At 72.3% G+C, this 57,671-nt stretch carries 45 protein-coding genes and 2 pseudogenes (1 of these 47 running past the window's edge); 29 read left to right on the forward strand and 18 right to left on the reverse strand.

What is annotated here, in order from left to right; translation table 11 throughout:
- Nucleotides 1-159 (forward strand): annotated as a pseudogene (locus tag IH09_RS37495) (transposase); the annotation flags it as partial.
- Between the two features lie 264 nt (nucleotides 160-423).
- On the opposite strand, the gene IH09_RS19655 reads toward IH09_RS37495, so the two are convergent.
- The 3 genes from IH09_RS19655 to lanKC all read right to left on the reverse strand — a co-directional run bounded on the left by IH09_RS19655 (nucleotide 424) and on the right by lanKC (nucleotide 5,132).
- Nucleotides 424-2,184: an ABC transporter transmembrane domain-containing protein gene (locus tag IH09_RS19655; RefSeq protein WP_052858048.1), complete on the reverse strand. Its 1,761-nt coding sequence runs from the start codon at nucleotides 2,182-2,184 to the stop codon at nucleotides 424-426.
- A gap of 164 nt (nucleotides 2,185-2,348) precedes the next feature.
- Entirely contained in the window at nucleotides 2,349-2,486 is a 138-nt protein-coding gene (locus IH09_RS37500) for a SapB/AmfS family lanthipeptide (protein WP_094792460.1), read from the reverse strand.
- A gap of 81 nt (nucleotides 2,487-2,567) precedes the next feature.
- Nucleotides 2,568-5,132 carry a class III lanthionine synthetase LanKC gene (lanKC, locus tag IH09_RS19660; RefSeq protein WP_052858050.1) on the reverse strand — a complete coding sequence of 855 codons (2,565 nt, stop codon included), beginning with the start codon at nucleotides 5,130-5,132 and terminating at the stop codon, nucleotides 2,568-2,570.
- A 754-nt stretch (nucleotides 5,133-5,886) separates the two neighbouring features.
- Between lanKC and IH09_RS37510 the strand changes: the two genes are divergently transcribed.
- The 9 genes from IH09_RS37510 (at nucleotide 5,887) to IH09_RS19710 (ending at nucleotide 13,654) form a co-directional block, all read left to right on the forward strand.
- Nucleotides 5,887-6,684, forward strand: coding sequence for a site-specific integrase (locus IH09_RS37510; RefSeq protein ID WP_318279491.1), 798 nt, complete (start codon nucleotides 5,887-5,889; stop codon nucleotides 6,682-6,684).
- A gap of 94 nt (nucleotides 6,685-6,778) precedes the next feature.
- Nucleotides 6,779-8,068, forward strand: coding sequence for a bifunctional 3-oxoadipate enol-lactonase/4-carboxymuconolactone decarboxylase PcaDC (gene pcaDC, locus IH09_RS19675; RefSeq protein WP_052858055.1), 1,290 nt, complete (start codon nucleotides 6,779-6,781; stop codon nucleotides 8,066-8,068).
- An 89-nt stretch (nucleotides 8,069-8,157) separates the two neighbouring features.
- Nucleotides 8,158-8,796, forward strand: a complete 639-nt coding sequence (locus tag IH09_RS19680; RefSeq protein WP_094792463.1) for an MBL fold metallo-hydrolase — start codon at nucleotides 8,158-8,160, stop codon at nucleotides 8,794-8,796.
- 29 nt (nucleotides 8,797-8,825) lie between these two features.
- Nucleotides 8,826-9,605, forward strand: coding sequence for an exodeoxyribonuclease III (locus IH09_RS19685; RefSeq protein WP_052858058.1), 780 nt, complete (start codon nucleotides 8,826-8,828; stop codon nucleotides 9,603-9,605).
- Between the two features lie 180 nt (nucleotides 9,606-9,785).
- The gene (locus IH09_RS19690) at nucleotides 9,786-10,226 is read left to right on the forward strand and encodes a DUF6278 family protein (protein ID WP_052858061.1); all 441 of its coding nucleotides are present in this window, start codon (nucleotides 9,786-9,788) and stop codon (nucleotides 10,224-10,226) included.
- Nucleotides 10,227-10,454: 228 nt separating this feature from the next.
- Nucleotides 10,455-11,198 (forward strand): amino acid ABC transporter ATP-binding protein, encoded by a 744-nt coding sequence (locus IH09_RS19695; protein WP_052858064.1) that lies wholly within the window; start codon nucleotides 10,455-10,457, stop codon nucleotides 11,196-11,198.
- A gap of 13 nt (nucleotides 11,199-11,211) precedes the next feature.
- Nucleotides 11,212-12,144, forward strand: a complete 933-nt coding sequence (locus tag IH09_RS19700; protein ID WP_052858068.1) for a glutamate ABC transporter substrate-binding protein — start codon at nucleotides 11,212-11,214, stop codon at nucleotides 12,142-12,144.
- Between the two features lie 17 nt (nucleotides 12,145-12,161).
- The gene (locus tag IH09_RS19705; RefSeq protein WP_052858071.1) at nucleotides 12,162-12,806 is read left to right on the forward strand and encodes an amino acid ABC transporter permease; all 645 of its coding nucleotides are present in this window, start codon (nucleotides 12,162-12,164) and stop codon (nucleotides 12,804-12,806) included.
- Nucleotides 12,803-13,654 (forward strand): amino acid ABC transporter permease, encoded by an 852-nt coding sequence (locus tag IH09_RS19710; RefSeq protein ID WP_052858074.1) that lies wholly within the window; start codon nucleotides 12,803-12,805, stop codon nucleotides 13,652-13,654. The genes IH09_RS19705 and IH09_RS19710 overlap by 4 nt, the downstream gene beginning before the upstream one ends.
- A 66-nt stretch (nucleotides 13,655-13,720) precedes the next feature.
- Here the strand turns inward: IH09_RS19710 and IH09_RS19715 are convergent, their stop codons facing one another.
- The 4 genes from IH09_RS19715 to IH09_RS19730 form a co-directional block, all read right to left on the reverse strand.
- Nucleotides 13,721-14,170: a hypothetical protein gene (locus IH09_RS19715; protein ID WP_052858077.1), complete on the reverse strand. Its 450-nt coding sequence runs from the start codon at nucleotides 14,168-14,170 to the stop codon at nucleotides 13,721-13,723.
- 8 nt (nucleotides 14,171-14,178) lie between these two features.
- Nucleotides 14,179-15,804 carry an alpha/beta fold hydrolase gene (locus IH09_RS19720; RefSeq protein ID WP_052858081.1) on the reverse strand — a complete coding sequence of 542 codons (1,626 nt, stop codon included), beginning with the start codon at nucleotides 15,802-15,804 and terminating at the stop codon, nucleotides 14,179-14,181.
- Between the two features lie 338 nt (nucleotides 15,805-16,142).
- Nucleotides 16,143-17,387: a globin domain-containing protein gene (locus IH09_RS19725; RefSeq protein WP_052858083.1), complete on the reverse strand. Its 1,245-nt coding sequence runs from the start codon at nucleotides 17,385-17,387 to the stop codon at nucleotides 16,143-16,145.
- A 102-nt stretch (nucleotides 17,388-17,489) separates the two neighbouring features.
- On the reverse strand, nucleotides 17,490-17,936 hold the full coding sequence (locus IH09_RS19730) for an RrF2 family transcriptional regulator (RefSeq protein WP_052858085.1): 447 nt from the start codon (nucleotides 17,934-17,936) through the stop codon (nucleotides 17,490-17,492).
- A gap of 181 nt (nucleotides 17,937-18,117) precedes the next feature.
- Between IH09_RS19730 and IH09_RS19735 the strand changes: the two genes are divergently transcribed.
- Entirely contained in the window at nucleotides 18,118-19,392 is a 1,275-nt protein-coding gene (locus tag IH09_RS19735) for a carbohydrate-binding protein (protein WP_052858087.1), read from the forward strand.
- A gap of 61 nt (nucleotides 19,393-19,453) precedes the next feature.
- Here IH09_RS19735 and IH09_RS19740 read toward each other — a convergent pair whose 3' ends face one another.
- A complete protein-coding gene (locus IH09_RS19740; RefSeq protein WP_052858091.1) occupies nucleotides 19,454-20,326 on the reverse strand; it encodes a polysaccharide deacetylase family protein in 873 nt (290 codons plus the stop codon).
- Between the two features lie 309 nt (nucleotides 20,327-20,635).
- Here IH09_RS19740 and IH09_RS19745 point away from each other — a divergent pair, with 309 nt between their 5' ends.
- A complete protein-coding gene (locus tag IH09_RS19745) occupies nucleotides 20,636-22,600 on the forward strand; it encodes an APC family permease (RefSeq protein ID WP_052858094.1) in 1,965 nt (654 codons plus the stop codon).
- A gap of 48 nt (nucleotides 22,601-22,648) precedes the next feature.
- Here the strand turns inward: IH09_RS19745 and IH09_RS19750 are convergent, their stop codons facing one another.
- Together IH09_RS19750 and IH09_RS19755 are read right to left on the reverse strand one after the other, a co-directional pair.
- Nucleotides 22,649-23,749, reverse strand: coding sequence for a calcium:proton antiporter (locus IH09_RS19750; RefSeq protein WP_052858097.1), 1,101 nt, complete (start codon nucleotides 23,747-23,749; stop codon nucleotides 22,649-22,651).
- Nucleotides 23,750-23,851: 102 nt separating this feature from the next.
- Nucleotides 23,852-24,595: a hypothetical protein gene (locus IH09_RS19755; RefSeq protein WP_052858099.1), complete on the reverse strand. Its 744-nt coding sequence runs from the start codon at nucleotides 24,593-24,595 to the stop codon at nucleotides 23,852-23,854.
- Between the two features lie 389 nt (nucleotides 24,596-24,984).
- On the opposite strand from IH09_RS19755, the gene ggt reads away from it, so the two are divergent.
- Nucleotides 24,985-26,823 (forward strand): gamma-glutamyltransferase, encoded by a 1,839-nt coding sequence (gene ggt, locus IH09_RS19760; protein ID WP_052858101.1) that lies wholly within the window; start codon nucleotides 24,985-24,987, stop codon nucleotides 26,821-26,823.
- Between the two features lie 186 nt (nucleotides 26,824-27,009).
- Nucleotides 27,010-28,479: an amidase gene (locus IH09_RS19765; protein ID WP_052858103.1), complete on the forward strand. Its 1,470-nt coding sequence runs from the start codon at nucleotides 27,010-27,012 to the stop codon at nucleotides 28,477-28,479.
- 55 nt (nucleotides 28,480-28,534) lie between these two features.
- Here the strand turns inward: IH09_RS19765 and IH09_RS19770 are convergent, their stop codons facing one another.
- From IH09_RS19770 to IH09_RS19780, 3 genes are all read right to left on the reverse strand, one after another.
- Nucleotides 28,535-29,089, reverse strand: coding sequence for an isochorismatase family protein (locus IH09_RS19770; RefSeq protein ID WP_052858106.1), 555 nt, complete (start codon nucleotides 29,087-29,089; stop codon nucleotides 28,535-28,537).
- A gap of 91 nt (nucleotides 29,090-29,180) precedes the next feature.
- The gene (locus IH09_RS19775; protein ID WP_240150469.1) at nucleotides 29,181-30,734 is read right to left on the reverse strand and encodes an MFS transporter; all 1,554 of its coding nucleotides are present in this window, start codon (nucleotides 30,732-30,734) and stop codon (nucleotides 29,181-29,183) included.
- Nucleotides 30,731-31,162 carry a MarR family winged helix-turn-helix transcriptional regulator gene (locus IH09_RS19780; RefSeq protein WP_052858110.1) on the reverse strand — a complete coding sequence of 144 codons (432 nt, stop codon included), beginning with the start codon at nucleotides 31,160-31,162 and terminating at the stop codon, nucleotides 30,731-30,733. Before IH09_RS19780 ends, IH09_RS19775 begins: the two co-directional genes overlap by 4 nt.
- Nucleotides 31,163-31,422: 260 nt before the next feature.
- On the opposite strand from IH09_RS19780, the gene IH09_RS19785 reads away from it, so the two are divergent.
- Together IH09_RS19785 and IH09_RS19790 are read left to right on the forward strand one after the other, a co-directional pair.
- Nucleotides 31,423-32,265, forward strand: coding sequence for a nitrilase-related carbon-nitrogen hydrolase (locus tag IH09_RS19785; RefSeq protein ID WP_052858113.1), 843 nt, complete (start codon nucleotides 31,423-31,425; stop codon nucleotides 32,263-32,265).
- Nucleotides 32,262-33,575, forward strand: coding sequence for an aminotransferase class III-fold pyridoxal phosphate-dependent enzyme (locus tag IH09_RS19790; protein WP_052858115.1), 1,314 nt, complete (start codon nucleotides 32,262-32,264; stop codon nucleotides 33,573-33,575). The genes IH09_RS19785 and IH09_RS19790 overlap by 4 nt, the downstream gene beginning before the upstream one ends.
- Nucleotides 33,576-33,730: 155 nt before the next feature.
- Here IH09_RS19790 and IH09_RS39985 read toward each other — a convergent pair.
- Nucleotides 33,731-33,888, reverse strand: a pseudogene (locus IH09_RS39985) (MarR family winged helix-turn-helix transcriptional regulator); the annotation flags it as partial.
- Nucleotides 33,889-33,996: 108 nt separating this feature from the next.
- Here IH09_RS39985 and IH09_RS19795 point away from each other — a divergent pair.
- On the forward strand, nucleotides 33,997-34,557 hold the full coding sequence (locus tag IH09_RS19795; protein WP_052858118.1) for a cysteine hydrolase family protein: 561 nt from the start codon (nucleotides 33,997-33,999) through the stop codon (nucleotides 34,555-34,557).
- A gap of 169 nt (nucleotides 34,558-34,726) precedes the next feature.
- On the opposite strand, the gene IH09_RS19800 is transcribed toward IH09_RS19795, so the two are convergent.
- Both IH09_RS19800 and IH09_RS19805 read right to left on the reverse strand, forming a co-directional pair.
- Nucleotides 34,727-35,554 (reverse strand): heparin lyase I family protein, encoded by an 828-nt coding sequence (locus tag IH09_RS19800; RefSeq protein WP_052858121.1) that lies wholly within the window; start codon nucleotides 35,552-35,554, stop codon nucleotides 34,727-34,729.
- Between the two features lie 232 nt (nucleotides 35,555-35,786).
- Nucleotides 35,787-36,668: an ABC transporter substrate-binding protein gene (locus IH09_RS19805; protein ID WP_052858124.1), complete on the reverse strand. Its 882-nt coding sequence runs from the start codon at nucleotides 36,666-36,668 to the stop codon at nucleotides 35,787-35,789.
- Nucleotides 36,669-37,306: 638 nt separating this feature from the next.
- Here IH09_RS19805 and hydA point away from each other — a divergent pair.
- Together hydA and IH09_RS19815 are read left to right on the forward strand one after the other, a co-directional pair.
- Nucleotides 37,307-38,713, forward strand: coding sequence for a dihydropyrimidinase (hydA, locus tag IH09_RS19810; protein WP_381526288.1), 1,407 nt, complete (start codon nucleotides 37,307-37,309; stop codon nucleotides 38,711-38,713).
- A gap of 78 nt (nucleotides 38,714-38,791) precedes the next feature.
- The gene (locus IH09_RS19815) at nucleotides 38,792-39,793 is read left to right on the forward strand and encodes a TIGR03842 family LLM class F420-dependent oxidoreductase (RefSeq protein WP_052858129.1); all 1,002 of its coding nucleotides are present in this window, start codon (nucleotides 38,792-38,794) and stop codon (nucleotides 39,791-39,793) included.
- 59 nt (nucleotides 39,794-39,852) lie between these two features.
- Here the strand turns inward: IH09_RS19815 and IH09_RS19820 are convergent, their stop codons facing one another.
- Nucleotides 39,853-40,917, reverse strand: a complete 1,065-nt coding sequence (locus IH09_RS19820; RefSeq protein WP_052858133.1) for a lipoyl protein ligase domain-containing protein — start codon at nucleotides 40,915-40,917, stop codon at nucleotides 39,853-39,855.
- 251 nt (nucleotides 40,918-41,168) lie between these two features.
- Here IH09_RS19820 and IH09_RS19825 point away from each other — a divergent pair, with 251 nt between their 5' ends.
- From IH09_RS19825 to IH09_RS19845, 5 genes are all read left to right on the forward strand, one after another.
- Nucleotides 41,169-42,725, forward strand: coding sequence for a TIGR02677 family protein (locus tag IH09_RS19825; RefSeq protein WP_052858136.1), 1,557 nt, complete (start codon nucleotides 41,169-41,171; stop codon nucleotides 42,723-42,725).
- Nucleotides 42,722-44,074, forward strand: coding sequence for a TIGR02678 family protein (locus tag IH09_RS19830; protein WP_052858143.1), 1,353 nt, complete (start codon nucleotides 42,722-42,724; stop codon nucleotides 44,072-44,074). The genes IH09_RS19825 and IH09_RS19830 overlap by 4 nt, the downstream gene beginning before the upstream one ends.
- Entirely contained in the window at nucleotides 44,071-48,204 is a 4,134-nt protein-coding gene (locus tag IH09_RS19835; RefSeq protein WP_052858145.1) for a TIGR02680 family protein, read from the forward strand. The genes IH09_RS19830 and IH09_RS19835 overlap by 4 nt, the downstream gene beginning before the upstream one ends.
- Nucleotides 48,201-49,475, forward strand: a complete 1,275-nt coding sequence (locus IH09_RS19840) for a TIGR02679 family protein (RefSeq protein ID WP_110952434.1) — start codon at nucleotides 48,201-48,203, stop codon at nucleotides 49,473-49,475. Before IH09_RS19835 ends, IH09_RS19840 begins: the two co-directional genes overlap by 4 nt.
- 318 nt (nucleotides 49,476-49,793) lie before the next feature.
- Entirely contained in the window at nucleotides 49,794-50,897 is a 1,104-nt protein-coding gene (locus tag IH09_RS19845; RefSeq protein ID WP_052858150.1) for an amidinotransferase, read from the forward strand.
- Between the two features lie 187 nt (nucleotides 50,898-51,084).
- On the opposite strand, the gene IH09_RS19850 is transcribed toward IH09_RS19845, so the two are convergent.
- Complete coding sequence (locus IH09_RS19850; protein ID WP_094792487.1) at nucleotides 51,085-52,023, reverse strand: alpha/beta fold hydrolase; 939 nt, start codon at nucleotides 52,021-52,023, stop codon at nucleotides 51,085-51,087.
- A gap of 83 nt (nucleotides 52,024-52,106) precedes the next feature.
- On the opposite strand from IH09_RS19850, the gene IH09_RS19855 reads away from it, so the two are divergent.
- The 5 genes from IH09_RS19855 to IH09_RS19875 all read left to right on the forward strand — a co-directional run.
- On the forward strand, nucleotides 52,107-52,658 hold the full coding sequence (locus IH09_RS19855; RefSeq protein ID WP_052858153.1) for a helix-turn-helix domain-containing protein: 552 nt from the start codon (nucleotides 52,107-52,109) through the stop codon (nucleotides 52,656-52,658).
- A gap of 242 nt (nucleotides 52,659-52,900) precedes the next feature.
- Nucleotides 52,901-54,715, forward strand: coding sequence for a gamma-glutamyltransferase (locus IH09_RS19860; protein ID WP_052858157.1), 1,815 nt, complete (start codon nucleotides 52,901-52,903; stop codon nucleotides 54,713-54,715).
- Between the two features lie 148 nt (nucleotides 54,716-54,863).
- On the forward strand, nucleotides 54,864-55,847 hold the full coding sequence (locus tag IH09_RS19865; protein WP_110952435.1) for an inositol monophosphatase family protein: 984 nt from the start codon (nucleotides 54,864-54,866) through the stop codon (nucleotides 55,845-55,847).
- 40 nt (nucleotides 55,848-55,887) lie between these two features.
- Complete coding sequence (locus IH09_RS19870) at nucleotides 55,888-57,309, forward strand: FAD-dependent oxidoreductase (protein ID WP_052858388.1); 1,422 nt, start codon at nucleotides 55,888-55,890, stop codon at nucleotides 57,307-57,309.
- Nucleotides 57,310-57,437: 128 nt separating this feature from the next.
- Nucleotides 57,438-57,671 carry the 5' portion of an O-acetyl-ADP-ribose deacetylase gene (locus IH09_RS19875; protein ID WP_052858160.1) on the forward strand. Its footprint extends 330 nt past the window's final position, so the window shows 234 of its 564 coding nt (coding positions 1-234); the start codon lies at nucleotides 57,438-57,440; its stop codon lies off the right edge, out of view.

Here is a 57,671-nt window from a genome sequence, read left to right on the forward strand (position 1 = left end):
GCCCCGCTGCCGAAGCGCTGGACCGTGGAGCGGACCTACGGGTGGCTCATGTTCCACCGCCGCCTGGCCCGCGACTACGAAACCCTCCCCGCCCGCTCCGAAGCCATGATCCACCTCGCCGTGACCGACCTCATGGCCCGCCGCCTCTCCGGCGAAACACCATCTCCTGGCGCGACCCTAAAACTCGGGATCAAACACATATTCCGGGATAAAAACGGGCCGTTGCCCCCGCCTACGGTGTCAGTGGGCCCCGGGTTCAGTGACGTCGCTGTCGGGTGGTTGAGGGCGTGGGTGGACCGGTGGGTGAGCGCGCCGGGCTCGACAGCGGCGATCGGTGACACGAATGGGCTGGAGGGGTTCGGAGCTTCCGTCACGACCCGGGTGCCGGGGCGTGGCAGACCGCAATCCGGTCCGGGCGAGTGGTCAGGGTGGGGGGATCGTCTGGCTTGTGACCAGGTCCCGGTACGGGGTGCAGCGTTGCAGGAGTGTGGGGTGGTTGCCGGCGTCGAGCACGGTGCCCCGGTTCATCATGATCACGTGATGGGCGTGCTGGACGGTGGAGAGCCGGTGGGCGACCACGATCACCGCGCGGGTCGCCGCCAGGTCTTCCATGATGGCGCGGAACCGGTGTTCGTTGATTCCGTCCAGCTGACTGGTGGGTTCGTCCAGCAGCACGATGTCGGCGTCGGAGAGGAGGGCGCGTGCCAGTGCCATGCGCTGGCGCTGTCCTCCGGACAGGTCCGACTCCCGGCCGAGCGGTGTGTCGAGGCCCTGCGGGAGGCGGGTGATGTCGTCGGTGAGTCCGACGGCGTCCAGGGCGGCCGTCAGTTCGTCGGCACCGGCGTGGCGTTCGCGGCCCAGCTGGAGGTTCTCCCGGGCGGTGGCCTCCAGAAGCGTGAATGCCTGGTCGACGTAGGCGATCCGGGCGCGCAGCTCGTCCAGTGGCCAGTGTCGGGTGTCGTGGCCGAGGACGGTGATCGAGCCGGAGGTGGGCCGGATGAACCGGTCGATGAGGGAGAGTGCGGTGCTCTTGCCGGCTCCTGAGGGGCCGACCACGGCGGTCAGGCCGGTGCGGGCGGCGGTGAAGGAGATTCCTCGCAGTGCGGGGTCGTCCGATCCGGTGTGGGTGTAGGAGACCTTGCGGAAGACCACGGACGGGGCTTGCGGGCGTGGAGTGGGGGCAGTGCGCGGGGTGTCCCGGGGGTCGCTCTCGGGAGCGAGCGAGAGGAGTGCGCTGCATCGGTCGCGGGCTGCGAGGCTGGCTTGCAGCCGGCTGAAGCCGGTGGCCAGAGCGCCGATCGAGGGAACGGTCTGCAACAGGTAGAGCAGGAACGCGGCGAAGGCCGCCACGTCGAGGCTGCCTGCGGCCAGCCGGGCGCCGCCGGTGAGGATCACAGCGATCATCGCGAATTGATTGCCGAGCGACACCGCCGGCGGGATCAGGGCGTTGAGGCGGGCTCCCTCCAGCGAGACGGCCCGCAGCCGCTCGGCGGCCGCCGCCAGTGTGCGGGCGGCCATCGGTTCGGCCCGGTATGCCTTGATCGTGGTGAGGGCCTCCAGATTGGCCGTGAAACGCTGGGAGATATGTCCCACCGCGTCCTGCTGGCCGTTCACATTGGCCTTCATCCGGCGCACGACCAGCAGCACCAGAACCGTCAGCACGGCGAACGCCACGACGGTGACCAGGGTGAGGACCCAGTCGATCCACACCATCACGAGCAGCGTCGCCGCGACGGTCAATGCGGCCAGGGGAAGTTGGGTGACGACCTCGACCGCCTGCCTCAGCAGCAGTGCGTCCGAGGTGATGCGGGCGGTGAGTTCCCCCGTGCCCTGGGCACGCGCCACGGACAGGGGCAGTCGCAGGGTGTGGTCCATGATGCGGGTGCGCAGCCGGTAGGTCATCCGCTCGCCGATCCGGGCCAGCAGGAAGCCCGACAGGGCCTGGGTGAGGGCGCTGCCGATGGTGGCGGCGCACATCAGCAGCACGTCGGGGCCGAGCAGCCGGTGCGCGGAGAAGTCAGTGATGATCTTCTGGACCAGAAGCGGGACGGCGAGCGCCGCCGCGGTGGAGACCAGAGCGAGCAGAAGGGCACAGAGCAGGCGGCCGGGCTCGGTGGTCAGTTCGCGGCGCAACCGTACGCGGCCCGGCGCGCGGTGGGCGGTACGAGGGGGCTGGTCGGCCACGGCGTCCTCTCTGGTGGTTCGGCCGTATCACGCCACCGGGGGCGGTCGTCCGGTCCGGGCCCGTGGCGGCGGTGTGCTGCCACGGGCCCGGACGCCGGCCGGGCCTGGGTGGCGCCCGACCGGCTCCGCGGTGCTGTCTCCGTCCTACCGGGCGGAGGTACGGCTCAGAGGCAGAGCAGGGTGCTGACGGTGCTGACGGTGCAGTTGAGGACGCTCAGGGAGCTGCCGGTCGCGAGAACGTCGTCGATCGGGGCTGCCTCGGACTCGGGCGGCTCCATGGTCTGGAGGTCGAGGATCGCCATGGCTGTTCTCCTTTGTTGGATCGCCCGGCCGGCGGCCGGGAGTCGGTGGGGCGCGCCCGGGGCGCGCGGGCCGGTGGCCCGTCAGCCGGGAGTGCCGGTCCAGGGGAGGAAAGGGGTGCCGGCCAGGGCTGTGCCCAGGGCCAGCAGCACCCCGGCGGAGCCGGTCGCCAGGTCCGCCGAGAGCCGCAGCAGTTGGTCGCCGGGGAAGGCGAGCAGGCCCTGGTAGGAGACCTGGTGGAGGGCCAGCAGCGCCCGCTGCCGATCCAGCAGGGCCGTTCCGGCAGGGGCCGGCGCGCGGTGCCGGGTAAGGGCCAGGTAGCCGAGCAGCCCCGCCCGGCCGTTGAACAGGCCCGGCTGAATGACGAACTCGGGCTCGGCGGCGCGGCGGATCGCTTGCTCGTGGCAGGCCGAGGGCGCGTCGGGGCGGTGGGCCAGCAGGGTGTTGAGCGCGAGGCCGATGCCGGCGCTGCCGGTCTCGACGTAGGGCAGGACTCGGCGTCCGTCGGCGACCTGGAAGGTACCGTCGGCGAGGCTCGTGCACCGGTCGAGGTCCAGTTCCACCAAGGTCTGCGCCTGGTCGAGCAGCGCGTGTTCGCCGATGTGCTCGTACAAGCGGACCAGGGCGAGCGCCGTACCGGAGGCTCCGGCCAGCAGGCCGGCCGTGCGCCGGGGGTCGCTGCGGCCGGCCTTCTCCAGGGCGTCGGCGCAGGAGCGGGCGAGGACCAGTGCCTGCTCCAGCAGCCGGTGCTCGCCGGTGGCTGCGGCGAAGTGCAGGAGCGTCAGGGCGATACCGGGCGCACCGGCGGCCAGGCCCGGCTGCGGTTCCTCGTCCGGAGCCGTGGCCAGGCGCCGCAGGAGCGCCAGGGCTGCGTCGCGTTCGCCGAGCAGGTCCAGCACATATGCCACGCCATGTCCGCCGAAGTACAGTCCCGGCTCGACGGGGCGGGTGCGAGAAGCCCGGACCAGCCATCGGACGTGGTCGGGGGCGATCGTGGCGCCCGTGGTGTGCAGGGCGTAGAGCACACCGGCCGCGCCGTAGGCCAGGCCCAGGCCGCCGTGGGTGAACTGGGCGACATCGCCGGGAAAAAGACGGTCGGTTCGGTCGGGGGTGGCCATCGCCGTGATACCGGCGGCCAGCGAGTCCCTGATCCGCGGCCAGTCGGCCGTCGGCGCTGTCAGCAGCGCGTTGAGCTGCTCACGGTCGTGGCCCAGCTCGGGTCGGCGGGAGCGGCCGTCGGACGGGGCGGGGCCGAGCAGGCGACGGATCTCGTCGGTGTAGCCGTCAGGGACCGGGAAGCGGAGCTCGATGGCGTCGGCGAGTTCATCGGCCTTGCCCGGGTCGAGGGCGGGCAGCTGCGCCAGCGGCAGGAACAGCCAGAGCCGGATCGCGGCCAGCCCGTACCGGTCGATCCGCGTCCCGGTGCACCCCGGGGGAGCGGCGAAGCCGGCAGCGCCCAGTGCCGGGCGGACGAAGTCCTCCACAGTGCTGGCGAGCTCGAAGTCGATGAAGCAGATGTCGCCGTTCGCCCGAATGATCAGATTGCGGGGGTGGAGGTCGCCGAAGACCACCCCGCGAGCATGGATCGCCGCCAGGACCTCTTCGATGCGGTCCACGATCCCGAGCGCCTCGCGGGTGTACTCGGCGACAGCGGCTTCGTCGGCGTCCGGGTGGATCAGCGGGTAGCGGGTGGCCAGCCACTCGCTCAGTAATCGGCCCTCGACGAATTCCTGGACCAGGAACTCGTGCTCCCAGGCAGTCAGCAGCCCGTGCTGCGCGGGTACGCCGGGCACACCTGCCAGCCGGACGAGGATGTCGTGCTCGTTGCGCAGCCGGGTCACCGCGTCGACCCCGCGCTGGTCCAGGCCCGCGAACGGCCGGGCCTCCTTCAGCACCAGCCGGGGTCCAGCGTCCCCGTCGCGCGCCAGGTACACGCCCCCCGCGTTGGAGAAATGCAGGACGCGCTCCACGGTGTACGGCAGCCCGGTGTCGCGCGACGCCGCCCGCTCGGCCACCGCAGCTGCGATGAAGTCCGGCACCGGAGCCCAGTCGGGGACGGCGAATCCGGTGCCGCGGACATCGGGCACCAGACGGCCCTCGGGGCCGATGAGTGCGAGTACCCGCGCTCCGGCGTCGTTGCGACAGTAGCGCTCCGCGAATCCCCCGTACCTCAGGTAGAGCGGGCCTTCGCCCCATCGCAAGTCGCTGAGGATGTACGGCCCCTTGCGGCCGGCCAGGACACGGCCGAGGCCGTCGAGGCATCGCTCCAATTCCGCCTGATCCACCGGGTAGAGGGTGCAGAACTTTCCGCTGGATTCGCGCGGCGCGTACTTGGAGTTCTGCACCTGGAGGATGGGCAGTCCGCGCAGGAACTTGAACGTGACCCGCTCTCGCAGGCAGTACGCGTGGACCGCCTCCAGCACCTCTTCGGCGTCCCCCGCTTCCGAGGACACGTGGATCTTCCAGCCCTGCGCGGGCAACTGAACGTCAACGGGCCGCACAACCGCCCAGATCTCCTGGTCAACGCGTTCCCAGCCCGCAGGCAGCGGCCACTCGACGGCCGCGAACTCTTCGTGCGCGCCCCAGCGTCGGGGCGAGTCGTAAAAGAGCGGATCGGCATAGGCATAAGCCTCGTACCGGTTATCCATCAAAGCCCTCCTCGGCGCCGGGTGTGCAGGCATGTGTGCGTAATGCAGCAAAGGAGCCGGCCGCTGTCACGGCCCACGGAACCTGACGTTGCCTACGCATCAGCGCCTGTCGGCAGGAGAGACCGGAAGAGCCGGCCCGCGATGCGACTATCCGAAATATGGAGGTGGCGGGAGAGCAAAAGCAACAGCACAGACAAGACAATGATGTTTTCTAACGGGGGGTGAAGTGATTCGGGCGCTCAGGGGGCGCTGTCAAGAAGAGGGACGGGCCTCGGGACTGGGGTGGGCATCGAGTTTCTTGATCGTCCGGGAGGTGCCTGCTGTGAAAAGCGCGATGTGAAGGCCGCCAAGGGGTTCATGGCAAAGCTGATGAAGGAACAGCAGCACGTGCCCAGAGTGCTGGTCGCCGACAAGGCCAACGTGCGACGGCGGTTCCGAGCCCGCTGCCCTCTGACCGCGTGCGGGCGGAGTCCGGCCCTGTAGAAATGGCCGAAGATATGCGCGAGTACCTCGGGGAGCGGCCCGGGTCCGTGGTCGGTGACCTCGATGGTCACCGCTGTCCGCGGTGAGTGCGACCGTTACCGGTGTCCGACCGTGCCGTAGTGCGTTGCCGACGAGGTTGACGCTGGTCACGCCGGAGCAGCGGCGGTCCACCATCGCCCTGATGCCGTCGGCTCCGGCTCGGCGAACCGCGCATCAGACAACCGCGGCAGCCTGGGCGGCCCCTTCCGCACGCGCCGCAGGTGACGGCCGGGTGACGCCCGGCGACGGGGCGGGGATCCTGACGTGCACGCCGCCGCGCACCGCCTCCCGTACCTGCGCCCTGGACCGCTCATCAAGATCCTCCGGGAGCACCTGGCTGGCGAGCTCGGCGCAGCGGCTCGCCCAGCTCGTGGCCGCGGGCCGGGCCGGCTGGCTGCCCCGGGTGATCCGCAGTTGTCGGCACCGGTCGGCGAACAAGGACTCCACCGCCCGCAGCAGGGCCTCGTCGGCGGCACGCTCGGCGGCCGCCTCGGCCATCGCCCGGTTCGGATACCGGTGCTGGGAAGACGTTGAATTGGGAAACGCCACGATTGTGATTGCCAACACGCGCACGATGATGGGCAACCGGTACGTGGTGGAGAAGGACACCAAGTCTCTTGCGGGCGAGCGGGATTTGCCGCTGCCGGCTCCGGTGCTGGCCGCCCTCAAGGCTTTCAGGGCTCTCCAAACCGAGGAGAAGCTCGCTCTGGGCGAGGCGTATGTGGCGTCAGGCCACGTGCTGGTGCATGAGGCGGGAGATGCTTTCACGGTCAAGCAGCTTCGTCGGCGCGCGTACCGGCTCATGGAGCTTCTCGGCCTCCGTCGCGTCAGGCTCTACGACGCACGCTCGTCGTGCTTCACCTTCCTGGCCGACAACGGCGTGCCGGACCGCATTCTCGCGCGATGGGCCGGGCACACGAAGGTGAAGACGACCAAGAGGTGGTACGTCAAGCCGGACGTAACGGATCTCCGCGGAGCCACCACCACATGGGATGGCCTGCACTGGGTTGCGGTGGAGGGGCAAGCGTGAGCCGCGCGCTCCATCAGTCGAGCGACTTGCCGAGCCGCATGGCCAACAGACCCCGGCTATGTGACTTCCCGTGACAGATGAGAGGGTCTGGCGGGTGAGTGAGACACCGGCGAACACCCTCCAATACCGCCTTGACGGGCCGGAAGACGCCCCGGTCCTGATCCTGGGTGCCGCACTGGGTACCACCTGGCACATGTGGGACCGGCAGATCCCCGAGCTGACCCGCCACTGGCGCGTCCTCAGATTCGACCTGCCGGGTCACGGCGGATCGCCCGCCCACCCGGCCGCCTCCGTCGCCGAGCTGGCCGACCGGCTGATCGCCACCCTCGACGCCCTGGGAGTGGACCGCTTCGGGTACGGCGGCTGTTCCATCGGCGGGGCCATCGGCGTCCAGCTGGCCCTCACCCGCTCGCACCGCCTCACCTCCCTGGCGCTGGTGTCCTCCTCGCCGCGCCACGGCACCGCCGACGCCTGGCGCCAGCGCGGTGTGGTGATCCGGACGAACGGACTCGACCCGATCGCCCGCACCGCCCCAGAGCGCTGGTTCACCCCCGGTTTCGCGGAGGCCCAGCCCGCCATCGTCGAATGGGCCGTCCAGATGGTGCGGACCACCGACCCCGGCTGCTACATCGCCGCCTGTGAGGCGATGGCCTCCTTCGACGTGCGGTCCGCGCTCGGCCGGGTCGGCGTGCCGACCCTCGTCGTCGTCGGTTCCGCGGACCGGACCACCCCGACCGCCGACGCCCGCACGCTGGTCGCCGGCATCCCGGACGCCAGCCTGGCGCTGGTGCCCGGCACCTCGCACCTCGCGCCCGTCGAACAGCCCGCGGCCGTCACCGACCTCCTCATCCGGCACTTCACCACCGCCTGGCAGGACCGGCCCGGCGGCGGCCCGGCCGCGCCCGGCGCCACCGCGAACACACCGGTGCTCGCGCCCCCGCGGCCCCCGCAGCCGGTCCCCGCCGCCATCGAGTCCGGTCTCGCCCAGCCGGCGCGGTTCCGCGGCAGCACCTACGAGCAGGGCGTCAAGATCCGCCGCGAGGTGCTCGGGGACGCCCATGTCGACCGGGCCGAGGCCGCCACCGACGGCTTCACCGACGACTTCCAGGACTTCGTCATCCGCTACGGCTGGGGCGAGACCTGGAGCCGCCCCGGTCTGGACCGGCGTACCCGCAGCATCGTCACGCTCACCGCGCTGGTCGCCGGCGGCCACCACGACGCGCTGGCGTCGCACACCCGCGCCGCGCTGCGCAACGGCCTCACCCCGGCGGAGATCAAGGAGATCCTGCTGCACACCGCGGTCTACTGCGGGGTGCCGGCCGCGCACGCCGCCTTCGCGGTCGCCCAGCGGGTCATCCGGGAAGAGACCACCCCGGAAGGCTGACCCGGCCGGACCACGCGCCCGTGGCCCGGTGGTGCGCGGCGCGCCGCCCCGGGCGGCCGCGGCGTCCCGGGCGCGGCAAGATGGCGGCCATGGAACTCACGAAGAAGACCCATGCCTGCGTCCGGCTGGAGAAGGACGGGCAGACGCTCGTCATCGATCCGGGAGTCTTCAGCGAGACGGACGCGGCCGTCGGCGCCGACGCGATCCTGGTCACCCACGAGCACCCCGACCACTTCCACGAGGACCGGCTGCGCGCGGGCATGGCGGCCAATCCGGGCGCCGAGATCTGGACCCTCGCCAGCGTCGCCGAGCAGCTCGCGGCCGCCTTCCCCGGCCGGGTGCACACCGTCGGCGAGGGCGACACCTTCACCGCCGCGGGCTTCGACGTGGAGGTGCACGGCCAGCTGCACGCCGTCATCCACCCCGACCTCCCGCGCATCACCAATGTCGGCTTCCTGCTCGACGGTTCGGTCTTCCACCCCGGTGACGCGCTCACCGTGCCGCAGGGCCGCCGCGTCGACACCCTGCTGCTGCCGGTGCACGCCCCCTGGAACAAGGTCGCCGAGATCATCGACTACGTCCGCGAGGTCGCACCGCGGCGCGCCATCGACATCCACGACAGCCTGCTCCAGGACCACGCCAGGCCGATCTACGACGGGCTGATCGGCGGGCTCGGCGGCGCCGACCACGGCCGCCTCGCGCCCGGCGCCCACACCGACGTCGGCTGACTGTCGGTGCCTCGCGGTAGGTTACGGACATGCGCATCGCGACCTGGAACGTCAACTCGATCACCGCCCGTCTCCCGAGGCTGCTGGCCTGGCTGGAGAGCACCGGCACGGACGTGCTGTGCATCCAGGAGACCAAGTGCGCGGCGGACCAGTTCCCCGTCGGTCAGCTGCGCGAGCTGGGCTACGAAGCCGCGGTCAACGCCACCGGCCGGTGGAACGGCGTCGCCGTGCTCTCCAAGGTCGGCCTGGCGGACGTCGTCACGGGCCTGCCCGGCGGCCCGGAGTACGACGGCGTCCAGGAGCCGCGCGCCGTCTCCGCGACCTGCGGCCCGGCCCGCGTCTGGTCGGTGTATGTCCCCAATGGCCGCGAGGTGGGCCATGAGCACTTCTCCTACAAGCTGCGCTGGTTCGAGGCGCTGACGGCGGCGGTCGCCGAGGACGCCGCGGCCGGCCGCCCGTTCGCGGTCCTCGGCGACTTCAACGTGGCCCCGACGGACGAGGACGTCTGGGACCCGGCGGTGTTCGAGGGCCTGACCCATGTCACCCCCGCCGAGCGCGACGCCCTGGCCACCCTGCGCGGGACGGGCCTGACGGACGTCCTGCCGCGCCCCCTGAAGTACGACCGTCCGTACACGTACTGGGACTACCGCCAGCTCGGCTTCCCCAAGAACCGCGGGATGCGCATCGACCTCGTCTACGGCAACGCCCCGTTCGCCGAGGCCGTCTCGGACGCCTATGTCGACCGAGAGGAGCGCAAGGGCAAGGGCGCCTCGGACCATGCGCCGGTCGTGGTGGATCTGGACGTCTGACGCCCGCCCCGGCCCCGGCACCCTCCCGGGGCCGGTGATCCGGTGTCCCGGCGCGCCGTCGCCGTACGCGTGCGCCGGCCCGTCGTGCCGCCGGGCGGATCGGCCAAGAGCGCGGGAGCACAAGGCGGTTGCCGCGCGCCCTGTGGCCGCCGCCCCGGGCCGGATGCGACCCTGCACACCATGAACATGTCTTTCCTGGACAAGTGGCGCCGGCATCCGGACGCGGACCGCCGGCTATCCCTCGCGGAATCGGTCCGCGCCGACCCCGGCAGCGTCGTCGAGCTGCTCTCCGAATGCGAACTGCTGCGGGCGCAGGCCGCCGACTCGGGCGTGGAACTCGACGACTCCGTACGGTCGTTGGAGGAGCTGGACCAATTGCAGCCGGTGTGGCGGGACGACCCCGAAGTGCTGCCCTGGCTCGGCAACGACGCGGGTCTCTATCTGGGCACCGTCCTCGTGCGTACGGTGCGCGGCGCCGTGTGGCAGGTGCGGCAGGACGGCCGGCCGGTGGTCCGGCTGGCGTCCGGCCGGGAGATCGATGTCGTCGCGGCGGGCCAGGACTGGGCCGATGTCGGGGCGCCCGAGCTGTCCCAGGAGTACGCCGAGGTCGCCGAGAGCTGACGCCCGCGGAGCGTACGCCCGAGGCATCCGGCGCGGCCCCCCGGCGCCCGGTTGCCGCCGTCCCGGCGCCGCGCGCCGAACGCCCCTGAAGCGGCCTTCCGCGACCCGGCGTATGCCTGGTCCATCCGCCCGCTTCTGCTCCTCTGTGCGTGTCAACGATCAGGCGTCCCTTTTGTCCCGGTAAGTTGCGGCTCTCCGCGGTACGGATGAGAGGGAGCAGGTCTGCATATGGCCGGTGAGGCGCTGATCGAACTGCGCGGGGTCAACAAGTACTACGGAAAGCTGCACGTCCTCCAGGACATCGACCTCACCGTCGGCCGCGGGGAGGTGGTCGTGATCATCGGGCCCTCCGGGTCCGGCAAGTCCACCCTGTGCCGGACCATCAACCGCCTCGAAACGATCGAGTCGGGCACCATCACGCTGGACGGCACACCACTGCCCGACGAGGGCCGCGCGCTCGCCGAGCTGCGCGCCGAGGTCGGCATGGTCTTCCAGTCCTTCAACCTCTTCGCGCACAAGACCGTGCTGGCCAATGTGATGCTGGCGCCCGTCAAGGTCCGCAAGGTCAAGAAGGAAGATGCCGCCCGGCGGGCCCGGGAGCTCCTCGACCGGGTCGGGCTCGCCTCGCAGGCCGAGAAGTACCCCGCGCAGCTCTCCGGCGGCCAGCAGCAGCGGGTGGCCATCGCCCGCGCGCTCGCCATGGACCCGCTGGCGCTGCTCTTCGACGAGCCGACCTCCGCGCTCGACCCGGAGATGATCAACGAGGTGCTGGAGGTCATGCAGCAACTCGCCCGGGACGGTATGACCATGGTGGTCGTCACTCACGAGATGGGCTTCGCCCGCTCCGCCGCCAACCGCGTGGTGTTCATGGCCGACGGCCGCATCATCGAGGACCGCGCCCCCGAGGACTTCTTCACCGCACCGCGCAGCGACCGGGCGAAGGACTTCCTCTCCAAGATCCTCAAGCACTGAACGGCCCGCCGCGATGCCGCACTCCCGTACTCCGCGCCTGCGCCGCGCCCTGCTGGCCGCCGCGCTCACCCTCCTCGCACTGGCCACCGCCGCCGGCTGCGGCCGCAACGGCAGCCCACCGGTCAAGAGCCCCAAGGCCGGCGAACTGCCCCACTACCCGGTCGCCGAGAACTTCCGGCTGCCGGACTCGCCCACCTGGCGACGGGCCGAAGCGCGCGGCCATCTCGTCGTCGGCGCCAAGGAGGACCAGCCCTACCTCGGCGAGCGGGACCCGGCCACCGGCACGTACAGCGGTTTCGACATCGAGATCGCCAAGATGATGTCGGCCGCCCTCGGCTTCGACCCCGCGACGACCCGGTTCAAGACGATCGCCTCCGCCAACCGCGAGACGGCCCTGCAGAACGGCCAGATCGACTTCTACGTCGGCACCTACACCATCAACGCCCTGCGCAAGAAGCAGGTCGGCTTCGCCGGGCCGTACTACCTGGCCGGCCAGGGGCTGCTGGTGCGCACCGACGAGAAGGACATCCACGGACCGCAGGACCTGGCCGGCAAACGCGTCTGCTCGGCCGCCGGTTCCACGCCCGCCCAGCGCATCGCGGCCGACTACCCCCAGGCGATTCTGGTCACCTACGACACCTACTCGGTGTGTGTGGACAACCTGCTCACCTACCAGGTGGACGCGGTCACCACCGACGACGCGATCCTGCTGGGCTACGCCGCCAAGGCGCCCGACGAGCTGAAGGTCGTCGGCAAACCGTTCTCCGAGGAGCCGTACGGCATCGGCGTCCCCCGCGACGACACCGCACTGCGGGCCGCGCTCAACGACGCCCTCGTCGCCGCCGAGCGCGACGGCTACTGGAAGCGGGCGTACGAGGCGACGCTCGGCCTGTCCGGAGTACCCGCACCGCAGCCGCCCCCGGTCGACCGCTACCCGGCGGGCTGAGCAGCAAGGACCCCACGATGAACGTTCTCCTCGACAATCTCTCCCTCTACGGGGAGGGCCTGCTGGGCACCGTCGAACTCACCGTCTACGCCTCGCTGCTCGCCCTCTTCCTCGGCTTCCTGACGGCCGCCTGCCGCGTCGCGCCGGTCCGCTCGCTGCGGGCCTTCGGCACGGTGTGGGTGACGGTGCTGCGCAACACCCCGCTGACGCTGCTGTTCTTCGCGGTGCTGCTGGGGCTGCCGCGCTTCGGGCTGGTGCTGCCCTTCCAGATGTTTGCTGTCCTCGCCCTCGGCTGCTACACCTCCGCCTTCATCTGCGAGGCGGTGCGCTCCGGCATCAACACCGTGCCGGTCGGGCAGGGCGAGGCGGCCCGCAGCCTGGGCATGACCTTCCCGCAGACGCTCGGCGACGTGGTCCTGCCGCAGGCGTTCCGGACGGTCATCCCGCCCATCGGCTCCACCCTGATCGCGCTCGCCAAGAACTCCGCGATCGCCGGCTCCTTCAGTGTCGTCGAACTGCTCGGCACGTACCGGACACTCAGCGAGCTGGGCTACAGCATCATCTGGACCTTCATCTGGATCGCCGTCGGCTATCTGATCGTGACCCTGTCCATCAGCGCGCTGTTCCACGTGCTGGAGAAGCGCTGGGGAGTCGCCCGATGACCACCGCCCTCTACGACGTACCGGGGCCGAAGAGCAAGCGGCGGCATCTGCTCTACGGTGCCGGGTCGACCGTGGTGCTCCTCGGACTGCTCGGCTGGCTCGTCTACCTCCTCTTCCACACCGGCCAGTTCACCGCCCAGAAGTGGACTCCCTTCCTCTACAAGGGAATTCAGGAGCTGCTGCTGCGGGGCCTGGGCAACACGCTCCGGGCGTTCGGTTACGCGGCGGTGTTCTCCCTGGCGCTCGGCGCGGTGCTCGCGACCGGCCGGCTCTCCGTGCACCGGCCGGTCCGCTGGGTGAGCACGGCGCTGGTCGAGTTCTTCCGCGCGATGCCCGTACTGGTCATGATCTTCTTCATCTATGTGGCACTGAAAGCGGAACCGCTGACCGCGCTGGTCGCCGGGCTGACCCTCTACAACGGTTCGGTGCTCGCCGAGGTCTTCCGTACCGGTATCCACGCGGTCGAGCGCGGCCAGGGGGAGGCGGCCTACGCGCTGGGCATGCACAAGACCCAGGTCATGACGCACGTCCTGGTGCCGCAGGCGGTCCGCGCGATGCTGCCGACGATCATCAGCCAGCTGGTGGTCGCCCTCAAGGACACCTCGCTCGGCTACCTGATCACCTACGAGGAGTTCCTGCACGCCGGCAAGCTCATCGCCGCCAACCTCGACTACGGACTGCCGTTCATCCCCGTCGTCATGATCATCTCGCCGATCTACATCGGGATGTGCATGCTGCTGTCCTGGTGCGCCCACTGGGTCGCCCGGCGCCAGCGGCGCAACCCCAAGGTCGAGGCGGTGGAGGTGGGTGCCGCGGAGCCGGGCACCCTGCTCCCGGGCGGCCCGTAGGGGCGGTGATCAGCCCGCCCAGGCCGGCCGGTTGACGTGGCCGGAGGTCGCGCCGCGGCGGGCGGCTCAGCGGAAGGTGCGGGCCATCCAGGGGCTGAGGCCGCGGAAGATCAGTTCCTTGTAGGTCTCGTCGCCGGGCAGCGGCACGACCAGCCACTGGCCCGGCGGGAAGGTCCGCCCCTTCACATGGGCGAGCCCGCCGTACACCGAGCGCAGGAACGCGGGCACCGAGTCCCGGGGGACGTCCGGGAACGTCACCGAGTCGACGGTGATCCGTGCATCGTCCTCCGGGAAGATCTGCACGCTGACCGCGGGCGACCCGCCCAGCTCGACGAACGCCTCGTGGGGCAGCGAGCCGTCCGCGTCCAGCACCGTGAACGCCCCGGACGAGGTACGGCGGGACGTCTGGTCCGCGCCGATGTCGTCCGTGACGGTCAGCTCCAGGTGGTACTCGCCGGCGATCTCGCGGATCGCGGTGACGGCGGCCTCGGTGGTCGGCAGATGCGGGTGTCCCATGAGAAGGATCATGCCTTATGGGACGGTTGCCCTCCCTCGCGGACCGGCACCGAGACATACGACGGGTCATCGGCGGGCGAGGAGAACGTCAGCCGCGCGCCGCTCGGATTGTGCTCGATGTACAGCGGATCGACGGTGTCCACGACCACCGCGAGCCGGTGCCCGGCCGGTACGTCGTACGCCGTGGAGAACAGCTCCAGGTCCACGCCGAACGGCCGGCCGGGGGTCTTGCCGTGGAAGGTGAACGGCGCGTGCGAGACCAGTTTGCCGAGACCGAGCGGGCCCACGTCGTAGAGGTAGGCGATGGCGGTCCCGCTCTCGGCGGTGCCGGTCACCGTCGTGTGCAGCCGGGTGGTCCCGCGGACCCGCTGCTCGCTCGCGTAGCGCCCGGACTCCCAGACGGCGGCCACGGAGCGCGGCAGCAGCGGGATCGAGGCCATCGGCGGCAGCCGGAAGAACTGGTCCAGCATGCTGGAGAGGAAGACCAGCCCGCCGTTGGCGCCGGAGTCGATGTTGGTGCGGATCCGCTGGGTGCCGGTCAGCTCGATCTTCCGGTGCCCGGACGGTACGTCCCGCCAGCTCTGGTACCCCTCGTACGCGCCGGTGGAGCGGGACTTGAGCAGCACCGGAGCCGCCCGGTCGATCCCGTTGTCCGTGCCCTTGAGGTAGTGGTCGAACCACTGCCTGGTGTGGCTCCAGGTGTCGTTGGGCAGCCCCAGCAGTCCGAGCCCCTCGGCGGTCGCATGGTCACCGGGGCGGAACTCCAGCCGCTTGGGGCCGGTCAGCTTCTCGTAGAAGTCGGCGTACTGGTTGGGCGGAAACAGGGAGTCGCCCCAGGCGTTGCCGAGCATGATCGCGGCGCCATTGGCGTTGATCTTGTCGATGTAGGTGGCGGGGGAGCGCTTCTTCCCCCAGGCGATCATGTCCTGCTCCTTGGCGAGGTTCGAGCCGAGGAAGTCCTTGAGGATGCCCCGGAGTTCCGGACCGGGGCGGCCGGTGAGCTCGCCCAGGCCGCCCAGCAGTTGGGCGGCCTGCCGGTGCTGGGTGCGGCCGCTGTAGATGGAGCCGATGAGATCGCCCCAGCCGCTGAGCGCCGCGACCGCCTTGATCCGCTTGTCGAACGCGGACGTCAGCAGGCTGATCCCGGCCCCGTAGGAGACCCCGCCCATGCCGATCTTCTGCGGATCGGCCGGCGTATGGGCCAGTGCCCAGTCGATGACCTTCGACGCATCGGCGATGTCCTGCGGACCGGCCGTCTCGATCTGCCCGCCGGACTGCCAGAAGCCGCGTGAGTTGTAGCCGACGACCACATAGCCCGCGTCCGCCAGCTTCTGGGCCTGCGCCAGGTATTCGACCTGCGGCATCGCCCAGCTGGTGGGCAGCACGATGACCGGGTACCGCCGGGTCCCGTCGGCACCGGCGGGCGTGCTGACGTTCGCCTTGAGGACGACACCGCCGTCGCCGGTGATGTCGACGAACTTCACGGATCCGGGGGTGCGGGTGGCCGTGGCGGCGGAGACGGGGGCGGCGGGCGATACCGCGGCGGCGGGCGGACCGGTGAGTACCGTGGCGGCGAGCACCGCCGCGGAGACGGTGCCGACGGCGGCGCGCAGCGTCGTGCGGGAGGGCGTCATCTTCTGCTCCAGATCTCGATGCGGACCTGGTCGGGCGCTGTCCGAGGACAGGAGGGGCACCCGGCGGTCCGATGTGACTGGAGAGTAAAGTTCGCGCTTTACCCGTGGTAACCCGTCGGTAGGTTACGGATGGGTAACATCGGGGGGCGTGGGCCGACCGCAGGGGGCCGCCCCGCGCCGTCGCCGAGCAGGCGAGGCCACCCCTGAACATGCGGAACGGTCCGCACACCCCACCAGAGGTGTGCGGACCGTCGTCCCCCGTGCCCCCGCCGCGCGGTGTCAGCGGCGGCCGGATCTCCGGGCGGGGCTACGTCCTTCCGGGGCCGTCGGCCCCGGGCTCACAGTCCCAGGTCCGGGCCGAAGATCTCGTAGTGGATGTCGGCCGCGCGTACTCCGGACTCCAGGAGCTGGGTGCGGGCCGCCCGCATGAACGGCACCGGACCGCAGAGGTAGGCGGTGGTGCCGGCCGGGATCTCCAGCCGCGACAGGTCCATCCGGCCGGTGTGCACGGTGACGGCGCCGTTCCGGTCGCCGGTGCCGCGGCCGGCGCCGTCCTCGCCGTCGGCGGGGGCGTTTTCGGCGGCGGCCTCGTACCAGACGTCCGTGGTTGCGCCGGTCAGTTTGCGTGTGAGCTGCCGGAGTTCGGTGCCGAAGGCGTGGGTGTGCGGTGCGCGGTCGGCGTGTGCCGCGATGACGCGGCGCGGGGAGCCGACGGCGGCCAGATGTGTGAGCATCCCGATCATCGGCGTGCAGCCGATCCCGGCGGAGGCGAGCAGCAGCGGTCCGGTGCCGTCGTCGAGCACCACATCGCCGAACGGCGCGCTCACCCGCAGCGTCTCCCCGCCGTGGAAGTGGTCGTGCAGATGCCCGGAGACCTCGCCCGCCGGATCGCCGGCCGGGTCCCCGGCCACCCGCTTGACGGAGAACTGCAATCCGCCGTCCGGCTGCCCGGACATGCTGTACTGGCGTATCTGCCGCGCCCCGTCGGGGAGTTCGACCTGTACGGAGACGAATTGGCCGGGCCGGGACGCCGGAACGGGCGCGCCGTCGAGCGGCTGGAGGAAGAACGTCGCGACGTCATCGGTCTCCTGGACGCGGCCGGCCACCCGGTACGTGCGCCACACCGCGCCGTCCGGGGCGCCGGCCTCCGCGTAGAGGCCCTTCTCGATGGCGATGAGGGCGTGCGCCATCAGCCAGTACACCTCGTCCCAGGCCCGTACGACCTCGTCGGTCACCGCGTCGCCGAGCACCTCCGCGATGGCCGCGAAGAGGTGTTCGCGCACGATGGGGTACTGGTCCTCGCGCACCCCGAGCGAGGCGTGCTTGTGCGCGATCCGGGCGAGCATGGTGTCCGGACGGCTCTCCGGGTGCTCCACCAGATAGCCCGCGAAGGTGGCTATGGAGCCCGCGAGCGCCTGCCGCTGAGTGCCGTTGGCCTGGTTGGCGCGGTTGAAGAGATCGCGCAGCAGCTCCGGGTGGGCCGCGAACAGCTTCTCGTAGAAGAGCGGCGTGATCTCCCCGATGGCCGCCCCGACGGCGGGGAGGGTGGCACGTACGGTCTCGGCGGACTTCGGCGACAGCATCGGAAACTCCAGACTCTCGGCACTCTCGGAAGGAGATAAAACTCGCATCTGAGATGCGTATTTTTGAATGTGGTGGTGGCGGGTGGGTGAGGGGTGCGGGGGTTAGTCGGGCGGGCGGGTGGTCAGGGTCAGCAGCAGCGGTCCGGTCGGCTCGCCGACCAGGTCCTCGATCGACAGCGGATCGAGCGAGGCGAAGAACGCCTCCTGTGCCGTGCGCAGTGCGCCGCGCAGCCGGCAGCCGCCGCGCAGCGGGCACGGCGGATCGTCCTCGCACCCCACGACATCGCCGACCCCCTCCAGCTCGCGGACGAGCCGGCCGAGCGAACCGGTACGCCCCGCGGCGGTCAGCGTCAGCCCGCCGCCGCGCCCGCGCCGCGCCTCGACCGCGCCGAGGTGCTGGAGCTTGCTCACCACCTTGGCGGCGTGCGTGTACGGCACGTCCACGGCGCTCGCCACCTCGCGGGTGGTCGGGGCGTCGCCCGTGTCGTCGAGGACCGCCAGCCGCATGGCGATGCGCAGGGCGATGTCGGTGCTCTTGGTGAGTCGCACAGCCCTCACCGTACAGAAGTGGTATTTGGAATGCCAATTTGGGTGGGGTGCTCGCCCGGGGCCTCCGGCATGGGTAGTTGAATTCGAGATTGGTCCGGTTTGAAGTGTTGACGCGTCAATGACGGGGGTTCACTCTGTGAGGCGATTGGTCTGGACCACTTCGTCTCCCGCGGGAGGACCCGTGTCACTTCGAAACGCCAGAACACTCACCACCGCCGTATCGGCGGCCTGCCTCGCGGCCGCGGCGCTGATCGGGACGGCCGCCGCCACCGGCCACGCGGCCACCACCGGCCGCGCGGTCACGGCCGGCCGTACGGTCCCCGCGGCGTCGGCCGCCGTCGGCAGCAACTGGTACGCCGCCGCCCCCTACCTCATGCCGCTGGACAACGATCCGCCGAACGCCGGCGCGGTCATGGACGCCACCGGTCTCAAGGCGTTCCAGCTGGCCTTCATCCTGGCGCCGAACGGGGGCGGCTGTGCGCCGACATGGGGCGGCACCAACCCGGTCGACTCCGACACCGCCGTGGCGGGCGTGATCTCCGCCATCCGCGCCAAGGGGGGTGATGTCTCGGCCTCCGTCGGGGGCTACGGCGGCACCAAGCTCGGCCAGAGCTGCGGCACCCCCGAGGCCACCGCCGCCGCGTACCAGAAGGCCATCGACACGTACGGGCTCAAAGCGCTCGACCTGGACCTGGAGGAGCCGGAGTACGAGAACACGGCCGCCGTGCACAACGAGATCGGCGCCGCCAAGATCCTCCAGCAGCGGAACCCCGGCATCTATCTGTCCATCACCACGGCGGGCACCGCCGATGGCACCGGCTGGTTCGGCAAGCAGATGCTCAACGAAGCCAAGTCCCAGGCGTTCATCCCGGACAACTTCTCCATCATGCCGTTCGACGGCGGATTCGACGGAGCCGCGTCGCAGACCCAGGCGCTGACGAACTTCAACGCCGTCCTCCGGTCCACCTTCGGCTGGGACGAGGCCACCGCCTACGCCCACGAAGGCATCTCGCAGATGAACGGCCGCAGCGACACCGGGGAGTACTTCACCCAGGCGGACTTCCAGGCCGTGCTCGACTTCGCGACCGGCCACCACATGGCGCGCTTCACCAACTGGTCCGTCAACCGCGACCGGCAGTGCTCCCCGCCGGACAACAACGGCAAGACGTCCGGCGCCTGCAGCGGCGTGCCGCAGGGCGCGTACGACTTCACCGCGTACTCGGTGAAGTTCGCCGGCGCCACCCCGCCCGCCCCGACGACACCGCCGACCACCTCACCCACCACACCTCCGCCCGGCGGGAGTTGCACCACGGCCGCGTACCGCAGCGGCACCGTCTACCTCGGCGGCGCCACCGTCTCCTACGACGGGCACCTCTGGAAGGCGAAGTGGTGGACACAGGGCGAGAGGCCCTCCACCGGCGGCTCGGGCGTATGGCAGGACCAGGGCACCTGCTGATCCCCGCAAACGGGCGGCGTCGTGCCCTCACGGGGACGCGGAAGCGGCCGCCCGCACCGGCTCAGTACTCGACCCGGATCGGGGTGTATCCCTCGTCCAGCAGGCGGGGCAGGTACCACTTCAGGGCGGCCACGGTCTGGGAGCGGTCGCCGCCGCCGTCGTGCGACAGCACGATCGCGCCCGGTTTCATCTCGCTCATGATGTTCCTCGCGATGCGGTCGGCACCGGGGGAGGTCCAGTCCAGTGAGTCGATCGACCAGTTGACGGGGGACATGCCCAGCTCGTTGCAGATTCTCAGGGAGGCCCGGTCCCAGTCGCCGTACGGGGCGCGGGCCAGGGTCGGGGGGCTGCCCAGGGTCTTCTCGATCAGGTCGCTGGTGCGGCCGAGTTCGCTGCGCACCCGGCCCGGGGCGAGCGTGGTGAACTGGGGGTGCGTCCAGGAGTGGTTGGCGACGATATGACCGTCGCCGACGATGGCGTGCAGCTGCTCCGGGAAGGCGACGGCGCATTCGCCGAGGACGAAGAAGGTGGCCCGGACGTCGTGGCTGCGCAGGACGCGGAGGACCTGGGGCGTGAAGCTGGGTTCGGGGCCGTCGTCGAAGGTGAGCGCGATCTCGCGGGTGCGGGTGGGGACGGTGAAGGCGACCTCGGCATGGGGCGGCGGGGCGTCGGGGTACCACGGAGAGGGCTCGCCGGCGAGGGGGCGCAGCCGGTAGGTGTCGGGGGCCTGTACGGGCAGCGTGCCACGGGCCGGTGGCGCGGGCGCGGCGGGGTGCGGCTTCGCCGCGTGCGCCGCGCCGTTGCGTCCCACGGGCGCTTTCGGGGTGTCGGTATCGGGCAGGGCCAGGATGCGGGCGGCGGACAGGGCGCCGATCGCGACGGCGCCGCGGAGCAGGAGTCGTCGCGTATTTGTGCGTTTATCGTTTTTATCCACCTCACCGTGCTCTCATGCGGCTACCGGTTCCGGCCGCAACGACACGGCGGGCGAGGGGTGTCGCGCGGGAATCGCACCCGATCGGCCGTCCGGTGGCGTGTGCCGAGGTGGCGGGGCGGGGTGGCCCCCCGGTGGGGGTGGCGCGGGGGAGTGGCGGGCCGCCGTGACACCGTCGGCAGCGGCCCGGCCCGGCTTTCGCGGGGGTCCTGCCCCGGCCCCGAGGGCGGCTCCGGCCCGTCCCGGCGCCTGCGGGGTCCGCCCCGCGAGCCTCCCTCCCGCTCCACTGGACGGCCCATAGTTTGTCCGGCTATGAGCCAATTCTTCAGGCCGAAGCGGATGATGGTCGGCCGTCCGCTGGACAGTGCGCGGCTCGGCGAGACGCTGCTGCCGAAGCGGCTGGCCCTGCCGATCTTCTGCAGCGACCCGCTGTCCTCGGTCGCCTACGCCACCGAGGAAATCCTGCTGGTGGTGGCGCTCGGCGGGGTCGCCCTGCTGCATCTGGCCTGGTATGCGGCGGCCGGCATCGTGCTGCTGCTCATCGTCGTGGTCGCCTCCTACCGGCAGACCTGTTACGCGTATCCCGGGGGCGGCGGGGCGTACATCGTCAGCGCCCGCAACCTCGGCCCGACCGCGGCGCTCACCTCGGCCAGCGCCCTGCTCGTCGACTATGTGCTGACCGTCGCGGTGTCCGTCGTCTCCGGGGTCGCGGCCATCACCTCCGCGATCCCGTCCCTCAGCGGCCACAACGTCGCGCTCTCCGTCGGCTTCGTGGCGCTGCTGGCCCTGATGAACCTGCGCGGCGTCCGCGAATCGGGCCGGGTCTTCGCCGTCCCCACCTACGGGTTCATCTTCTTCGTCTACCTGATGTTCGCGTTCGCCGCCGTACGGACGGCCACCGGCGCGAGCGTCCGCGCCGAGTCCGCGGCGCTGCCACTGCACACGGTCTCGGTCTACTCCGGGCTGGCGCTCGTGCTGCTGACGATGAGGGCCTTCGCGTCCGGCTGCACCGCGCTGACCGGCGTCGAGGCGATCAGCAACGGTGTGCCCGCCTTCGCCCGGCCCAAGAGCCGCAACGCCGCCATGACGCTGTCGATCATGGGATTCTTCTCGGTCACCATGTTCGCCGGGATCACGGTCCTGGCCATGGCCTACCGGGTGCACGTCGCGGCGGAGCCCGGCGAACTGGGGCTCGCGCCGGACACGCCGATGCCCACCGCGCTCTCCCAGATCGCCCGCGCCGCCTTCGGCGACGTCCGCTTCCTCTTCTACCTGCTGCAAGCCTTCACGGCCGGGGTGCTCATCCTCGCCGCCAACACCGCCTTCAACGGCTTCCCGATGCTGGCCTCGATCCTCGCCGCGGACGGCTACGCGCCCCGGCAGCTGCACAACCGCGGTGACCGGCTGGTCTTCTCCAACGGCGTCATCCTGCTCGCACTGGCCGCGATCGGGCTGATCGTCCTCTTCGACGCGGAGCTCACCCGGCTGATCCAGCTCTACATCATCGGCGTCTTCGTCTCCTTCACGCTCTCCCAGGCCGGCATGGTGCGGCACTGGCGGACCGTGCTCGCCGAACGGGGGACGGACACCGCGCTCCGCGTACGGCACCGGCGCTCCCAGGCGATCAACGCGGTCGGCGCGGTACTCACCGGTGTGGTGCTGATCATCGTCCTGATCACCAAGTTCACGCACGGCGCCTGGCTCGTGGTGATCGCCATGCCCACGCTCTTCCTGGCCATGCGGGGGGTACGGCAGCACTACCGGCGGGTCGCCGAGGAACTGGCGGTCGCGCCGGATGCCCGTCCCTGGGAGCCGGCCGGAATCCATGTGCTGGTGCTGGTCTCCGCCCTGAACGCGCCCGCGCTCAAGGCCCTCGGCTACGCCCGCGCGATGCGCCCCGCCTCGCTGAACGCGCTGACCGTCGCGGTCGATCCGTCGGACGTCGTGGGACTGCGCGAACAGTGGGACGCCCATGACATCGACGTACCGCTCCAGGTGCGCAGCTCGCCCTACCGGGACTTCACCCAACCGGTGATCAACCACATCCTGGACGTCGCGGAGCGGCATCCGGGCGGGGCCGTCACGGTCGTGATCCCCGAGTACATCGTCGGCCACTGGTGGGAACATCTGCTGCACAACCAGAGCGCCCTGCGCCTGAAGGCCCGGCTGCTCTTCACACCCGGCGTGACCGTGATCAACGTCCCGTTCCGGCTCGCGTCGAGCAGGCGCCCGCGAGAACGGGACGGACGGGACGGGTGGAGCGTCCGGGAGAGATAGGGCGGGCGGGGCACGGGTGCGGGGAGAGATCCCGGGTCGCGCGCCTTCTCAGGGGCTGACGGCCAGCACGATGTACGCGGCCAGCAGGGCGAGGTGGACGCCGCCCTGCAACGGGGTGGCACGGCCGGGGATCACCGTCAGCGTGCCGACGACGACGGTGAGGGCGAGCAGCACCATATGGCTGGCGCCCAGGCCCAGGACCAGGGGGCCCTTCAGCCAGACGGTGGCCAGCGAGACCGCGGGAATGGTCAGGCCGATGCTGGCCACCGCCGAGCCCAGGCCGAGGTTGAGGCTGGTCTGCACCCGGTCGCGGCGGGCCGCGCGGACCGCCGCGATGGTCTCCGGCAGCAGGACCAGCAGCGCGATGACGACCCCGACGGCGGAGGGCGGCAGACCGGCCGCGGCCACACCGGACTCGATGGTCGGGGAGACGGTTTTGGCCAGCCCGACCACCGCGATCAGGGCCAGCGCCAGCTCACCGAGGCTGAAGAGCGCGGCCTGCGCCGACGGCGGGTCGGCGTGGTCCTCGGCGTCGATCACCTTGCCCGCCGAGGTCACCGGCAGGAAGTAGTCCCGGTGCCGGACGGTCTGCGTGGCCACGAACAGCCCGTAGAGCGTCAGCGCGGCGAGGGCGGCGAAGACCAGCTGCGGTGGGGAGAAGCGCGGGCCCGGCGTGGTGGTGGTGAACGTCGGCAGGACCAGGCTGAGGCCGGCCAGTGTGGTGACGGTCGCCAGCGCCGCGCCGGTCCCCTCGGGGTTGAAGACGGCCACCCGGCGTTTGAGCGAGCCGACCAGCAGGCTGAGGCCGACGATGCCGTTGCAGGTGATCATCACCGCCGCGAAGACGGTGTCCCGGGCCAGCCCGGCGTTCTTCTCGCCGCCGTCGACCATCAGTGTGACGATCAGCGCCACCTCGATGATCGTCACCGCGACCGCCAGGATGAGTGACCCGAACGGCTCGCCCACGCGGTGCGCGATCACCTCGGCGTGGTGCACCGCGGCGAGCACTGCCCCGGCCAGGAAGCAGGAGACCACGGCGACCAGCGCGGCCGGCAGTGTCCGTCCCCAGGTCAGTGCCAGCAGGACGATTGCCACGATGGGCAGCAGACCGGTCCAGCGCAGGACCGTGGAACGGAGACCGGCGATCATGCCTTCGAGCTTCGCAGATCCCCCGTCTCCCCGCTCGCGGGCCGGGTCGCCGCCGGGAATTCGGCCGAACCGGGGTGGCGCGCCGGGCGGGCCCCGGGACGGTCAGGCCGCCGCCCGGTGGCCCCGCACCTCGGCGGGGGCGGTCGCGGCCTTGGTGACATCCGCCACCAACTCGACGACATCGGGTCCGTACGCCTGCGAGTTGACCACCTTCAGCAGCAGGCAGAACTGGCCCTCGGCGCCGTACCGGCGGGCCAGCCTGGTTCGGTTGCGGACGAGGTGGCGGACGGCGGCCCGATGCGTGACCGGGCGCTGGCCGGCCGCCAGGAACACCGGCCGGCCGCCCTCACCCGCCGTCAGACGGGCCAGCAGGACGTATTCGAGCGCCCCGGGCTCCATCCGGTACGTCGAGCCGCCGATCACGAAGGTGCCGCGGCTCATCCCCAGCTCGTCGCCCGGCTGCACGGTGACGCCCGGCAGCAGACTGGTCAGGTGCGAGGCCAGCCGGCGGTGCGCGGTCGGGTCGCCGACACAGAACTCGGTGCGCGCCCCGAACCCCTGGAGGCCGGTGTCGTGCGGTGCGACCTCGGGGTGCGCCCCGCAGTTCTCGACCACCGCGGCCAGCCCGAGCAGCGCCAGCGCGTCATGGCGGGGGATGCTCCAGTGGGCCGAGGCGCTGTCCCGGTGGGTGACCAGCACACACTCCGAACCGGCCGGCAGACCGAAGAAGTCCCGTTCACGGGTGAGCTTCCGGCGGGCCGCCGCCGATCGCACGGCCCAGCCGGCCGCGAGCCCCACGATGAGGGCCGCCGCCGGCACGGTCAGGAGCAGCAGGGTGTCGTCCATGGCGGGCGAGCGTAGCCGCAGTCCGGGAGCGTGTTCGAAGGCGGGGCGGGCGGCTGGGCGGGCTTGTCCCGGTCCGTACGGACACATCTGATACGTGCCGACACGGCTGGTCCATGCGGACATATGCGCTCTGTGCGCGCGCTTCGGACCCGAGCGGATACCCGCGCTCCGGGCCGGCACATCGGATCCGAGACGGCACGTCAGAGATGTGCAGCCCCCGGCCCGTGCCGGTACCTCTATCGGCGCGGCGCACCCGATCCGTACGGGCATATCCGGCCCGTACCGGCATAGGGGACGGGCCGCCGTCGCGCCCTCTATCGTCCCGCAAATCCCCCGAGTATGCTCCGCCCGCTGCCGCCCCCCGCGCGCACTTTGGAGGATATTCCGGTATGTCGAACGCCCGACGCCTCACCGTCCTGGGAGCGGCCGCCGCGCTGGCCGGCTCCCTGGTGGCGGTCCCCGCCGCCGCCCAGTCAGCGCCACCGCAACCCGGCGGCGCACCGCACTCCGGTCCGGCGGCCCCCGCTGCCGCACCGGCCAAGACCCCGGTCGCCATAGGCTCCGGCGGCGCGGTGTCCAGCGTCGACGCGGACGCCTCGGCCGCCGGTATAGCGGTACTGAAGAAGGGCGGCAACGCCGTGGACGCGGCGGTCGCCACCGCCGCCGCGCTCGGCGTCACCGAGCCCTACTCCGCGGGGGTCGGCGGCGGTGGCTACTTCGTCTACTACGACGCGAGGTCCCGGACCGTACGGACCCTCGACGGGCGGGAGACGGCGCCGCGCTCGGCGGGCAAGGACCTCTTCCTGGAGAGCGGCAAGCCGATCCCGTTCGACGACGCCGTCACCAGCGGGCTGAGCGTCGGCACCCCCGGCACCCCCGCCACCTGGGACACCGCCCTGCGCAAGTGGGGCAGCCGGTCGCTGGGCCAGGTGCTGCGGCCCGCACAGGATCTGGCCGAGCACGGTTTCACCGTCGACGAGACGTTCCGCCGGCAGACCGCGGACAACGAGGCCCGCTTCCGGGACTTCCCCGCGACCGCCGCCATCTTCCTGCCCGGGGGCAAGCTCCCGGCGGTCGGCTCGCAGCTGAAGAACCCCGATCTGGCGCGTACCTACGGGGAGTTGGCGAGGAAGGGCGTCGGTGCGCTCTACCGCGGGAAGCTGGGCCAGGACATCGTGCGGACGGTGCAGCGGCCGCCGGTGCGCCCCGGCGCCACCCGGCAGGTGCGGCCCGGCGACCTCACCGCCAAGGACCTGCGGGCCTACCGGGTGCGCGGCGAGGCGCCGACCCACACCACCTACCGCGGACTGGACGTCTACGGCATGGGGCCGTCCTCGTCCGGCGGCACCAGCGTCGCCGAGGCGCTCAACATCCTCTCGAAGAGCGACATTTCACGGCTGAGCGAGAAGCAGTACCTGCACCGCTACATCGAGGCCAGCCGGATCGCCTTCGCCGACCGCGGCCGCTGGGTGGGCGACCCGGCGTACGAGAAGGTGCCGACCAAGGGCCTGACCTCGCAGCGGTTCGCCGACTCGCGGGCCTGCCTGATCAAGGACGACGCGGCGCTCACCAGCCCGCTCGCGCCGGGCGACCCGCGCCACCCCCAGCGCTGCGACACCGGCGGCCAGGCGGCTCCGACGACGTACGAGGGTGAGAACACCACGCATCTGACCGTCGCCGACAAGTGGGGCAACGTCGTCGCCTACACCCTCACCATCGAGCAGACCGGCGGCAGCGGCATCGTCGTACCGGGCCGCGGCTTCCTGCTCAACAACGAGCTGACCGACTTCTCCTTCGCGCCCGCGAACCCGGCCGTGCACGACCCGAACCTGCCCGGCCCCGGTAAGCGGCCGCGCTCGTCCATCTCGCCGACGATCGTGCTGCGCGACGGCCGGCCGGTGGTGGCGCTCGGCTCGCCGGGCGGCGCGACCATCATCACGACCGTGCTGCAAACCCTCGTCAACCACCTGGACCGCGGGATGCCGCTGGTGGACGCCATCGCCGCACCGCGCGCCAGCCAGCGCAACGCGGCGGCCACCGAACTCGAACCGGCCCTGTGGAACAGCCCGCTGCGCGGCCAACTCGAAGCGATCGGCCAGGTGTTCAAGGAGAACCCGGAGATCGGGGCGGCTACCGGCGTCCAGCGGCTGCCGGACGGGCGCTGGCTCGCGGCGGCCGAGAAGGTACGGCGCGGCGGCGGATCCGCGATGGTGGTCCACCGGTCGTAGCGGTGGTCTTCGCGCCGGGCGGTCGGTCCGGGGCGGCGGCCGGCATCTGCCGTCCGTGTGTCTTCCGCGTTACTTCCGTGTGCCGTCCGGGCGTCCCGCAGCGCGGCGGCATTGTCGGCCGTGGGCGTGACGACTACCCTCCTGGGACCGTTTGTTCGAATGAACGGTCCCAGGAGGGCGCGCACCGTGAGCGTTGACGAGAGCCGGGAGAGCGAGACCGGGCCCGTACCGGCCGGACCGACCGGGGCTGCCGGGGAGTGGGAAGGGCTCGCCGAGCAGGCGCGGGCGCTCGCCGACGGCCGGGTGACCTCGGTCGCGCTCGTCCAGCGGTCGCTGGCCCGCATCGCGGCCACCCAGAGCAGCGTCAACGCCTTCCGGCGGGTCCGTGCCGAGGCGGCGCTGGCGGAGGCCGAGGCCGCCGACCGCAGGCTGGCCACCGGCGAACGGCTGCCGCTGCTCGGTGTGCCGGTCGCGGTCAAGGACGATACGGATGTGGCGGGTGAGCCGACCGCGTTCGGCTGCGCCGGAGACTTTCCGCCCAAGGCACGGGACGCCGAGGTCGTCCGGCGGCTGCGCGCGGCCGGTGCGGTGATCGTCGGCAAGACCAACGCCTGCGAACTCGGACAGTGGCCGTTCACCGAGGGACCGGCGTTCGGCGAGACCCGCAACCCGTGGCACCTCGCCCACACCCCGGGCGGCTCGTCCGGCGGTTCGGCCGCCGCGGTCGCCGCCGGACTGGTACCGGCCGCGCTCGGCACCGACGGCGCGGGCTCGGTACGGATCCCCGCGGCCTGGACCCATCTCGTCGGCATCAAGCCCCAGCGCGGCCGCATCTCCACCTGGCCCGACCCCGAGTCCTTTCAGGGGATCACCGGGATCGGCCCGCTGGCCCGCACGGTCGAGGACGCGGCGCTGCTGCTGGACGTCGCGAGCGGCAACCACACCGGCGATCTGCACCGCCCGCCCGTCATCGGCGCGCGCGAGGCGGCCGGCCGCGATCCGGGGCGGCTGCGCATCGCGCTGTCCTGGAAGCCCGCCTTCACCGGTACGTCCACACCACTGCACCCGGAGGTCCGGGCGGCGGTCACCGGTCTGGCCCGTACGCTGGCCCGCCTCGGCCACCACGTCGAGGCCGCCGAACCGGACTACGGCCTGGTCGGGCTCTCCTTCGTGCCGCGCGCGACGGCCGGGGTGGGGGAGTGGGCGGCACGGGTACCCGACCGCGCCCTGCTGGACCCCCGGACCCGGGAGGCGGCGCGGCTGGGACGGCTGCTGGGCGGCCCGGTACTGCGCCGGGCGCGCGCCGCCGAGAAGCGTCAACAGGAGCGCATCGGGGCGCTGTTCGGCCCGTACGACGTGCTGCTGACACCGACCACCGCCACCCCGCCGCCGCGCGTCGGCACCTTCGCGAAGCTGAACGGCTGGCGTACGGATCAGGCCATGATCGCCGCCTGTCCGTACGCCTGGCCGTGGAACGTGCTGGGCTGGCCGGGGGTGAGCGTGCCCGCCGGATTCAGCACCGGCGGGCTGCCGTTGGGCGCCCAGCTGCTCGGCCCGGCGCACACCGAGCCGCGGCTGATCTCGCTGGCCGCGCAGCTCCAGGACGATCTGCGCTGGCACGAGCGGCGGCCCGCCGGACATCCGGTCACCGGCTGACGGCGGGGGTACCCGCTGCCGTCCGCCGATACCGGCCGGCCGCCGCTCGGCGCCGTCAGCCGAGGAGCGCGATGATCGCGGCGGTCGTGTCCGTCTCGCCGAGCAGCGGGAAGATCCGCTCCAGACTGCGGCGGTGCGCCGCCTCGTCGGGGTCCGTCACCGCGTCGGTGGCGACGGTGACGTGGTAGCCGTGCTCGTGCGCGGCGCGGGCGCTGGACTCCACGCCGATGCTGGTGGCGATGCCGCCGAACACCACCTGGGTCACGCCGCGGCGGCGCAGCTCCAGGTCCAGGCCCGTGCCGTGGAAGGCGCCCCACTGCTGCTTGGTGACGGTGATGTCGGTGGGCTGCCGGTCGAGTTCGGGCACCAGCTCGGCCCAGTCGGCGGGCAGCGGCGTGCCGTCGCCCGGGCCGGACTCCGTACGGCCCGGCGCGCGGCCCGCGACGTTCACCAGGACGACGGGCAGCCCGTGCGCGCGGAAGGCGGCGGCGAGCCGCGCACCGCGCGCGATGATCTCGTCGGTGGGGTGGACGGTAGGCAGGGCGGCGATGCCCTTCTGGAGATCGATCAGGACCAGGGCGGTCCTGGCGTCGAGGGTCGTGGCGGGCACGGTGAACTCCTTTGACGTAACGGGTGGTTCCGGCGTGGCCGGAGGGGGGACTGTGGAGCCCTCTAGGGGCGGTGCGGCGCCGTCCGGCCGGTCAGCCGTCGGCCGTCCGGGCGGCGCCGGTCCGCAGTGAGCGGTCGGTGAGGGTCAGCGCGAGCAGTACGACGCCGAGGAGGACGCCGAGCCCGGCGATCTCGTGCAGCCCGGTATCCGTCGCGCGCCGCCCGTACACCAGCCCGATCAGGCTCGAAGCGCTGATCGCGCCGAGGTACTGGGCGGTGCGCTGGAGCCCGGCGGCCGCACCGACGCCGTCGGCCGGGGCCTGGGCGTAGACGGCGGCCTGATTGCCGGTGGCGGCCAGGCCCTGCGGGATGCCGAAGAGCGCCCCGGCGAAGAGCAGCGCGCCGAGCGGGGTGCCGTCGTGCAGCAGCAGGAGGACCCCGCCGCCCGCCGCGAGCGCGACCGCGGCGATCGTCAGCGGGGCGCGGATGCCCTTCGTCCGGGCGCCGGCCAGCGAACAGCAGGCGGCCGCAGCGGACATCGGCAGCATGATCAGGCCGGCGTGGAAGGACGAGTAGCCGTGTGCCTGCTCCAGCCACTGGCTGAACCCGTAGAGCACGCCGTAGATGACGAGATACGTCAGCCCGTGCCGCAGGTAGGTGCGCACCAGCGCGCGGTTGCGGGCGAGCATCCGCAGGTCGAGGAAGGGCGCCGGATGCCGGAGCTGCCACCACACCAGGACGGCCGCCAGCAGGACGGTGGGGGCGAGCAGCGGCCACCGAGGGTCGTCGAGGCGCAGCAGGAAGAACATCGCCGTGGTCAGGGTCGCGGCGAACAGCCCGATGCCCAGCGGGTCGAGGGAACCGCCCGTCGGCGCGTCGCCGGTGGCGGCCGGTGCGGGCCCGTTCTTGCCGCGCCCAGGATCGGCGGGCAGCCACCGCAGCCCGCAGACCAGGGCGACCAGCGCGAGCGGGACGTTCACGGCGAAGACCCCGCGCCAGCCCGTCGTGACGGCCAGCAGCCCGCCGAGCGTGGGGCCGACGGCGGCGCTGCCCAGCGCGGCGAGCGAGAGCCGGCCGAGTATGCGCCGGGGCGTGGGCAGCCCCGTCCGCCGCGACTCGGCGCGCAGCATCGCCATCGCGGCGGGGTACGCGGCCGCGGTGCCGATCCCGAGCACCACCCGCGAGACGACCAGCAGGGTGAAGGTGGGCGCGAGGGCGCCGAGCAGGCCCGCGACGCAGACGATCAGCGCACCGGCGGTGAAGACCCGGCGCGGGCCGAGCCGGTCCGCCAGCCGCCCCATCGACGGCTGGCCCACCGCGCTGGCGAGGAACATCGCGGAGATGAGCCAGGCGGTGTCGGCGGCGCCGACGTGGAAGTCCTCGCCGATGGCGACCAGGGCGGTGGCGATCATCGTCGAGTTGATGGGGTTCAGCGCCGAGCCGAGCAGCAGCGGCGTCATCAGCCGGGCACCGAAGGCGCGGTCGGCGGGGCCGGGAGCGCCCGGACCGGGATCGGCCGAGCCGGGAGCCCGGCGGGTGCCGGTGCGGGCCGGCGGACCGGTGGGAGCCGTGGGACCGGCGGTGCCGAGGGGGGCCGTGGCGGGGCCGGCTATCCCGTCCGGGCCGGCCGGTGGGGAGTCCGTCATTCCTGCATCAGCCGGCGCATCAGCCCGGTCGCCGTGGCGAGGGTCCGCTGTTCCTCGGGGGTCAGCCGCTCGGCGATGGCCACCGCGAGCCAGTTGTGCTTGGCCTGCCGCACCACGCCGAGCATCCGGCGGCCCTCCTCGGTGAGCGAGAAGACGACCTGGCGCCCGTCCGTCGGATGCGGGCTGCGGGCGACCACACCGCTCTCTTCCAGCGCGCCGAGCGTCAGCCGCATCGACTGCGGGCGGACCAGTTCGGCGCGGGCGAGCGCCGCGGTGGTGGCCGGTCCGCCGGTGTCGATCCGCCAGATGACCGACCGCTGGGTCGGGGTGAGTTCGCCCTGCGGGGAGGCCGCGCGCAGATGGCGCATCAGCTGCGACACGGTCGCGCCGAGGTCGGTGGCCAGATGTTCCTGATCTTTTTCCGGCATGCGCCGAGCGTAGGGGATGCACAGGTAAACTTGCAAGTTTGCCTGTCTTTTACGTTCCGGCAGGGCTGCCCCCGGCGAGGCCGTCACTCCCGCCGGAAGCGCTCCGCCGCCGGGTGCCGGGCGGGCCCGCCCGGTACGCCCGGTACGGACGCGCCGCACGGAAGATGGTCTTGCCACCGTGCGTGGCGGGGCTTACGGTCGCCTCCACACGCGTAGACCCGCGTGGTACGCAGGGTGACGCACCGACAAAGGAGCAGCTCATGGCCGATGTTGTGCGTGCCGCACTGGTTCAGGCGACCTGGACCGGCGACACCGAATCGATGATCGCGAAGCACGAGGAACACGCCCGCGCGGCCGCCGCGCAGGGCGCGAAGGTCATCGGCTTCCAAGAGGTCTTCAACGCCCCCTATTTCTGCCAGGTCCAGGAGCCGGAGCACTACCGCTGGGCCGAGCCGGTACCCGACGGCCCGACCGTCCGCCGGATGCAGCAACTCGCCCGCGAGACCGGCATGGTGATCGTGGTGCCCGTCTTCGAGGTCGAGCAGTCCGGCTTCTACTACAACACCGCGGCCGTCATCGACGCCGACGGCACCTTCCTGGGCAGCTATCGGAAGCACCACATCCCACAGGTCAAGGGCTTCTGGGAGAAGTACTACTTCAAGCCGGGGAACGCCGGCTGGCCGGTCTTCGACACCGCCGTCGGCAAGATCGGCGTCTACATCTGCTACGACCGCCACTTCCCCGAAGGCTGGCGGCAGTTGGGCCTCAACGGCGCCCAGCTCGTCTACAACCCCTCCGCCACCTCCCGCGGCCTGTCCGGCTACCTCTGGCAGCTGGAGCAGCCCGCGGCGGCCGTCGCCAACGAGTACTTCATCGCGGCGATCAACCGGGTCGGCGTCGAGGAGTACGGCGACAACGACTTCTACGGCACCAGCTACTTCGTCGACCCGCGCGGCCGGTTCGTCGGCGAGGTCGCCAGCGACTCCAAAGAGGAACTGGTCATCCGTGACCTCGACTTCGGGCTGATCGACGAGGTGCGGCAGCAGTGGGCGTTCTACCGTGACCGCCGCCCCGACGCCTACGAGGGCCTGGTGCGGCCGTGACCCACGACTCCGCGAGCCTGTACGCCCGCCACCAGGCCGTCCTGCCGTCCTGGCTCGGCCTCTTCTACGAGCGGCCGCTCGAACTGACCCACGGCGAGGGCCGGCACGTCTGGGACGCCGAGGGCAACCGCTACCTCGACTTCTTCGGCGGCATCCTGACCACCATGACGGCGCACGCGCTGCCCGAGGTGACCCGGGCCGTCGCCGAACAGGCCGGCCGGATCATCCACACCTCCACGCAGTACCTCTCCCGCCCCATGGTCGAGCTGGCGGAGCGGATCGCCGCGCTCTCCGGCATCCCGGACGCCCGGGTCTTCTTCACCACCTCGGGCACCGAGGCCAACGACGCCGCCCTGCTGCTGGCCACGGCGTACCGCGGGTCCAACCAGGTCCTGGCGATGCGCAACAGCTACCACGGCCGGTCGTTCTCGGCCATCGGCGTCACCGGCAACACCAGCTGGTCGCCGACGAGCCTCTCGCCGCTCCAGACGCTCTACGTGCACGGCGGGGTGCGCGGCCGCGGCCCGTTCGCGGAGCTGGACGACGGTGCGTACACCGCGGCGTGCGTCGCCGACCTGGAGGACATGCTCCAGCAGACCGCGGGCGGCGTCGCCGCGCTGATCGCCGAACCGGTGCAGGGCGTCGGCGGGTTCACCGCACCACCGGACGGCCTGTACGCGGCGTTCCGCGAGGTGCTCACCCGGCACGGCATCCTCTGGATCAGCGACGAGGTGCAGACCGGCTGGGGCCGGACCGGCGACCACTTCTGGGGCTGGCAGGCACACGCCGACAACGGCCCGCCGGACCTGCTCACCTTCGCCAAGGGGATCGGCAACGGGATGTCCATCGGCGGCGTGGTGGCCCGTGCCGAGGTGATGAACGCGCTCCCCGCGAACTCCATCTCGACCTTCGGCGGCAGCCCGGTCACCATGGCCGCGGGCCTGGCCAACCTCACCTACCTCCTGGAACACGATCTGCCGGGCAACGCCAGGCGCGTCGGCGGGCTGCTCATCGAGCGGCTGCGGGCGGTCTCGGCCGGACTCGACGTGGTACGGGAAGTGCGCGGCCGGGGCCTGATGATCGGCATCGAACTCGTCCGCCCCGGCACCGGCGAACCGTCCCCCGAGGCCGCCGCCCTCGTCCTGGAGACCGCCCGCGAACGCGGCCTGCTGGTGGGCAAGGGCGGCCTGGGCGGCGCCACGCTGCGCATCGCACCCCCGATGTCCCTGACCGTCGCCGAGGCGGAGGAGGGCGCGGACCTGCTCGCGGACGCACTGCGGACGGCCCAGCAGCGGTGGGCTGCCGCGTAGGGTCTGCCGTCCATCGTTACCCGGCCACATCGTGGCTCAGCCGGCATCCACGTTGCCGAACAGCGCATGCAGCGCACCGGGGCGCGGCGGCGACGTCGATGTCGGCCACGGCCGGACCGCCGTCGGCTTGACGCCGTGGTGCGCGCTGCTCACGGGGCCCGTACCGCACCGATCGCGGCCCGGCCCTCGTCGGTGAGCCGGATGAGCGATGATCGGCGGTGTGCCGGGTTGGCCGGGCTCTCCACCAGGCGTGCCGGGCGGCGTTGTTCGCCATACGTCGCACGGACCGCCGGCTGAGTGCCTGTGCCCGTCCCGTCCCGCCCGACGGGCGCATCACCACCGTGCCCGGGGCCGAGCAGGATCCGAATATGGCGAACCCGGCCCGTTCCCATGCCGAACCGACTTCGCTCCTGGAGACGATATGAGCAGCGCCCTTCTCGTGATGGACGTCCAACAAGCCATCGTGGACATCGTCGACGACGGCTCCGGATACCTGCCACGCCTGCGCAGGGCGATCGATGGGGCCCGGGTGGCGGACATCCCCGTGATCTACGTGGTCATCGAGTTCCGCCCCGGCTTCCCGGAAGTCGGCACGCGCAACAGGGCTCTCACCGCTATCGCAGAGGCCGGCCTCTTCGTCGAGGGCGCCCCGGGTACGGAGATCCACCCCGAGGTCGCGCCCCGGCCGGGCGATGTGGTGGTCACCAAGAGACGGGCGAGTGCGTTCTCGGGCAGCGATCTCGACATGGTGCTCAGGGCGCGCGGTATCGACAGCCTCGTGCTCACCGGCATCGCCACCAGCGCGGTGGTGCTGTCCACCCTGTGCCAGGCGAACGACCTGGACTTCGGCCTCGCCGTCCTCTCCGACGCCTGTCTGGACACCGCCCCGGAGCTGCACCGGGTCCTCATGGAGCGGCTGTTCCCGCAGTGGGCGGATGTCGTCACCGTCGACGACTGGGTCAAGACGATCGCCCCTCGGTAGCGGCGGACCGGGCGGGCGGTGATATGGGGGCCGCCGGCTCCGGCGGGCCTGCCCGTCTTCGTGGGGTGGCCGGCCCGGACGTCGTCGGACGCGGCGCCGGGCCGGGGTCTCCGGTAGCAGCTTCACCGGCACCGGCGTGGACGCGCCGGGACCGGCGTCCCCGGGCGCGTCAGGGGGCGGCGTCCCCGTAAGTCCGGCCGACCGCCGGGCTGTTGAGGTAGGCGGTGGCCTGGCCCGTGACGCCGTCGGAGCGGTAGACGCCCCACTTGTCGGTGACCCAGTCGCCGCGCAGGGTCGCCGCCCGGTACTGCTCGGTGCCACCGGTCAGCCGCTGGGCCGTGCCGTCGTGCCAGAGCTCGACCCAGCCCTTGGCGGGGTCCTCGGAGATCTTGATTCCCACGACGAAGTCGTGCCAGGTGTTGAGCGTGAGCCCGGTGTGCCACAGCTGTGTGGTCTTCAGATCCGGGTCGCAGTACTCCAGGTCGACGGTGCCGTCACCCCGCGCGCGCAGCGAGAGCGGCGGCATCGCGGCGCCCGAGCCGTAGTCCTTGAGCTGCCACAGGACCACCCAGTTGCCCTTCTTCGTCGGCAGCGGCCCCCACATCGACCGCCAGCCGACGTAGTAGACGTCGCCCTCCTTCGCGAAGCGCAGCCGGGATCCGTCGGCGGTGCGGTGGCCCCGGGTCTCGACCCGGACCCGGGTGGCGTCGTCGATCTTCTCGCCCGAGGTGTGCAGCTGGAACGACTTGCCGTACCGGCCGGCCGGATCGTCGACGACCCGCACCGAGCCGGGCTTGGTCTCGGTGCCCTCGAAGGAGGCCAGGCCCCGGGCCGGATCGGCGCGCCACAGCGGCGCCGCGCGGTGCGTGGCGGCACCCGCCCGGCCGGCCGGCGCCGATGACTCCTCGGCGGCCGACGCCGTCCAGGTGCCGACCAGCGCGAGGCTGGCCAGGAGAGCAACTCCCCATCGGACATGGGGAGTTAAGGGTCGCTTCATCACGGGCTCCCGGAGTGGGGGGATGGGATGCGAGTGAAAGTTAGGTTTGTTTCCAGACCCCGTCAAGGGGGTGCGGGGAGGGCGCGGTGCACGGGGTGGGGCCGGTGCTGATCACCGCGTCCGGGGCGCCGGTGCCGCGCGCCGTTGTCGTGCCGCGAATGCCCGTGCCGACGTGGTCCGCCGCCCCGGCCGCCGTCCGAGGAGGCGGGGCACGGCCACCGGCGGAGGCGGGTCACGACCCGGCTGTCTCCCGAATCGTCTCGGCCATCGACGCGAAGAACCGGGTGTGCGCGCGACGGCTGCACGGAGCTTCCGGATTCCACGGTATGAGCCGCGCGCGGGCCTCGATCGCCCGCCAGTTCTCGTCGGCGCGCAGCGCTTCGGGCCGGGCGGCGTTGGCCCGTACGTCCGTCAGCACGATGTCCGCCGCCAGCGCCGCGGCCTCCGCCCAGCCGACCGTGGACCAGTTCGTACCGGCGCCGCCGGCCGGCTCCAGCAGGCCGACACCGTGCTCGGCCAGCGCCCGCAGATCGGGCCAGGCGCTCGGCCGGGCCAGATGCACCCGCTCCGGTCCGGCCGGCGACAGCGCCAGCACCCGCGGCCGGCGAGGGCCCCCGGTCGCCTGCCGCAGCGCGTCCTCCGCGGCGTCCAACTCGCCCGCCGCGGACAGCGGTTCACCCTTGCCCAGCGAACCGGCGAGCGCCGCGAACCGTTCGCGCACCTCCGCCAGTCCCCGGCCGGGACCCACCGCGACGGTCACCACCGGGACGTGCGCCTCCACCTCCAGCGCGGTCTTCGGCTCCAGACCGTAGACCTGCCGGCCGTCGTAGGTGACGGCCACCACGAGGTCCGGCCGGGCCGCCAGGAGGGTGTCCGGGTGCAGCGCGCCGCCCGAACCGAGATAGGGGATGTCATCGAGCGGCAGCTCACCGCTCTTGGCCCGGTCGGGTCCGGCGCCGTCGTGCTGGGATCCGAAGATGCCCACGGGGCGGATGCCGTGGTCCCACAGCGTCGCCCCGGCCTGTATGTACGCCACGATCCTCAACGGCCGGCTCCCGGCCACCGCCAGGCGCCCGCGGTCGTCGGAAACCTCCCAGGGCGTGCTCTGTTCCATGACGTGTCGCCTTTCTGATGTCGCTGTCCTGAACCTGATGTCCGCAGATTGATTCCGAGTCCGAGTCCGAGTCCGAGTTCGAATCCGAATTTGAGTCCTGATGTCTGCAGGCCGAGCCGCGAAGTCCTCGGCCGGGGGCTTCCTCCCGGCCTTCGTCACGCCGGCCGCCGTGCGCCGACCGATCCGTGCGGCCGATGGCGTCGTGGCGGCCGCATCCCACCGGCCACACCGCGCCGTAGGGGGTCGTACCCGGCCCGCCGTCCTGCGGAGGTCGTCCCTTGCGCGGCGTCCGCTCCGCCGATCGGACGGCACGGCCGACGGCATCGGCGGTTACCTGCCCACCACGGAGCCTCCGCACCCCTCCGCGCGCCCCCGGCCCGCCCCGCGTGCTGCCCGCCCCGCCCGGTGTTGCCCCGTCCAGCTGATCGTCCGCGCAACACGGCGGCGCCTGCCCATTACCGGCCGGACTCTTGCCACCTGGGGTGACATGCTTCTACGGTCTCCTTCTCGACCGGAATCTACGGGTGTAGACCGGTTGTGGCGCGGCGTCAGCGGAGCGGACCTGCCGAGGAGATGGTCCGCGTCGAGCTCCGCCTTCCGGTGCCGTGGATGCCGCTGGTGTGGAAGGGAGCAGGATTGTGAGCCGTACGGTCATCCGGGGCGGACTGGTCATCACCGCCGCCGACGAGATGCACGCCGATGTCCTCGTGGAGGACGGCCGGATCGCCGCCCTCGCCGCGCACGGCAGCCCGTCCGCCGCGAGCTGGCACGAGTCCGCGGACCGCACCATCGACGCCACCGGCAAGTACGTCCTCCCGGGCGGCGTGGACGCCCACACCCACTTCGACTTCCCGTTCGGCGGGACCTCCTCCGCCGACACCTTCGAGACCGGCACCCGCGCCGCGGCCTGGGGCGGCACGACCACCGTCGTCGACTTCGCGGTCCAGAGCCGGGGCCAGGCGCTGCGCGCGGGCCTGGACCAGTGGCACGCCAAATCAGACGCCCGGTGCGCCATCGACTACGCCTTCCACATGATCCTCTCCGATGTGAACGACCACACGCTCAAGGAGATGGACCGCCTGGTGGAGGAGGGCGTGACGTCCTTCAAGCTGTTCACCGCCTACCCCGGGGTCTTCTACAGCGACGACGGACAGATCCTGCGCGCGATGCAACAGGCCGCCGGAAACGGCGGGCTGACGATGATGCACGCCGAGAACGGCATCGCCATCGACGTCCTCGTCGAGCAGGCGCTCGCGGCCGGCCGGACCGATCCGCGCTACCACGGCGAGGTCCGGCACGTCCTCCTCGAAGCCGAGGCCACCCACCGCACCATCCAGCTCGCCCGGATCGCCGGCGCACCGCTCTACGTCGTGCACGTCTCCGCCGAGGAGGCCGTCGCGGAGCTGATGCAGGCCCGCGACAAGGGGCTGAACGTCTTCGGCGAAACCTGCCCGCAGTATCTGTTCCTGTCCACCGACAACCTCGCGGAGCCGGACTTCGAGGGCGCCAAATATGTGTGCAGTACGCCGCTGCGCCCGCGCGAGCACCAGGAGGCGCTCTGGCGCGGGCTGCGGACCAACGACCTCCAGGTGGTCTCCACAGACCACTGCCCCTTCTGCTTCCGGGGCCAGAAGGAACTGGGCCGCGGCGACTTCTCCCGTATCCCCAACGGCCTGCCCGGTGTGGAGAACCGGATGGACCTCCTCCACCAGGGCGTCGTGGAAGGGCGCATCAGCCGCCGCCGCTGGATCGAGATCGCCTGCGCCACCCCGGCCCGGATGTTCGGCCTCTACCCGAAGAAGGGCACCATCGCCCCCGGCACCGACGCCGATATCGTCCTCTACGACCCCACCGCCGAACAGACCGTCTCCGCCGCGACCCACCATATGAACGTCGACTACTCGGCGTACGAGGGCAAGCGGCTCACCGGACGGGTGGAGACGGTCCTCTCCCGCGGTGAACTCGTCATCGACCGGCGCGAGTTCACCGGCCGCGCGGGCCACGGGCAGTACATCCCGCGCGGCACCTGCCAGTACCTCGTCTAGGCGCGTATCCGTACCCCGTATCCGTGCCGCCCGTACCCGGCACGGCGCGTGTCCGTACCTCAGTCAAGGAGTGCCGCTGTGGATTTCGGAGTTGTCCTCCAGACCGACCCGCCCGCGTCCGCCGTCGTGGAGCTGATGAGCCGCGCCGAGCGCAACGGCTTCCGCTACGGCTGGACCTTCGACTCCTCCGTGCTGTGGGAGGAACCGTTCGTCATCTACAGCCGCATCCTGGAACACACCGAGCGGCTGATCGTCGGCCCGATGGTCACCAACCCCTCCACCCGCACCCCGGAGGTCACCGCCTCCACCTTCGCCACGCTCAACGAGATGTTCGGCAACCGCACGGTCTGCGGCATCGGACGCGGCGACTCCGCGATGCGGGTGGCCGGACGGGCCCCCAACACCCTGGCCCGGCTGGGCGAATCGATCGGCGTCATCCGCGACCTGGCCGAGGGCCGGGAGGCGGACGTCGGCGGGCGGCGGCTGCGGATCCCCTGGGTCGAGAACGGCAGACTCCCCGTCTGGATGGCCGCGTACGGGCCCAAGGCCCTCGCCATGACCGGCCGGCTGGCGGACGGTTTCATCCTCCAGCTCGCCGACCCCTATCTGACCGAATGGATGATCAAGGCCGTCCGCCGGGCCGCGGTGGACGCCGGCCGCGACCCGGCCGCCATCACGATCTGCGTCGCCGCGCCCGCCTACGTGGGCGACGACCTCGACCACGCCCGCGAGCAGTGCCGCTGGTTCGGCGGCATGGTGGGCAACCACGTCGCCGACCTCGTCGGCCGCTACGGCGCGCACTCCGGGATGGTCCCGGACGAGCTGACGGACTACATCAAGGCCCGGGACGGCTACGACTACGCCCACCACGGCCGGACCGGCAACCCGGACACCGCCTTCGTGCCGGACGCGATCGTGGACCGCTTCTGCCTGCTGGGCCCGCCCGAGGCCCATCTCGACAAGCTGCGGGAACTCCGGGCGCTGGGTGTGGACCAGTTCGCGCTCTACGCCATGCACGATGCGAAGGAAGCCACCATCGACGCGTACGGAGCGCGGATCATTCCCGCCCTCGGCGGCTGAACGGGCGCGGCCACCCGGCGGGCCGAACCCGCCGGCCGCCGGCCCGGGGAGGGGGAGGGCTAGGGGATGCGCGCCGTCCACTCCGCGGTGGCGAACTTGGTGCGTACGAGTTCCTCGGCCTTCGCCATCTCTTCGTCGGTCACCCTGCCGTGGGTGAGGCCGTGCCGGTTACGGAAGGAGTCGATCATGCGCTCGATGACCGTCTCGCGGGGCAGCCCGGTCTGCCGGCGCAGGGGGTCCACCCGCTTCTTGGCGGACTTCGTGCCCTTGTCGGACATCTTCTCCTTGCCGATGCGCAGGACGTCCAGCATCTTGTCGCTGTCGATGTCGTAGGCCATGGTCACGTGGTGGAGCACGGCGCCGGGTGTGCCACCGGGTCCCACTATGCGCTTCTGGGCCGCGCCGGCGATCTTGCCGAGCTCGGTGGCGATGTCGTTGAGCGGCTGGTACCACGCCTTGATGCCCATGTCGCCGAGGGCTTCGAGGACCCAGTCGTCGAGGTAGGCGTAGCTGTCGGCGAAGGAGAGCCCGGAGACCAAGGACTGGGGGACGGCGAGGGAGTACGTGATGGTGCTGCTGGGCTCCGCGAACATGGCCCCGCCCCCGGAGATACGGCGGACGACGGTCACGCCGTGGCGCTCGGTGCCGGCGGGGTCGACCTCGTTGCGCAGGGACTGGAAGCTGCCGATGATCACGGCGGGGCGGTCCCATTCCCAGACCCGCAGCGTCGGCGGGCGGCGGCCCGCGGCGACCTCGGCGGTGATGACCTCGTCGAGCGCCATGTGCAGGACGGGGGACTGCGGCGCTTCATGGATGAGCTGCCAGTCGTAGTCGCTCCACTCGGTGGCCTGCGCGAGGGCACGCCGTACGGCGACGGCGACCCCCTCGCTGGACAGGCCGAGCATCACCGTCGAGGCGGGGAGCGCGGCGTCGATCCGGGCGGCGAGGCCCGCGGCGTCGCTGTTGGCGGGGGCGCCCTCCAGGGCCGCGTCGATGGTGAGAATCGCTTCGTCGGGCTCCAGGAAGAAGTCCCCGGCCACCCGCACATTGCGCAGGGCCCCGCCCTCGACGTCCAGGTCGACCACGACGAGCTTGCCGCCGGGAACCTTGTACTCACCGTGCACAGCCTTGCCTCCTGCTCTTGAACCGGCTCACCGATACGTGAGCCCCGAACGCGGACAACGCTAGCGCCGACGCGGTGCATTCCGTGCAATCCGCTCGTCAGGGCGGTGTTCGGAGGCGTTCGACGGGGTGCGGACGGGGGCGCGCACCGGTCCCGCGCGGGGGACGGGGAAGCGACCCACCCCTGAATGTCAGTGCCGACCTCTACGGTGGAGATCCACATGCCGCCGGGGCGGGGGAGGAGGCGACGGGCGTGCGCAGGGTTCCACCGGAGATGTTCCGTTTCACCACGGGGGAGAAGTCCGGTCTCTACGGTGCGGTGCTGGACGCGTTCGGCGCGGCCGGTGAGCATCTGGAGACGGCGCTGGGGCTCGACGACGTGCGCGAGCGCCTGCGGACGGTGGGGTGGTTGGCCGCGGTCGAGGACGAGGAACTCCACGACGTACTGAAGAAACTCGTGGACTGGGAGCTCCTGGACCGGGTCCACAACCACGCCGAGAACTACCGCACGGCCGAGGAGTACGAGCGGCGCAACCTCCAGTACTCGCTGACCCGCCGGGGCGAGGCCGCGCTCGCCGGGGTGCGGCACGCACTGGAGGTGCTCGCCTCCACCGGGGCGCTCCAGACGGCTGTACTGGAGGCGATCGCCGACCGGCTCGACGAGCTGTGCCTGCTCTCCGAGGGGCCCGCCTCGTCCGATCGCCGGATCTTCACCACGCTGCGCGAGCTGGAAGGGCACCTGGAGGCCCTGGTGGAGAACACCAAGGCGTTCCACGCCGAGTTGCAGCGGCTGCTGCGCGCCGAGGGCGCCGACCTGGAGGTCTTCCGCGAGGTGAAGGCCGCCACCGTCGCGTATCTCCAGGAATTCCTGGTCAACCTGGACCGGCGCGGGCAGGCCGTCGCCGCCGCCGTCGGCCGGGTGGAGGAGCGGGGCGTCTTCCTGCTGCGCGAGCGGGCGCTGCACGGAGCCGAGCTGCCACCGGTGGCCGGTGCGGACCCCGCGCCCGGCTGGCTGGAGAGCCGGCGCGCCCGCTGGGCCGGGCTGCGGGCCTGGTTCCTGCCGGACGACGGTGCCCGTCCCCGCATCGAGCAGCTCCATGACATCGCCCGGCGGGCCATCGTCTCCCTCCTCCAGGTCCTGGAGCGGATCAACGAATCGCGGCGCCGCTCCTCCAGCGCCGTACAGGACTTCCGCGAGCTGGCGCGCTGGTTCGCCGCCGCCCCCGGGGAGGAGGACCTGCACCGCCTCTGGTCGGCCGCCTTCGGCCTCGGCTCGGCGCGCCACGCCCACCTCGCCCACGCCGACCCGGAACTCATCCCCGCGGCACTGCCGTGGTCCCAGGCCCCGCCGGTCGAGGTGTCGGCGCTGCTGCGCGAAAGCGGACGGAACGAGCGGTTCACCCGTACCGCCAAGGTGCGCGATGTCGCCGCGGTCAAGGCGGCGCGGGCCGAGCGGGCCCGCGCCGAGCGAGCAGAACTCGCGCTGGCCTGGCGGGAGTTGGCGACGGACGGGCCCGTGCGGCTGTCCTCCTTCGGCGAGCTGGACCCGATGGTCTTCGAGCGGCTGCTCGACCTGCTGGGCCGCGCCCTGTCCACCGGTCCGGACACCACCGGGCTGCGCCGCGCGACCACCGGGGACGGCCGGGTGGAGATCACGCTCGCCCCGCCGCCCGACCACCGCACCGCCGTGCTGCGTACCGCGCAGGGCGCGCTGACCGGGCCGGACTACCTCGTCTCCGTCACCGCGCCGGACGGGGCCGGGGCACTCCCGGCCCTACCGGGCTCCACACGAGGGGAGGCGGCGGGATGAGCACACTCGCCAACCAACTGGCGGCCGCCGAACGAACGGAAGTGGCCCGGGGCATCCGGCTGCTGCTCGCCCGTCCGCTGCTCACCGAGGCGGCCGACCCGGCGGGCTTCGAGCTGGTGCGGCGCCGCCGGGAGCCGCTGGCCAAATGGTTCGACTACACCTGCGGCTGGAGCCTGGTGGTCGAGCCCCGGCGCGGCTACGCACGCCTCGCCAAGGTCCGCGCCCACGCCGACGCCTCCCGTCCGGCCCGCAGGGCGCGTTCCGGCCGGGCCCCGTTCGACCGCCGGCGCTACGTCCTGCTGTGCGTGACGGCGGCCGAGCTGCTGTCCATGCCGATGACGACCATCGGCCTGCTCGCCGACCGTGTCGTCCAGGCGACGGCGGCCGATCAGGCGCTGCCCGCCTTCGATCCGGTGCACCGGCCGGAGCGGATGGCGTTCGTGGACGTCCTGAAGCTGCTGGAGTCGTACGGTGTGCTCCGCGCGGTGGACGGCGCCACGGAGACCTACGTCGAGTCGGCGGAGGCCAAGGTCCTCTACGGCGTGGACACCACCCTGCTGATGCGGCTGCCCGCCGCACCCGTCGGTGCCTCCGGGCTGGCCGTCCCCCCGGACGAGGTGCCCGCCCGCTTCGAGGACCTCCTCACCGGGATCGTGCGGGAGCGGCGCTACGGTGGCGCGGCCGGTGACGGGACGGCGGACGACGCGCCCGGCACGGGCGCCGCCACGGAACCCCAGCGCAATCTGTGGCTGCGCCACTCGGTGCTGCGCCGCCTCTTCGACGACCCCGTCGTCTACCGGGCGGAGCTCACCGAGGAGGAGCTGGCCTACGTCACCTCCCTGACCGGCCGTCAGATCCTGCGCCGATCGGTCGAACAGGCCGGCCTCCTCCTGGAGGAACGCGCCGAAGGGTTCCTGCTCGTGGACCCGGACGGGATCGCCACCGACGTCCGCTTCCCCGACGACACGTCCACCGCCCGGGTCGCCGCACTGCTCCTTCTCGAACCGGTCCGTGCCGCGCCCGCCGGACTGCTCCCCGAACAGCTCGCCGAGGCCGGCGCGGATCTCCTGCGCCGCTTCCCCCGCTGGGCGAAGGCGTACCAGTCCCAGGAGGGCGCGGCACGACTTGCCGACGACGCCGTGTGCGTACTGCGGGACACCGGGCTGGTCCACCGGGTCGGGGGCCGCATCGTCGCCCGCCCGGCCGCACACCGCTACCGCGTCGCGGAGACCACGAGCGCGGACACGGACACGGACACCGGAGCCGGCCGGCGGAAGACCGGGAAGAGGCGCGAGGTGATGGGCGCCGCCGCCCCGGCCGGCGGCCCCGACGAAGGAGACGAGCAGTGAGCGTGACAGAGCTTCCCGGACCGCGGCGCCACGAGTCCGCCGAACCGGCCGCACCGGCGCGGCCGAGCCGCTGGCAGCCGCACCGCGCCGGCATCCTCAACGTCTGGCGCTACTACGACGAGACCTTCACCTTCCACCAGGGCCGGCTGCTGCTGCGCGGCCGGAACGGCTCGGGCAAGTCCAAGGCCCTGGAACTCCTGCTGCCCTTCCTCTTCGACGCCAGCCTGCGCCCCCACCGGCTCTCGACCTTCGGCGGCTCGGAACGCACCATGCACTGGAACCTGCTGGGCGAGGGCGCCACCGGCAAGACCCGTGTCGGATACGTATGGCTGGAGTTCCACCGCCCCGGCGACGACGGCGAGGAACGCTGGTTCGGCTGCGGCGCGCGGCTGCAGGCGAGCGTGCACACCACCGGAGTGCACACCGACTACTTCACCACCCGGGCCCGGATCGCCCATCCGGGCGGCCTCTCTCTCGTCAACGACGCCGGACAGCCCCTGACCCGCGCCGCCCTCGCGGAGGCCCTGCGCGACCGCGGCGACGTCCACGCCTCGGCCGCCGACTACCGTACGGCGGTACGCCGCGAACTCTTCGCCGGTATGGGGGAACAGCGCTATGAATCCCTCCTGTCCGCCCTGCTCCAACTGCGCCAGCCCAAACTGTCCGAACGGCTCGACCCCGCCCTGCTCTCCACCCTCCTCTCCCGCGCCCTGCCCCCACTGGGCGATGCCGAGATCGCCGAACTCGCCGAGGGCTTCGAGCGGCTGGACCGCCAGCGCGAACACCTCAAGCGGCTCGATGCGGAGGCGGCGGCCGCCGGCACCGTCGCGTCCCGGCAACGCGGTTACGCGCAGCGGGTCCTGCGCGCCGCCTCGGCCGCGCTGATCTCCGCCACCACGGACATGGACAACCTCACCCGGGTCGCCCGTCTCAGCGCCGAGGGACACGCCGGGGCCCGGGAGGAGCGAGAGGCGGCCGAGGCCCGGCGGGAGGAGCAGACCCGGCGCGCGCACGCCCTGGAGGAGACCATCGAGGGCCTGCGCGACCGCGACGCGTACCGGCAGGGCGAGGAACTCGACCGGCTCCGCCGCCGCGCCGAGGAGGCATCGGCCACCGCCTGGGGGCAGCGCGCCACCGCCCGCAGCGGGCAGCACCGGGCGGCGGCGGACCGGCGGCAGGCCGACGAGGCCGCGGGCCATGCCCGGACGCTCGACGAGCATGCCCGCGAGGCCGCCGAGGAGGCGCGCCGGTCGGCACGGGCAGCGGGCCTGGAGTCCGTCCACCACGAGGCGAACGCGCTGCTCGACGCCGTACGCCCGCCCTCCGGCACGGCGGTTCCCCCGCGGAGCGCCGGCCCTGCCGAGGCCCCGCCCGCCCCCGGCGAGAGCGGCGACCAGCGGGCCCGGCAGGCGCGTCGGCTGCTGCGGGGCGCGGTCGCCGCCCGGCGGCAGCAGGTCGATCTCATCGTCGAGGCGAGGGACGGGCACGACCGGGCGGTCCGGGACCGGGGAACCGCCGAGGACGCGCTGGAACGGACCCGCACCCGGCTCGCGGAGGCGTTCGCCGATCGCGATGCGGCGGTCCACGCCTGGGAGGACACCCGCTCGGCGCAGGAGGAGCGGCTGCGCACCTGGGCCGGGGAATGCACGGAACTCCGGATCACCGACCCCGGCGAACTCGCGGCCCGCGCGGCGTCCGAGACCGAGGTGGCGGCCCTGGTGGACGCCGCCGCCCGCCCGGTGGAGCAGGAGATCGCGGAAGACGAGGCCACCGGCCGAGCCGCCCGGCGGAGCCTGCTGGACGAGCGGGACGGGCTGGTCCGGGAGGTGAACCGGCTGCGTACGGAGACCGACCTGCCGCCCTCGCCACCGGCCACCCGCACCACGGACCGCACCGCGCTGGCGGGCGCGCCGCTGTGGCGGCTGGTCGCCTTCCGCGAGGACGTACCGATCGCCGTACAGGCCGGCGTGGAAGCGGCACTGGAGGCGTCGGGCCTGCTGGACGCCTGGGCCCGTCCGGACGACGGGTTCACACCGCCCGGCCACGACACCCGCGTCGAGGCCGCCCTGGCCCGGCCCGCCCCGGGCCCGAGCCTGCTGGAGGTGCTGCGGCCCGAGGAGGACATCCCGGTCCCGACGGAGACCGTCACACGCCTGCTCGCCGGTGTCGCCTACGGCGCGCGGCTGCCCGGGGGACATCCGGCCGCCGTGTCCGCCGACGGCGCCTGGCGCCTGGCGCACGTCACGGGAACCTGGAGCAAGCCGGAGCCCGCCCATATCGGCACCCTCGCCCGGCAGCGCGCCCGGCACCGCCGGATCGGCGAACTGACCGACCGGATCGGCGAGGCGAACGCCTCCCTCGCCGCACTCGACGACCGGCTGCGCGCGCTCGCCGCCCGGCGCGCCCGGCTCGACGGTGAGCGGGCGGCCCGCCCCGACCACCGCGACCTCGATCAACGGCGCCGTGCCCGGGACCGCGCCGAGGACCAGGTGGCGGTCCGGGACGACGCCGTACGCGAGGCGGCCGAGCGGGTGGAACGGACCGAGACCGAGGTCGCGGCCGCCCTGCGCACGCTCAGCCGCCGGGCGGCCGAGCACGGCCTGCCCACCGACAGCGGCCGGCTGCGCGAACTGTCCCGGACCATCGACTCGTTCCGGGACACCGCCGACCTCTGGGTGGACGCCCGGCTCCATGCGACGGCGGTCGCCGACCGGGCTCGTCAGCTCGTGGCGCAGGCCGACCGCTCGCACCAGGACGCCGAGGAGCGCGACGCGGCCGCGACCGCCGCCGAGACCGAGGCCGACGGGTTGCGGGCGCGCCTGGAGGCGGTGGAGTCCACTGTCGGCGAGGACTACCGCCAAGTGGTCGCGCGGGTCGCCGAGGCACGGGCCGAACTGCGCCGGTGCCGTGACGAGACCGAGCGGACCGGCGATCTCCTGCGCCGCCTGGAGGGCCGTATCGGAGAGCTGCGGGCCGTCAGCGAACGTGACGCCGAGGGACGGGAAGAAGCGGTCGCGGCCCGGGACGGCGCGGCGCGCCGGTTCCGGCATCTGTGCGCGACCGGACTGGCCGAGGACGCCGGCACCGTCCTGCAACTCGGTGCCGAGGACGGCGCGAAGGCCACCCTGGAGGCCGCCCGCGCCACCGCGGCGCAGTGGTCCGGCGTCCCGCATGCCCCGCGCAACCTGGGCGACGCCGCGACCCGCCTCTCCGAAGCGGTGCACGAGGCCCGCCGGCACCTCGGCGCCCGCGCCGACCTCGACCTGGAGCCCGACGAGGACATCCAGCTGTTCACCGCCACCCTGGACGGCGTACGCGTCGGGGCGACGGGCCTGCTCACCGCGCTGACGCAGGAGCGCGACCGCAGCCGGGACGACATCACCGGCGCCGAGCGCCGTCTGTTCGACCAGATCCTCACCGGTGACATCCGCCGCCACCTCGCCACCCGCATCCGCCAGGCCGGTGACCTCGTCGACCGGATGAACGGCCACCTGGAACGCGTCCGCACCGCCTCCCGGGTCGCCGTCCAACTCGTATGGCAGATCCGCCCGGATCTCCCCGAAGGCACCCGCACCGCCCGCGAACTGCTGCTCAAGGACCCCGGCCGGATCACCGACACCGACCGGGAGGCCCTGCACTCCTTCTTCCGCGCGCGGATCGAGGAGGCCAAGAGCAGCGACACCGCCGCGAGCTGGGAGGAACAACTCGGCGAGGTCCTCGACTACACGGCCTGGCACCAGTTCACCGTCCGCCTGGACCGTTCGAACGGGACCGGCTGGCAGCCGCTGACCAAGAAACTGCACGGTGCGCTGTCCGGTGGGGAGAAGGCCATCGCCCTGCACCTGCCGCTGTTCGCCGCGGTCGCCGCCCACTACGAAGCCGTGCCCCTCGCGCCCCGGCCGATCCTGCTGGACGAGGTCTTCGTCGGCGTCGACACCGTCAACCGCGGCCAGGTGTTCGCGCTGCTCACCGCCCTCGACCTGGACCTCATGCTCACCTCCGACCACGAGTGGTGCACCTACGGAGAGCTGCCCGGCATCGCCGTCCACCAACTCCTCACCGGCCCGGACGACGATGCGGTCACGAGCGCCCGCTTCGTATGGAACGGCACCGACCTGGAGGCGCAATGACGCCCACGGGACCCGCCCCGGGGGAAAGCTCTCTGCACCGCCCCGAGCTGCGCCCCCTCTGGCGGACGGTCCACGACCGCCTCTCCTCCGGCCGGCCCGTCACCCGCGTACGCCTCGGCCCGCTCGACGACGCCCAGCGCGAAGCCCTCGCCGACCTCCTCGGCCTGGACCGCCTGCCGGACGTCCGGCCCTCCGTCGCCCTGGCCCGCCTGGAGGAGGCGGTCACCGAGCTCTGCGGCCGCACGGTCCGCGAAGCCGTCACCGAACTGGTGGGCCCGCTGGGCGACCGCGCGACCGAGCGGCGCCGGCAGGGTGACGAACGCGCCGGACTGTGGACCTGGCTGGACGGCCACGACACCGTGCGGGCCCAGCCCGCGCTCGCCGACTGGGCCGCCTCCTGCCGGGCCGCCGGTCTGGTCGGCGGCTCACCGGCACGCACCCGCGCCCTGCTCACCGACGCGCTCGCGGTACTGGCGGCACTGCCCGCCCACGCCGAGCCGCTGCCCGTCTTCACCGCCCGGGTGGTGAGCGGCGACTCCCACGCACTCGACGACGGCACCCGCCTGTCCTCCCTCGTCCTGCGCGCCCTGGCGACCCTGCACGACACCGCCCCGCCGCAGTCCGCGGCGGACCGGCGCGCCCTGTGGGCCCGCGCGGGCGTCGCCGACGACGAACTGTCCGCCACCGTGCTCACCGCCGGACTGCGACCGGACGGCGGCGGACCGCTCGCCCGCGTGGCCCGCGTGTGCGCCGACGCCGGGCAGGCCGCCAGCCTGACGCTGGCCCAGGTACGGGCCCCGGGCGGACTCACGCTCGCCACCGCCCGCTCCGCGCCCGTTGTCCACGCCGTGGAGAACCCCAGCGTCATGGCCCTCGCCCTCCGGCGGTTCGGCCCCGCCTGCCCGCCCCTCGTCTGCACGTCCGGCTGGCCCAACAGCGCGGCCGTCCACCTCCTCCGCCTGCTCGCCGACCACGGTGCGGTCCTCCGCTACCACGGCGACTTCGACGGTGAGGGCATCCGTATCGCCGCCTATCTGCTCGACAAGACACCGGCCCGCCCATGGCGCATGACGGCGGCGGACTACCGCGCCGCCGTCGCCCGCGCCCCCGGCGGCCCGCCACCCGGACGCCTGACCGAGGCACCCTGGGACCCGGAGCTGACCACGGCCATGGCCGCCCACGGCACCGCCGTCGTCGAGGAACTGGTCGCGGACCTCCTCCTGGCCGACCTGGCCGACGCCGCTCGGACGGGCGCGGCCCGAGGGGACTGACCACGCGTCACCCGGCCACGTAGCGGACAGTTCACCGCTGTTTCTGACGGCGGAGGGACGCCGATGTCTTCGAGGCCCCCTGCCGGCGGACCCGATTGCGGAAGCCGCGAAGCGGGTGAGGCAGGCTTGTCCCCGGTCGGCGAACGGCCCGGTATCGCCGCTTTCGAGCGAGTCGTTGGATACAGTGAGCCGCTGAATTCCGTGATCGAAAGCGGTCGAGCATGATGGCAGTGCGGAGGCCCGGCACTCCGGTGGCGGCGGCAGATATCGACGCACCGAGTGGGCTGTGGGCCATACGTGATATCGGTGTCATCGGCCATGACTGACAATGCTGCGGAACCTCTCGTATCGCCGGTCAATTCGCACAACGAGTGGGATCCGCTGGAGGAGATCATCGTCGGGCGTCTGGAGGGCGCGACGATGCCCTCCAACCATCCGGTCGTCGCCTGCAACGTCCCGCCGTGGGTGGCGCGATTGCAGGGGCTCGCCGCCGGGTTCAAGTATCCGCGCATGATGATCGAGACGGCGCAGCGGGAACTCGATCAGTTCATCGCTCTCCTGGAGGCCCTCGGTATCACGGTGACGCGTCCGGACGCGGTCGACCACAGGAAACGCTTCGCCACCCCCGACTGGTCGTCGCGTGGATTCTGCAATGCCTGTCCGCGTGACAGCCTGCTCGTGATCGGCGACGAGATCATCGAAACCCCGATGGCATGGCCGTGCCGGTATTTCGAGACCCATTCCTATCGCGCGGTCCTCAAGGACTACTTCCGGCGCGGTGCGCGCTGGACGGCGGCGCCGAAGCCGCAGCTCACGGACGCACTGTTCGAGGCGGATTTCCGTATCCCCGAGGCCGGTGAGCCCATGCGCTATATCCTCACCGAGTTCGAGCCGGTGTTCGACGCGGCGGATTTCGTGCGCGCGGGGCGCGACCTGTTCGTCACGCGAAGCAATGTCACCAACCTCATGGGAATCGACTGGTTGCGCCGCCATCTCGGGCCCGGTTACCGCATCCACGAGATCGAGAGCCGCTGCCGCACGCCCATGCACATCGACACGACGTTCCTGCTGCTCGCGCCCGGCAAGGTGCTGGTCAATCCCGAATACATCGATGTCGACCGCCTGCCCGACATCCTCGGTTCGTGGGACATCCTGATCGCCCCCGAGCCCGATCCGATCGACGAGCGCTTGCTCAAGATCACCTCGATGTGCGGTAAATGGCTCAGCATGAACATTCTCATGATCGACGACAAGCGGGTGATCGCGGAGCGGCACCACACCGAGATGCTCCGTGCGCTCGAACGATGGGGGTTCGAGCCGATCCCGTGCGACCTGCTGCATTACGCGCCGTTCGGCGGCTCATTCCACTGCGCGACACTCGATATCCGGCGTCGCGGCACGCTCGAATCGTATTTCCCTTGACCGGTCCGCCGATTGTCCCTGCGGAAGGCCGCGGATTCCGGGCCGGGACCGGCCCCGGCCGGGCGCCCGAGTGCCGCGGTCGCGCATACGCGCCGGCACCGGGCCGCCGGACTCAAGAGGTTCCTCAGCGGCCCCGCCGACCCGGTCCGCCGGCCCTCCGGTGAAGGAGGCCGGCGGACCGGTCCGGTCACCTGCCCACGCTGTCCAGCAGGTCCGTGATCGCGCGGTGTACGGCGTCCGGGCGTTCCACGTGCAGCCAGGCGTGCCCGGCGTCATCGAGCACCCGGTGCTCACCCCGTGGAGCCGCGGCGGCCAACTCCGCGTGCAGGGCGTACTTGACGTCGCAGAACTCGCGCTCCACCTCTTCGGACAGCTGCACCGCCTGGAACATGTCGCGCCCCATGGCGGTGAGCACGATCACGGGTACGTCGGGCAGGTCCCCGCCGTGGCGGACTTCTTCGCCGAGCTGGACGAGGTTGGCACCCTCCTGCGCGCCGGTCCGCCAGTGGGCGAGGTGGTGCGCGATGAGCGCCTCGCGCACGGCCTCCGGCCACTGGGCCAGCCGTGGTGCGAACAGACCGCGGAACTGCTGCAGTTCCTCCTCCGTCGGCTCCGGCGGCGGCTGGTCGTTCAGACGCTCCAGCATCTCCAGCACCTGCTTCGACATGCGGGTCACGCTGTCCTCATGGGTGGGGTCCAGCAGGAGCAGACCGGCCACCTCGGCGGGGAAACGCTGTGCGTAGCGGCGTACGTAGCTCCCGCCCAGGGAGTGGCCGACGAGTATGTACGGGGCGGGCACGCCGGCGCTGTGCAGCAGCTCCCGCAGCTCGTCGGTGACCTCGGCGCCGGTGCGGGGCAGGGGGACCGGGTCGCTCCAGCCGGTTCCGGCGCGGTCGTAGAGCACGCTCGTGGTGCGCTCGGACACCTGGTCGTGGAGGTTCAGGTAGTCGAAGCCGACCATGCCCGCCCCGGGGACGAACACCACGGACGGGCCTCCGCTGCCCGTGCGGTGGAGCAGCAGCCGGCGGCCCCCGAGGTCGTGGCGGCGCCCGATCGGCGGGGTCCCGTCGTTCGCCGGCTCGCCATCTGGCGTCCCAGGGCGGTTGGTTGACTGAGGGTGGGACATCGGGGCTCCTTCGCTTCCGCTGCGCTCCGCCGGGCAACTATTCTCAAGTTTGAGGACGGTATCAAGTGTGAGATCTTGCCGCCATGGACACGGTCGATCTGCTTCTGCACCCGGTGCGGCTGCGCATCGTGCACGCCATGTTCGGCGGGCGAACCCGCACGATCTCCGAGCTGTGCGCCCGGATGCCCGACGTCTCGAAGGCCACCGTGTACCGGCATGTCGGCCTGCTCGACGACGGGGGACTCCTGGAGGTGAGCGGCGAGCAGCGGGTGCGCGGTGCCGTCGAGCGCCGGTACCGGCTGCACCGGGCGCGCGCGGCGATCGATACCGACGCGGCCGCCTCGATGTCCCTGGACGACCACCGTCGCGGGTTCACCGCGGCCATGGGCGCCCTGCTCGCCGAGTTCCACGCCTACCTCGACCGGGACGGCAGCGATCCGGTCGCCGACTCCGTGTCCTACCGGCAGACCACGCTCTGGCTGAACGAGGACGAACTCGCCGGGATGACCGCCGAGATGAGCGAGGTGATCAGGTCCCGGATGGATAACGAACCCTCGCCCGGCCGCACACCGCATCTGCTCGGCACGATCCTGTTCCCGACGGAGCAGGCGCCTCCGGAACCGGCGGGCACATAGACCGGTCACGGCGACCGCCTCTCGCACCATGGCACGTCGCCGCACCCCGGCCCAACGACCCCGCCGCTGCCTAGACTCCGACCCCGCCTCACTCCGGCCCCCCCCTCGCGCGCTGCCGCGCAACGCCGCATCCGCACCCGGGCCCGTACGGAGAATGAGCCCGTACTACCGAACGATCCCGTCGCACCGAACGATCCCGTCATACGGAACGAGTCCGTACCCGACGCATTGAGGAGCCGCTCGTGTTCACCACCCGCCCGACCCTGCAAGGCACCTTCGGGATGGCCGCCACGACGCACTGGCTGGCGTCCCAGTCCGCGATGGCCGTCCTGGAGGACGGTGGCAACGCGTATGACGCGGCCGTCGCCGCGGGGTTCGTGCTGCATGTGGTGGAGCCGCATCTGAACGGTCCGGCGGGCGAGGTGCCGATCATCCTGGCGCCGGCGGACGGCGCGGTGCGGGTGCTGTGCGGTCAGGGCCCGGCGCCGGCCGGTGCGAGCGTGGCGCACTACACCGCGCTCGGCCTCGACCTGGTGCCGGGGACCGGACCGCTGGCCGCCGCCGTGCCCGGTGCGTTCGACGCCTGGCTGCTGCTGTTGCGCGACTACGGGACCAAGTCCCTCGCCGAGGTGCTGCGGTACGCCATCGGGTACGCCGAGCACGGGCACCCGGCCGTCGAGCGGATCGGCGAGACCGTCGAGACGGTCCGGGAACTCTTCGAGACGGAGTGGACCTCCTCCGCCGAGATCTACCTCCCCGGCGGCAAGTCCGTCGCCCCCGGCGGCCTGCTCAGGAACGGGCCGCTGGCGGCCACCTGGCGGCGGCTGATCGTGGAGGCGGAGTCCGCCGCGACCGGCCGCGAGGCGCGGATCGACGCCGCGCGCCGGATCTGGCGCGAGGGATTCATAGGCGAGGCGCTCGCCGACTTCGCCGCTCGTCCGGCCATGGACACCTCGGGCGAACGCCATGCGGGCACCCTCACCGGCGACGACCTCGTCGCCTTCAGCGCGAGCTACGAGGACCCGGTCACCTACGACTGGCGCGGCTGGACCGTCGCCAAGGCCGGCGGCTGGTCCCAGGGCCCGTCCCTCCTCCAGCAACTCGCCCTGCTGCCGCAGGAGCTGCCCGAGTACGGCAGCCCCGCATACGTGCACCTGCTCATCGAGGGCTGCAAGCTCGCGATGGCCGACCGCGAGGCGTGGTACGGCGACGCCGCCGAGGTTCCGCTGGAGACCCTGCTCAGCGACGACTACAACGCCGCCCGCCGCGCGCTGATCACCGGCACCGCCTCGTACGAGCTGCGGCCCGGCAGCCCGGACGGCCGCACCCCGCGGCTGAGCCGGCACGCGCTGGCGGTCGCGGCCGGCGAGGGCGCCTTCGACCCGCTGGGTGTTTCCGGCACCGGGGCGGGCGAGCCCACGATGGCGCCGGAGGTCGGCCGGAACGGTGCCACTCGCGGCGACACCTGCCACATCGACATCGTCGACCGTTGGGGCAACCTGGTCTCCGCCACCCCCTCCGGCGGCTGGTTGCAGTCCAACCCGGTCGTCCCGGCCCTGGGCTTCCCGCTCGGCTCCCGGTTGCAGATGGCCTGGCTGGAGGAGGGGCTGCCCAACTCGCTCACCCCCGGGCGCCGCCCCCGGACCACCCTCACCCCGTCGCTGGCGCTCCGTGACGGGGTGCCCGTCATGGCCTTCGGCACGCCCGGCGGCGACCAGCAGGACCAGTGGCAGCTGCACTTCTTCCTGGCCGTCGCGCTGCGCGCCACGGTCCGCGGCGGTCTCGACCTCCAGGGCGCCATCGACGCCCCGAACTGGCACAACGATTCCTTCCCCGGCTCCTTCTTCCCGCGCACCATGCGGCCGGGGAGCGTCACGGTCGAGTCCCGGATCGGTGCGGAGACCATCGCCGAGCTGCGACGGCGCGGCCATCACGTCACGGTCGGCGGCGCCTGGTCGGAGGGGCGGCTGTGCGCGGTGGCGCGCGATCCGGAGACCGGGGTGCTGTCGGCGGCGGCCAATCCGCGCGGGATGCAGGGGTACGCGGTCGGCCGCTGAGGGCGGGGCGGCCGGGGCGGGGCGAGTGCGGCACATTTTTCCCACCGCATCCGCCCCGGCTTCCCCACCCCGCCCCGTATCCCCTGTGGCATCGCGAGTTCACCTGGAGTCCAGCTCCGGTGTCAGTGGGGCGTGGTTCGATGGACGCATGATCGAAGCACTTCGTACTCACGTTTCGGGAGATACCGCGAACACCACCGATACGGCCATGGCTGCTCCTGACGCCCTCGCCGCCTCTGTCGCACCCGGCGGCACCGCCCCCGCGGCCCCCGCCGTGATCCCGCCCGCCGGGCCTGACCCGGCCGCCGCCCTCGACCTGTCGGCGCTGGACCTGGCCGCCGTCGAGGCCGCCGTCCGCCGGGCCGCCGCCGACGAGATCATGCCGCGCTTCCGGCAGCTCGCGGCCGAGGACATCGTCGAGAAGAACGGTCCGCACGACCTCGTCACGGTCGCCGACCGGCTCGCCGAGGAGCAGCTCACCGCCGCGCTCTCGGCACTGCTGCCCGGCTCCCGGGTGGTCGGCGAGGAAGCGGTGCACGCCGACCCCACGGTGCTCGACGCACTGAGCGGCGACGCCCCGGTATGGATAGTCGACCCGGTCGACGGCACCCGCCAGTTCGTGCACGGCGACCCCGGTTTCGCGACGCTCGTCGCCCTCGCCCACCGCGGCGAGGTGCTGGCGTCCTGGACGTACGCCCCCGCGCTCGACCTGATGGCGGTGGCCCGCCGGGGCGCCGGCGCCGAGCTGAACGGCGTCCCGCTGCACACCGGTACCCCGGCCCCCGGTGCGGTCCTCGATGTCGCCATATCCCACTTCGACTTCACCACCGACGACCAGAAGCGGGTGCTCGCCGCGCTGGACACCGACGGCATCGCCCCGCGTCCCTGCGGCTCGGCCGGGCTGGAGTATCTGTACGTCGCCCGCGGCGAGATCGACGCCACCGCGTTCAGCTGGGAGAACTCCTGGGACCACGCCGCCGGGCTGCTGCTGGTGCACGAGGCGGGCGGCGCCAGCGGCACGGTCGCTGGCCGCCCGTTCCGCATCGAGGGCGGCAACGCGCTGCCCTTCACCGCGGCGCGGGATGCCGAAACCGCGCGGCGTATCCTCGGACTGCTGGCGGCCGCCAACTGATCCTCGACGACGAGGGTCGGACGTGAGGGGAGTGGCGCAGGTGCCGAGGATGCTCGATGCCGTGGTGATCGGAGCGGGACCGAACGGCCTGACAGCCGCCGTGGAGCTGGCCCGCCGCGGGATGTCCGTCGAGGTCTTCGAGGCCCGCGACACCATCGGTGGCGGGGCGCGCACCGAGGAGCTGACCCTCCCCGGCTTCCGCCACGACCCCTGCTCCGCGGTGCACCCCTTCGGCGTGGGCTCGCCCGCCTTCGCCACCATGCCGCTGGAGCGCCACGGCCTGGAGTGGCTGCACCCCGACGTCCCGATGGCGCACCCCTTCCCGGACGGTACGGCCGCCGTGCTGGCCCACTCCGTCGGCGCGACCGCGATGTCCTTCGGCCCGCGCGACGCCGGCACGTACCGCAGGCTGGTGGCGCCGTTCATCGGGAAGTGGGACACCATGGCCCGCGACTTCCTGCGCACCCAGTGGCTCGGCCTGCCCGGCGACCCGCTGACCTACGCCCGCTTCGGCCTGGTCGCGATGCAGCCGGTCACCCTCCTCAACCGCCGCTTCCAGGACGAGAAGGCCCGCGCCCTGATGGCGGGCCTCGCCGCGCACGCCATCGCGCCGCTCGGCGGCTTCGGCACCACCGGCCTCGCCCTGATGTTCGCGCTCGCCGCGCACGCCAAGGGCTGGCCGGTGCCGCGTGGCGGCTCGCAGGCCATCTCCGACGCGCTGGCCGGGCTGCTGCGTGCCCACGGCGGCGCGCTGCACACCGACTTCGAGGTCAAGCGGCTCGACGACCTGCCACCGGCCCGCGCCTATGTCTTCGACACCTCGCCGACCGCGCTGGCCCGGATCGCGGGCCTGGGCAACGCCTACCGCGGGGTGAAGTACGGCCCCAGCGTCTTCAAGATCGATTACGCGCTGTCGGGCCCGGTGCCGTGGACGGCGCCGGAGGCCCACCGGGCCGGCACCGTCCACATCGGCCCCACCAGCGGCGAGATCGCCGCCGCACTGGACGCCGCCACGCACGGCCAGGACCCGACCGTGCCCTTCCTCATCACCGCCCAGCCCAGCCTCTTCGACACCACCCGCGCCCCCGAGGGCAAGCACACCTTCTGGGCGTACGGCCATGTCCCCAACGGCTGGGAAGGCGACGCCACCGAGGTCGTCGAGCGGCAGATCGAGCGGTTCGCCCCCGGCTTCCGCGATCTCGTGCTGGCCCGCGCGGTCGCCGGCCCGCCCCGGATCGCCGCCCGCAACGCCAACTACGTCGGCGGCGACACCGCCACCGGGTCCGCGGCCGGTCTGCGGCTGCTCATCCGCCCCAAGCTCGCCCGGGTCCCCTACGAAACCGCCCACCCGGCCGTCTTCCTCTGCTCCCAGGCCACCCCGCCGGGCCCCGGTGTGCACGGCATGTCCGGCCACTACGCCGCCAAGGCGGTCTGGCACCGACTGCGCAGCGGCCGACGCTGACGGCGGGGTGCGCGGGACCGGCGCGGCGGCTGACCGGCGGGCCGACGGCTCAGGAAGTGCTGCCAAGAACGCCGGCCCCGGGCGTCGGCATGTCCCGCCCGGTACGGCATCACCTAGGCTCCGGACCCATGAGCGCTACCGGCTCCGGCCCCGACATCCCCACGGCCCTCACCCTCCACCGCGGCGACATCACGGAACAGGCCGTGGACGCCGTGGTCAATGCCGCCAATTCCTCGCTCCTGGGCGGCGGGGGAGTGGATGGCGCGATCCACCGCCGCGGCGGTCCGGAGATTCTCGCCGAGTGCCGCGCCCTGCGCGCCTCCCGGTACGGACGCGGTCTGGCCACCGGCGCGGCCGTCGCG

Source organism: Streptomyces celluloflavus (assembly GCA_000720995.1).
Taxonomy (GTDB): Bacteria; Actinomycetota; Actinomycetes; order Streptomycetales; family Streptomycetaceae; genus Streptomyces; species Streptomyces celluloflavus.

Excerpts from the sequence above, each read along its gene's own strand:
- IH09_RS37500 (WP_094792460.1), bottom strand. The coding sequence starts at position 2,486 with ATGGCGATCCTCGACCTCCAGACCATGGAGCCGCCCGAGTCCGAGGCA.
- lanKC (WP_052858050.1), bottom strand. The coding sequence starts at position 5,132 with ATGGATAACCGGTACGAGGCTTATGCCTATGCCGATCCGCTCTTTTAC.
- IH09_RS19680 (WP_094792463.1), top strand. The coding sequence starts at position 8,158 with ATGGAACTCACGAAGAAGACCCATGCCTGCGTCCGGCTGGAGAAGGAC.
- IH09_RS19685 (WP_052858058.1), top strand. The coding sequence starts at position 8,826 with ATGCGCATCGCGACCTGGAACGTCAACTCGATCACCGCCCGTCTCCCG.
- IH09_RS19690 (WP_052858061.1), top strand. The coding sequence starts at position 9,786 with ATGAACATGTCTTTCCTGGACAAGTGGCGCCGGCATCCGGACGCGGAC.
- IH09_RS19695 (WP_052858064.1), top strand. The coding sequence starts at position 10,455 with ATGGCCGGTGAGGCGCTGATCGAACTGCGCGGGGTCAACAAGTACTAC.
- IH09_RS19700 (WP_052858068.1), top strand. The coding sequence starts at position 11,212 with ATGCCGCACTCCCGTACTCCGCGCCTGCGCCGCGCCCTGCTGGCCGCC.
- IH09_RS19705 (WP_052858071.1), top strand. The coding sequence starts at position 12,162 with ATGAACGTTCTCCTCGACAATCTCTCCCTCTACGGGGAGGGCCTGCTG.
- IH09_RS19710 (WP_052858074.1), top strand. The coding sequence starts at position 12,803 with ATGACCACCGCCCTCTACGACGTACCGGGGCCGAAGAGCAAGCGGCGG.
- IH09_RS19715 (WP_052858077.1), bottom strand. The coding sequence starts at position 14,170 with ATGGGACACCCGCATCTGCCGACCACCGAGGCCGCCGTCACCGCGATC.
- IH09_RS19720 (WP_052858081.1), bottom strand. The coding sequence starts at position 15,804 with ATGACGCCCTCCCGCACGACGCTGCGCGCCGCCGTCGGCACCGTCTCC.
- IH09_RS19725 (WP_052858083.1), bottom strand. The coding sequence starts at position 17,387 with ATGCTGTCGCCGAAGTCCGCCGAGACCGTACGTGCCACCCTCCCCGCC.
- IH09_RS19745 (WP_052858094.1), top strand. The coding sequence starts at position 20,636 with ATGAGCCAATTCTTCAGGCCGAAGCGGATGATGGTCGGCCGTCCGCTG.
- IH09_RS19750 (WP_052858097.1), bottom strand. The coding sequence starts at position 23,749 with ATGATCGCCGGTCTCCGTTCCACGGTCCTGCGCTGGACCGGTCTGCTG.
- IH09_RS19755 (WP_052858099.1), bottom strand. The coding sequence starts at position 24,595 with ATGGACGACACCCTGCTGCTCCTGACCGTGCCGGCGGCGGCCCTCATC.
- ggt (WP_052858101.1), top strand. The coding sequence starts at position 24,985 with ATGTCGAACGCCCGACGCCTCACCGTCCTGGGAGCGGCCGCCGCGCTG.
- IH09_RS19775 (WP_240150469.1), bottom strand. The coding sequence starts at position 30,734 with ATGACGGACTCCCCACCGGCCGGCCCGGACGGGATAGCCGGCCCCGCC.
- IH09_RS19780 (WP_052858110.1), bottom strand. The coding sequence starts at position 31,162 with ATGCCGGAAAAAGATCAGGAACATCTGGCCACCGACCTCGGCGCGACC.
- IH09_RS19785 (WP_052858113.1), top strand. The coding sequence starts at position 31,423 with ATGGCCGATGTTGTGCGTGCCGCACTGGTTCAGGCGACCTGGACCGGC.
- IH09_RS19795 (WP_052858118.1), top strand. The coding sequence starts at position 33,997 with ATGAGCAGCGCCCTTCTCGTGATGGACGTCCAACAAGCCATCGTGGAC.
- IH09_RS19800 (WP_052858121.1), bottom strand. The coding sequence starts at position 35,554 with ATGAAGCGACCCTTAACTCCCCATGTCCGATGGGGAGTTGCTCTCCTG.
- IH09_RS19805 (WP_052858124.1), bottom strand. The coding sequence starts at position 36,668 with ATGGAACAGAGCACGCCCTGGGAGGTTTCCGACGACCGCGGGCGCCTG.
- IH09_RS19830 (WP_052858143.1), top strand. The coding sequence starts at position 42,722 with ATGAGCACACTCGCCAACCAACTGGCGGCCGCCGAACGAACGGAAGTG.
- IH09_RS19840 (WP_110952434.1), top strand. The coding sequence starts at position 48,201 with ATGACGCCCACGGGACCCGCCCCGGGGGAAAGCTCTCTGCACCGCCCC.
- IH09_RS19845 (WP_052858150.1), top strand. The coding sequence starts at position 49,794 with ATGACTGACAATGCTGCGGAACCTCTCGTATCGCCGGTCAATTCGCAC.
- IH09_RS19850 (WP_094792487.1), bottom strand. The coding sequence starts at position 52,023 with ATGTCCCACCCTCAGTCAACCAACCGCCCTGGGACGCCAGATGGCGAG.
- IH09_RS19855 (WP_052858153.1), top strand. The coding sequence starts at position 52,107 with ATGGACACGGTCGATCTGCTTCTGCACCCGGTGCGGCTGCGCATCGTG.
- IH09_RS19865 (WP_110952435.1), top strand. The coding sequence starts at position 54,864 with ATGATCGAAGCACTTCGTACTCACGTTTCGGGAGATACCGCGAACACC.